The sequence below is a fragment of the Halomonas sp. BC04 genome (assembly GCF_000568385.1).
This window is the reverse complement of sequence record NZ_AZQX01000246.1, coordinates 1-47287: the sequence shown is the minus strand read 5'-3', so window position 1 is coordinate 47287 and position 47287 is coordinate 1. Positions and strand designations below refer to the sequence as shown.

The following is a 47287-nucleotide window of genomic DNA, read 5'->3' as shown; positions in this document are numbered from 1 at the left end:
GTTTCGCTGGGGACAGGTGCTACGGCGAGATGCGTTTTTTGCTCTTGCGTACGTCCGCTGTTAGCGTGGGTAAACAGAAGAATCAGATAGTGGAGCACGCAACATGGACTCAGCCGTCAATACCATAGTGGGTCAGTCGCTCGTCATGCAGCAGGCCCAGGCCGCGCAGCAGGTACAGCTGGAGGTCTATAAGGAAGCCCTGGACATGCAGAAGGATCAGGTTGCTGCCCTGATGGCCTCTGCGTCGGTGGAGCCGCAGCTGGCCAATGATGGGATGGTGGGTACGCAGATCAATACCTACGCCTGACAGAAAGTGCCTGCGCTCGGGCATGCAGTTTTCTGAACACTAACTTTACCCGCCCTCATTTTCCCAGCGCCAATTTGACGGCTTCCTCGGCGTGAATGGCCGTGGTGTCGTAGAGCGGCACCTCGGTCTGGCTTTGCTGCACCAGCAGGGCAATCTCGGTACAGCCCAGTATTACCGCTTCGGCACCCCGTTCGCGTAGCGACTGAATGATTTCCAGGAAGCGCTGCCGCGACGTCTCCTTCACCTCTCCCAGACACAGCTCGTGGTAGATCACCTCGTGCACGAGGCCGCGCTGAGCATCGTCGGGTACCAGTACCTCGATGCCGAAGCCTTCGGCGATACGTCCTTTGTAGAATTCCTGCTCCATCGTGAAACGGGTGCCGAGCAGGCCGACGCGGCGGATGCCGTCGGCGGCCAGGCGTTGCGCCGTGGCATCGGCGATATGCAGCAGGGGAATCGAGACCGCCTCGGCGATCTGCGGCGCGACCTTGTGCATGGTGTTGGTGCCGATCAGCAGGAAATCCGCCCCGCCGGCCTCCACGCTGCGGGCGGCACGGCTCAGTATCTTGGCGGTGGCGTCCCAGTCGCCGGCATGCTGCAGCCGCTCGATTTCGGCGAAGTCGACGCTGTAGAGGCACAGCTTGGCTGAGTGCAGCCCTCCCAGGGCGGCCTTGACGCCTTCGTTGAGGGCACGGTAGTAACTGGCGGTGGATTCCCAGCTCATGCCGCCGAGCAGGCCGATGGTCTTCATGGTCATGGGTTGCCTCTTGTTGTTGTCGTTGACCAGTTCGCTGCGCCGCTGGCTCAGGTCTCGTATTCGTCGTGGCGTCGGTTCCACACGTAGGGCGGCGTCTGCGGCCGGCCCGGCGGTGAATCCTCCCAGTTCTCTTGGCGACCGTAGGGCGTCAGGTCCAGATAGGTCCACAGGCTGCCCAGGTACTCCACGCCGCGCTTGCTGCTGAAATAGGTGCGAAAGACCCGCTCGCCGTCACGCAGGAAGACGCTGATGCCATGGCGCTCGCCGCGGTCGGTATCGGGAGCATGGCAATTGCAGCTCGTCACACCCATGTCCCGGTTGAAGTCGCTGCCGAGCGATGAGACCCACGTCGGGTGCTGCCAGCCCATGCGTGCCTGGTAGCGGACGAGTTTCTCCCGCGGTGCCCGGGAGACCAGCACCAGCGTGGTGTCGCGGGCATGCAGGTGAGCGGGGTGGGTCATGGCGTCCACAACCCAGGAGCAGCCGTCGCAGCCGGCCTCCCAGTCTGGCCCGAACATGAAATGATAGACGATCAGTTGGCGGCGCCCCTCGAACAGGTCGAGCAGGGTGGCTTCACCCTGTGGCCCATCGAAGCCGTAATCGCCACGTACCTCGACCATTGGCAGGCGCCGCCTTGCAGCGTTCAGGCGGTCGCGCTCCCGCGTATGAGCCTTCTCGCGGGCGATCTGCTCTTCCAGGGCAGCGCGCCACTCGTTCTCGGAGACGATAGGGGGCATGGCACTCGAGGTAATCATCATCGCATCTCCACTTCCAACTCTGAGATCAAGCCAGGTTGAGCTGCCCCCAGGTTGAGTTGCCAGGAGACGCCGAAGCGGTCGTTGAGCCAGGCGAAGCGGGTACTGAAGCCGTAGTCGTCGGGTGGCATCAGCAGCTCGCCCTGTTCGGACAGCTTCTCGAGAAGGCGCTCGAACTCATCGCGGCTTTCGCATTCGACGAACAGCGATATCGACGGCGTAAACGTAAAGGCATGATGTATCGGGCTGTCGATACAGGTATAGCGCCGGCCGGCCAGGGTGAATTCGGCCTGCTTGATACTGCCTTCCCTGCCCGGTTCCTCGGGGCCGTAGCGCTCGAGCCGGACGATGTCGGAGTCGTCGAACAGCGAGACATAGAAGCGCATGGCCTGCTCGGCATTGCCCTCGAACATCAATTGCGGGGCGATATGATGCGGCATCGGTACTCCTCCTCAAGCCGTTCGAAGGTGGGCCAGAAAGGGGTAGGGGTGTGGCCCTGCAGCACGACTTCCAGAATGGAGAGGTGGGTGTGCCAACCACTGGCCACATTAACCATGGTGTCGTCATCGGCAAGGCGGCGATGCGTGACCACCAGGCGCACCTGATCGCCGGCCTCACCGAGTTCGAAAGTCACTTCCGAAGGTGCCTCGTTGCCTTCGGCCCAGGTCCAGGCCAGCAGGTGGGGCGGCTCGCAGCGCAGCACCTGGTGATGGGTCGTGAAGCTGCCTTCGTAGCGGCGAAGCCGTTCGGATGGCGATGTTCGGTCGGGGGTAAGCTCGGTATTGTGGAAGTGCAGGGCGAAGGAGGCACCCTGGCGTGGGTCCATCACTCCGGGAGCTAGCCACAGGCCACGCTTGTCGGATTCGGTAAGGAAGGCCCAGACCCGTTCGATGGGCCCTGGCAGCAGGCGTTCGAAGCGGATGCTCTCTTCGGCGATCCTCTCGCCGTAGCCGGTGTCATCCATCTTGCCTCTCCTCCTTCGTCGATTCGCCACCCAGGTCAGCCTTCAGCGCTGCTTCCAGTGCGTTTAGCCGCTGGCTCCAGAAGCCTTCGTAGAAGCTCAACCACTGTTCCGCCGCCGCCAGCGGCTCCGGTTGCAACCGGCAGTAGTGGGCACGCCCTTCGATGCGCCGCTCCACCAGTCCGGCTTGTTCCAGCACGCGCACGTGTTTGGAAACCGCAGCCAGCGAGATGGCGAACGGCTCGGCCAGCTCGCCGACCATGTGCTCGCCGGCCGCCAGCCGCTCGAGCAGCAGGCGCCGGGTGGGGTCGGCCAGGGCGTGGAAGACCTGGTCCAGGTTCGTTGCGTCATATTCAGCCATCTGGATTATGTAGTTCCCGCGCGAAGTATTGTCAACTATGTGGTTGAATATTAGGCGTGATATGGCGCTTCATTGGCGATGACTATGAGTTCGATTGAATATTCCCCGCTTTACCTAAAGCCAAGTTGAGGTATTAGCCTGCGCTTATCGGTTGCCCCTGAGAGACAAGGAGAACGACATGCAGGCTGTATCGATCACTCAACCCCTTCATGAATCGGCTCGGTGGGAGACGCCAGCACTCGACCTCGATGCCTATCTGGCCCGCATCAATTACTTCGGGCCCCTGACGCCCGACTTGGCGACATTGAGTGCCCTGCAGCAGGCGCACCTTGCCGCCATACCGTTCGAGAATCTGGAAATTGTCACCGGCGGCGAGATCAACCTGGATCTGGAAAGCCTTCAGGACAAGCTGGTACGGCGTCGGCGCGGCGGATACTGCCATGAGCAGAACACCTTGTTTGCCACGGTGCTGGATCGGCTTGGCTTCGAGGTCGCCGGGCGCAACGCCAGAATGCTGATGGGTGATGACGAGCGCGTGGTCACGCCGCTCGGTCATACGATGCTGGTGGTGACAGTGGCGGGCTGCGACTGGCTGGTCGATGTGGGGGTCGGCAATGTCGGGCCGCGGGAGCCGATTCTGCTCGAGGAGGGCAACGAGGTGAGCCATGGCCCCTGGGAGTATCGCATCGAGCGCTCGCCATTGGGGTATTGGCTGCTGCGCCATAGGCGTGACGGTGGCTGGTTCAATATCTACCAGTTCAGTGACGAGCCCTGCTACCGCGCCGACTCTGGCGAATACAATTATCTGGCTTCTCATCATCCCGCATCGCCATTCGTGCGGCGAATCGTGGCTCAGCACAACGGTGCCGAGGAACGACTTGCGCTCACCGATCTGGAGTTGAAGGTCTTCCGCCCAGGCGAGGCGCCGGAGCTGTACAAGATTGCTGCCGGTGAACTCACCGGCGTACTGCGTGAGCGGTTCGGATTGGAGCTGACCCCGGAACAGGAGTGCGTGTTGCTGCGGCGAGCCGAGAAGCTCGCCGGGGCCACCTCCGAGGGGGAGCCGTTGGGAACCTGAGCAAGGCTAGAAGCGTGTATCGCCTATGGCGGGCATTACCACTTCCTTGAGATAGGCGCTCGGGGACAGTGTCAGCAAGGTTCGCACCAGGCTCACCACGTCGTGCATCGGGATGAGCTCGCCATCGCCGCGTCGGGCCGCCTGCTCGAGAGGTACCGACAGTTGGTCCTCGGTATTCAGGTAGCCGAGCTGCAGGCAGGTGATCCCCAGGCGGTGCTCGCGAAACCCCTCGCGCAGCGCCTCGGCGATGCCGCGCAGGGCGAACTTTGTGGCACCGAAGGTGACCTCCGGCCTGCCGTGGCCGGGCAAGGCAGAGGTCGAGCCGGTGAGGATGATGCGGGGTGCAGCGGAGCGTAGCAGCGCGGGGAGTAGCGCTTGGATCAGCAGGATGGCGCCGCTGACGTTGACCGTGACGATACACTGGATCTCCGCGGGGCTGTCCGCCAGGAAGCGGTAGTCCGGCTCGAAGGCCCGGCTTTCCCACAGCCCAAGGTTGTAGATCAGCACATCCAGCTTGCCCCCTGCCATCGCCTCGGCCACCTGGGCGGCCGCCTGCTCCGGCGAGGCCAGGTCGGCCGCTATCCAGTCGATGGCGATGCCGGGGCGTTCGCGTAGCTTGGACGGCATGCTACGTGATACACCGATCAGGCCATCGCCGCTGTCGCCCAGTCCTTCGATAAAGGCCCGGCCCAGGCCCTGGCTCGCTCCCACTACCATGATGCGCATGCTGTTTTCTCGCTTTGGTGATGTTGCCGGCACCGTACGACCTCAAGTGCAGCTGAGGTCAAGTTGATTATCGGTGCGGTCGATCCACTGCCTTGCGCATCTCGCGGCGATATGTCAGCGCTACCATGGCGTCTTCTTTCAGCGATAGGCGAGAAGCCCAGAGGATGTCATCGCGGCGGTGGCCCATGTCTTCGAGAATATGATCGTCGTAGGCCAGCAGCGGCAGGAAGCGCTGGCGAAACTGCCGCCGGCGCCGGTAATCCCACCACAGGGTCTCGAGCCAATGGACCAACTCCAGAGATGGCATGGCCGGCATGTAGAAGTCGGGCCGTGGCGGTGGGGTGGGGCGCTGCTCGGTCGTGGAGTCGGGCCGGCGAAGCGGTTCGTACTGGGTCATGTCGCACCTCCTGGCAACAGCCGTCTAGGAGCGGCTGCCGTGTTTTTCATGAATGAAAGGAGGGTCGCGACCTCTGGGAGAGAGCATGGTTCGGCCAGTTGGATCAATCAAACGAAAAGGTCTACATTGTCTTTTAAGATAAATTGAAAGGTTCAACGATGACCCAAGCCGCTCTCTCCCCTGCCAGGTCGCCGCTGCTCGATACCGATGTGCTGCGTACCTTCGTCGCCATCGCCGAATGTGGCAGCTTCACCCGGGCCGCCCGCCAGATCTTCCGTACACCCTCGGCGCTCAGCATGCAGATCAAGCGCCTGGAGGAAACCCTTGGCCATACGCTGTTCGTGCGTGAGGCCCGCCAGGTGCGGCTGACCCCGGAAGGGGAGGTGCTGCTCGGCTATGGACGGCGCTTGCTCAAGCTCAATGAGGAGGCGGTGGCGCAGTTCCTGGCCCCTGCCATGGTGGGCCGCCTGGGCTTCGGTACCACCGACGACGTGGGCTCGCGCATCCTGCCGGGAGTGCTCGCGCAGTTCGCCCGCTCGCATCCGGCGGTTCAGGTCGATGTGGTAGTGGGGAGCAGCCGGGCAATGCTTGCGCGGCTGGATGCCGGTGAACTCGACCTGGTACTGGTCACCGCCGGGAATCCCGGGCAGGAGGAGCGCGGCGTGATCGTGCACAGTGAGCCGCTGGTGTGGACGGGGCGTGAAGGCGGGGTGGCAGTCCAGCGCTCGCCGTTACCGGTGGCCCTGGCCCATCAAGGCTGCGCCTGGCGGGGCATGGCGCTGGAGGCGTTGAGCCAGGCGGGCCTTAGCTATCGCATCGCCTACACCTGCGAACACAGTGCCGGCCAGGAAGCCGCCATGATCGCCGACCTGGCGGTGTCTCCGTTCCCGCAGAGCCTGGTGCGCCCACCGCTACGGCGTATCGATCCCGACTTGCTGCCGCCGCTGGGTGAATATCAGTTGGCGCTGGTCAAGCGCCCCGGTGCCGATCCGGCCTGCGAGACGCTGGTGGAGCATGTGATGAGGGCATTCCAGGATTTCTGAACGTTCTTGAGCGGGTGTATCAGGCTGCGGCCTTGGTCGGGAAGAGTTGCCGCGGCACCCACCAGAGGAAAATCGCCATGCCGATGAGCTCCACCAGCGACTGGAATACGATGGCAACCACCGCCAGCTCGTAGGAAGCTGGAAGGGAAAGCGCCAGCGGCAGCACGACGAAGGAGTTGCGCGTGCCCAGGCTGAAGGCCAGCACGCGTCCCTGGGCAGGTGGCAGTTTCGTCACCTGCGCCAGCAGCCGGGCCAGCAGCGCCGCGACGAGCAGAAAGCAGGCAAAGGCCAGCAGTAGCCTGCCGAGCAGGGGCAGGGAGCCCGTCACAACCCCGACCTGGGTGGCGGCGATGGAGAAGACCACCAGGGCCAGCAGTGGCACCGGCAACCACCCCAGCCGCTCGACATAGTGCTCGCGGCGACGCCTCCCCTGAGCCCACTTCTCGGTGACAAAGGCCAGCAGCAGCGGTAATAGAATCAGCCCCGCAAAGGCCAGCAGCAGCTCGCGTTGAACCACGGCGACCAGCAGGCTCTGATCCAGGAACAGCCACAGATAGAAGGGCAACAATATCAGCTGCAGCAACAGGCTGATCGGCGAGAAGGCGATGGCGTACTGGGCCTTGCCGCCGCCCAGATGGGAAAAGGTGATGAACCAGTCCGTGCAGGGCACCAGCAGTACCAGCAGTATGCCCAGGCGAACCGCCGGCTCGGCGGCAAAGAGGCTTGCCAGTCCCCAGGCGACCAGTGGCAGCAGCACGAAATTGCCGATCACGGCCGCGGTGATGAAGTGCGTATCGCGCCAGGCACCGCGCAGCTTTGTCAGTGGCACCTGAGTGAAGGTGGCGTAGAGCAGCACTCCCAGCAGCGGCCACAGCAGTGCTTCCAGCATGCCAACCTTACCAGGCAGGATTGTGCCCAGTATCAGGCCCATGGTGATCGCCGCCAGATAGACCAATACCTGATACGTCTCCAGTGTCTGGCGTGTCAAAAAGCAGATCTCCATGTGTTTGGCGGGCCAGGACTCCGTAGCGGCTGCCCTATGCCGACACCTACGCCGCCGGTGTAGCCAGGGCAAGTACAGTCGAGGTCAGGCTGGCGGTGTCGAGCATGAGGATGCCCTCTTGCGTGGCATCGAGGGTGTTGACTCGCTTGCCACGGTCGATCCAGGTCGCCGAGCGACCCCCGCCGAATGCGCCGTCGCAAGGCCCCACGCAGTTGGCCATGAGTATCGTCATGGCGTGTTCGCGGGCGAAGGCGGCGTAACAGGCGTAGGCCTCATCCATCCCCGGTGCCAGCTTGGCCACGCTGGCCAGGTAGATATCTGCTCCCAGGCTTGCCGCCGTGGCTGCATGGTCGGGCTGCAGCGACTCAAAGCAGATCGCCAGCGCCAGGCGGTGTTCACGGGTCTCGATGAGCAGTGGCCGTTCGCCGGCCGAGAAGTAGGGTAGCTCGTCGTCGTGCAGTCGCTGCTTGGCATAGGCTAGCCGCCCGGCGTGGGGCTGGAACACCACCATGCCGATATGCGGCTTTCCCGAGGTGACCAGCGGCAGGCCGACAACAATCACCATGCCGTGGGTAACACTCAGGCGCTGGAATACGTCCAGCCGTGGGTCTTCCGGATGGGTGGCCAGGCCCTTGGCCAGCGGGGGCTCGTAGCCGGTCAGCGAGAGTTCGGGGAAGAAGATTAACTCAGCGTCATGGGGCGCGGCCCGTTCCACGAGCTCGGCATGGCGTGCCACGTTGGCTTCGATATCGCCCGTTACCGAGGCGCACTGCACGGCGCACAGCTTCATCGGCTCGCTCCCTCTCGCCTGGCTTTCAGCCCAGCGTACTCCACATTTGACCGAAGGCGAATGCTACTGGGCCAGTTTCAATCGTAAGGCGGGGAGGCAGGATCCCCCTGGCGTTATCGTAGGTGGGCGTGGTTCCCCTGGCTCAACAACCGTTAGAATTTCCGGTAACCGACGAAGAGGATCGCCCATGTTCGCACCTGCGCTTTCCATCGCCCGTACGCCGCTGGTGGCCGTTTACGGTACACTGAAGCGTGGGCAGCGCAACCACGACTGGCTGGAGGGCGCCGACTTCCTGGGCAGCGACCGGCTGACCAGCGCCACCCTCTACGATCTTGGACCATTTCCAGGTGCCAAGCCCGAACCCTCATGCGGAGTCGAGGTGGAGGTATTTCGAGTCGATGCCGCTCTGCTCACCGAGCTGGACAGGCTCGAGGACTTCCGCTCGCGCCAGCCCCATGCCGGGCTCTACCACCGTGCCATTCACGCCACCAGCTTCGGCCCCGCCTGGCTCTATCTCTACAATGCCGATGTGGCAGGCTATGCCGCCATTCGGCAGGGAGGATGGTGGCCGGGGGAGTCGGGTCGCTAACCTTCCCGCAGCATCTTCTCTCGCCGCGCGACTTCCACTTCAGTGGGTGGGTCCATGGCAAAGTCGCCGGTCTGTACCGCGCCTTCGCGTTCATACCGCGCAATCACGATGCCGTTGGGCGAAACGCGATGGGCAGTCAGCTTGAAGGCCGCCGACCTGGCGCCATCGTCGAACAGCTTCTTGCCGCTCCCCAGTATCACGGGAAAGGTGAACGTATGAATCTCATCGACCAGGTCGGTGGCGAGCAGTGCATGGGTCAGTTCGGTGCTGCCCTGGGTAAGCAGCGCCGGGCCATCTTCCTGCTTCAGCCTGGCGATATCGGTCGCTGCATCGCCGAGAGCCACCGAGCCCTTCCAGGTCAGTTCGAGCCCCTTTCGGGTCGCCACGTACTTGGTTATCGAATTGAAGGTTCTGGCGATGTCGCTATCCGGGCCATTCTCGGCATAGGGCCAGTGGGCGGCGAAGATCTCGTATGTCCTGCGCCCGAGCAGCAGGTCGAACGGCTGCTCGAACAGCTTGCCCATCTCTTCACCGAACACCTCGTCCGCCAGCGGCGCGACCCAGCCGCCGTAGCGGAAACCGCCGGTCGGGTCTTCCTGTGGCCCGCCGGGTGCCTGCATGACACCGTCCAGCGACACCATTGCGCCAACGATAACCTTTCGCATGGGCTCCTCCTTCTGGTTTGTTCATGTACCCAGTATTCGAATGGGATGTGGAAGAATCGACAGGGCGGAAATATGATATCCCTACCCTCGATACCCGGAGCCCGCTCATGTCTCGCGCTATCGACATCCCCGTTGCCGCCGGCACCATCGACGCTCATGTCTTCACGCCCGGGAGTGCCGACGGCCCCCTGCCGGCCGTGGTGTTGTTCACCGATATCGGCGGTCTTCGTCCCTGCTATCACGAGAAGGCCCAGCAGGTCGCGGACAACGGCTATGCCGTGTTGATGCCCAACGTCTACTACCGCGATGCGCGCGGCCCCGTCGTGCCGGCAGGCCAATCCTTCCGCGACCCGGACGTGCGACCGACGCTGTTCCAGTATGCCGGCCGCCTCACGCCCGAAGCGCAATCCCGCGACTTCGCCGCGCTACTGGAATGCCTCGACAGCGAGGCCGAGTTCGCGGACGGCAAGATAGGTGTGGTGGGCTACTGCATGACCGGGGCCTTCGCGCTACGCATGGCAGCCGAATACCCTGGCCGCGTTGCCGCTGCAGCCGGCTTTCACTCGGCCAACCTGGCAACAGCCGGCGACCCGAACAGCCTTGTGCATGTGGTCGGTGGCATCGAGGGGCGTGTCTATTTTGGCCACGCCGACAAGGACGCGTTGCTGCCGCCCGACCAGATCGCCCGGATGGACGAGGCGTTGGCCACCGCCGGCGTGCACTTCACCACCGAGCTCTACAAGGGCGCCGCCCACGGCTTCACGGCCAAGGATGCTCCCAGCTACAATGCGACCGCCGATGCCTTGCATCACAAGCGGCTCGCCATGCTCCTGGAAGAGACGCTGTAGCGGGAGCGCCCATCAGCGGCCACTGCATGGGGCCGCGAGGCGGCGAAAACCCGCCTGTGGCCAGGGGTGGTTGGAGCAGGCCAGTACGCGCAACGGAAAAGCCGTCGTCGTGATTGGCCTGGTTATTCGCTGCTACTGATGGCTCGAATGTCTTCGATATCCACGGGTCGTGAGAGTACCGACTTATATCGGACCAAGTCGTCCTTGAGCATAAGCGGAAGCTCCAGGCCCAGTAAATTGACCGATTTGTAGCGAGAGAAATCAATGTTGAGTGGGACCCAGGACTGGTTGCCTACATCAAAGATCCTCGGCCCGTCGGCGTTGCCCACCTCAACCTTGACGCCTTCATGGATGAACTGGACATAGGTCAGATCCCACCCTTCCTCCCGGTAGTGTGTGGCGGCCTTGGATATGTGCTCTTGACCGGCCATAACCACCGACCAGAAATGTGTCCCGGGGACGAAAAGGTCAATATCGTTCAGTTCACGCTCAGAGCCATATCCCTTTGCTGCGAGACCCCCGCAGATCAGGAAGGGAATGTTCCTTTCCCTCAGTAACCCGGTAATCCATTGGGCTGCTACTCGATGCACGCCTGCTCCTTGCTGTCCGCATAACCATGCTGTTTATCCAATCTACCGTCATGCCATCACCTCTACCTTAGTCCAGTCCCCAGCTACCGAGTCGAGCTGTTGCTTCAATGCCGGGCTCTTGTCGATGATGTGCGGGTCGTCCCAGCGTTGGCGCACGCTTTGATGCAGGCAGGGTTCCGGCGTGCGGTGCTGCTCCACACTCTTTCATTCATGCTGCAGGATATTGACGAGCTTTCCGAGCGGGTCGCGAACATAAAATCGTCTCACTCCCCAGGGCTCGCTGACGGGGCCATACTCGATGGGCACGTTGGCGTCATTGAAGCGAGCCAGTGCCGTTTCGATATCGTCGACTTCGATGGATAGGTCCGGCACGGGCGTGCCGGAGCCGCCCTCGGTGCCGAAACTCACCTGAACGGCCATCTTTTCGTCCGAGCCGTACGTTCTAAACCAGCCGTGATCCATGAGCAACTCGAGGCCCAATATGTCGCCGTAGAAGGCTGCCGCCTCGTCGAGATTTGATGTCGCCGTGTTGGACATGATGCGTTTGACTTTCATGGGCCACCCAGTTTTCGGTTTGTTCTGGCTTCAACAAGCCCTTCTGGGCAAAGTCTTTCTCAGTAAGCGCTAGACGCTTCGGTCGGGAGGTTTAAACGTAGACGTTGTTCTAGTTACCTGCCAAATAACCAGGCTAAGTCTCACCTTGGAGCGCTAAGTTTCATTGTTTATTCAAGTGTCGTGATCAATCAGCCATTGTTGCGGTGATAAGTGAAGTCAGGCCTGTTCTTTCCCTCTCTTTTAAACCAAGATGTCCGGCAATCACATGAACCCAAGGAGCTTCCCATGAGCGGCACCCTCTATCGCTTGGCTGCCTTTACCGACGATCCGAACGGCGGTAACCCTGCCGGGGTGTGGTTGGGCGTGGCGCTGCCCGAGCCCGCGGAGATGCAGCGCATTGCCGCTGAAGTGGGCTATTCCGAAACGGCCTTCATTGCCGGGAAGGGGGAGCGGCGCACGGTGCGCTACTACAGCCCCGAGGCTGAGGTGAGCTTCTGCGGCCATGCCACGGTGGCCGGAGGCGTGCAGCTAGGCCAGCTCAGCGGTGCGGGTACTTATCGGCTGGATACGGCGGTGGGCGAGGTAATGGTTACTGTCGACCAGGCGGAAGGAGAGTGGCAGGCGTCGCTGGTATCGGTCCCTCCGGAGTATCGGCCCGCGGAGCCAGCACTGGTGGAGAAAGTGTGCGAGCTGCTCGGCTGGCAGGCGGATGAACTCGACCCCGTAATTCCGCCCGCGCTAGCTTACGCCGGGGCCTGGCACCTGGTGCTGGCATGCCAGGAGAGTCAGCGCCTCGACCGGCTCGAATACGACTTCGAGCGGCTCAAGGCGCTGATGCTGCGGGAGGGGCTGACCACGCTGCAACTGGTGTGGCGCGAGAGCGACACATACTTCCATGCCCGCAATCCGTTCCCGGTGGGTGGGGTGGTGGAGGACCCCGCTACCGGTGCGGCGGCAGCGGCGCTGGGTGGCTACCTGCGCGATGCGAGCCTGCTCAAGGCGCCGGCCCAGTTGATAATTCGCCAAGGTGAGGCGATGGGCCGGCCCAGTCGCCTGCAAGTGGATATTCCGCTTTCGGGTGGCATCGTCGTGACCGGGCAAGCGGTGGAGCTCATGGCCTGAGTACCCAATAGTCGTTCTGGATGTCGTGCGGCAACTGGTGGACCTCGATGTTACCGAAGTCCGCCTTGCCGAAGTACTCCCTCGCCTTCTCCCGGCCCCACATCGTGCCCAGCCCCTCGCCGCCCTGGGCGAGGGAGACGCTCATGCAGTGCATGATCGAGAGGGTATAGAGCAGGGGGCCCATGGGGTGGTCGCGGTCGCCGTGATGATGGCTCGATGCGTGGATATCCTGCGCCAGGTAGACGCCATCCTCGCGGAGGGTACGGCGTATGCCCTTGAGCAGGTTCAGCGGGTGTGCCTGGTCATGAATGGCATCGAAGGTGGTCACCAGGTCGTAACGCTGCGCCGGCGCCGTCTGGTCGAAGTCGCTGAGGTCGCGCTCCTCGAAGCGCAGGTTCGTCAGGCCGCGATGAGCGGCTTGCTCCGTCGCCCAGCCGATGGCCTCCTCGGAGAGGTCGTAGCCGGTAAACCGGCTGTTGGGAAACCGTTCGGCAAGCTTCATCAGCGCCAGACCGCGGCCGCAGCCCAGGTCGAGTGCATCGATCCCCTGCCCCAGCCTGCCCGGCAGTTCCGGCGCCAGGGGGAGGATGGTGTCCAGTAGCACCGGCAGCACGGTCTGGCCGCTGTCCTCGGCCATGACTTCATGGAAGCGAGCGTAGCGCGAGTACGGCACGCCGCCGCCGTGGTGGAAGCAGGCCAGCACGTCGTCCTCCACTTGGCCCAGCAGGGGCAGGTACTGGGCGAAGACGGCAAGGTTGGCCTCCCCACTGTCAGTCAACAGCGTGGCGTGCTCGGGCGGAAGGCGGTAGGTCAGGGTCTGCGGGTCGTGCTCGACCAGCGCCGCGACGGTCGCGCCGCCCAGCCACTCACGCACGTAGCGCTCATTGAGCTTCGCCTTGGCGGCAAGCTCGTGGCTGGTGACCGGCTCGCCGTCGGCCAGGTGAGTGAGCAAACCGCTGCGGTGGGCCAGCGAGGTCAACTGCAGCATGGCGCCTTCGTTGAGCGCGGTTACGAAGCGGGCCTCGAAGTCGGCGGCGCGGGTGGCGTCGAAGGCGTCGTTGGCGTAAGGCTTGGCTTGGGCAGTCATGGCGGTTCTCCTGGGGACTTGTTGTGTACGTGGAGAGACCATTCTGGCGCTCCCGGCTGGGCTACACTGAAGTCCCTACGGACAGAAACCGGCGGTTTCCGCCATGTCGATAAACAAGCCCACCATTGCATTGCTGGCGATTCCGGAAGTGGCGGCGTCCACCCTGTATGGGGTCTACGACGTCTTCGCCGCTGCGGGGCGCGACTGGCCCGCGCTCATCGAGGCAGGGCCGGTGAGCCGCTCTTCGTGCCGCAGGTGGTTGCCTGCACCGGCCCCCGGGAACTGACCATCGCCAATGGCGTGCGCATCGTTCCCGATGCCGGCCTGGATGGGGTGCCCGACGTGGTGTGCATCCCCGAGATCATGCTGCCTCCGGAAACGCTGCTCGAGGGCCGCTATGCCGCCGAGGTCGATTGGCTCAAGCGCTGCCATGCCGAAGGCGCCATCCTGGCGACCGCCTGCTCGGGGGCCCTGCTGCTGGCCGAGTCGGGCCTGCTGCAGGACGAAGATGCCACCACCCATTGGGCCTACTGCGATGTATTGAGGCGTTATCCGGGCGTTCGGGTGCATCCGCATCGCGCGCTGGTGATCGGCGGCACCGGAAACCGCCTGGTCATGGCGGGCGGCGGCACCTCCTGGAGTGACCTGGCGCTGTATCTTGTCGCACGCCTGGCCGGCATTGATGAGGCGATGCATCTTGCCAAGCTGTTCCTGATCGACTGGCATGCGGCCGGGCAGCTCCCCTTCGCCAGGCTCGCGCGAACCCGCCAGGCCGAGGATGCCGTTATCGCCCGCTGCCAGACCTGGATCGCCGAGCATTACGACGAGCCATCGCCCGTGGCCGCGCTGATAAAGATGTCCGGCCTCAGCGAGCGCAGTTTTCACCGTCGTTTCAGGAAGGCCACCGGCCTCTCACCCATGGAGTACGTGCATACCCTGCGCCTGGAAGAGGCCAAGCAGATACTGGAGAGCGAGAGAGTGCCCGTGGATGCCATCGCCGAGGCGGTGGGCTACGAGGATTCCGCCTTCTTCGGGCGGCTGTTCCGGCGCAAGGTCGGCCTGACCCCGGCCCAGTATCGGCGACGCTTCGGGGGCCTGCGCAAGGCGCTGACGGGTTGAGGGCCATGACGATGGCGGCGGTCATGTGGCGAGTCGCCCACTTGTAAATCCGGGGACTCGCCGGGATGCGATCATTCGGGCCGGTAGCTGCCGGCATCGGCGGTGAAGCTGATCGCCAGGCGATTCCAGGCGTTGATGGTGCAGATCGCCAGGGTGAGGTCGGTCATCCCCTTCTCGGAGAAGTGTTCGTGGGTGGCCTCGAACAGGGCGTCGTCGATGCCCCGTCCGGCGATGAGCGTATTGGCCTCGGCCCAGGCCAGGGCGGCGCGCTCACGCTCGGTGTAGAAGGGCGTTTCGCGCCAGGCGCTCAAGGCATACAGCCGCTGCTCGCTCTCGCCGGCCTGGCGCGCGTCCTTGGTGTGCATGTCGATGCAGTAGGCGCAGCCGTTGATCTGGGAAACGCGGGTATAGATCAGCGCCAGCAGGCCGTCGCCCAGTTCGCCACTTTCCGCGGCCTTATGGACATGGCCTTGCAGGTCGAGCATGGCCTTGAGGCCGGCGGGGCTCGCGGAAAAATAGTTCATGCGCATTGGGAGGTCTCCTGAATGGATGAAGTGGCATATCCTGACTTGGCTGGTTGCGGCGGTATTGTAAATTTCCGACCTGGGAATCGAGCTAGCTCAGGGCTGACACTCAGGCGTTTCGCACCCAGCGAGGCGCTGAGGCCTTATGTACAGTGTTTCTGGCAGGCCAAGGGGCGTCCCGTTGGCGCGCCGGTCGGCATCGAATTGCTGCACCCAGATGGCGGTACAGGGCTGCAGTTCAATTTCGGCGGTGTGCTCGAGCTCGATGGCGAGCGGCTGCACGGCGCCTGTTGGATGGACGGCCCCAAGCAACGCACGGCGCGACTGGCGGTGGATGCCGAGCTGGATCTGTTCGGCGTGCGCTTCCTGCCGGGCATGGCCTTTCCGTTCGTCGGCGAGGCGCTCTCCAGCCTGGCCGGCAACACACCGACGCCGGGCGATGCCGTGCGCCGGCTCGAGCTCGAAGCACTGCACGAGCGTATGCATGAGATGCCGGGTCTAGCGAAGCGCATTGCGCTGCTGGAGGGCCATCTGCTCGAGCAACTGCGACGATATGTAGCGCCAGAGATACCGGCCCTGGTGGCTTCCCTCGATTGGCTGCAGCGCCGCCATGGCCGGGGCAGCATCGCCGCGCTGGTGGATGCACTACCGTTCGGCCAGCGCCGCCTGGAGCGGATGTTCCAGCATCATGTGGGTCTCTCGCCCAAGCGCTATGCCAGGCTGCTGCGGGTTGCCCGCAGTCGCGAGCTGATCAAGCGGGGCGGGGCGAACGCCTCTCTGACCGATACCGCCTTCACCGCCGGCTACTTCGACCAGGCCCATTTCATTCATGACTTCAAGGCCGTGACCGGCTTTACGCCGGGAGGTTACCGGCAGTACGTGAGAGGTCGATATGGCTGAGCGTTACCGGGCTGGCAGGCTGGAGGTGCCTGGCGCGATCCTGAACTATCTGCAGGCGGGGAAGGGGCCGGTACTGCTGGTGCTGGGCTCGTCCGTCTACTATCCGCGCACGTTTTCCCCGGTCTTGCACTCGGCGTGCCGGCTGGTCTATCTGGATCTGCGGCATTTCGCTCGAAGGCGTGGCTCAGGGCAGGTAGAAGCCATGACGCTGAGGACCTACCTGGAGGATATCGAGGCTCTGTGTAGCGAACTCGACCTCGAAGGTGTCGTGCTGGTGGGGCACTCCCATCATGGCAATGTCGCCCTCGAATACGCCAAGCAGTATCCACACCGGGTGTCCCGGCTGGTGCTGATCGGGACCCCGCCCTGTGATGTGGCACGAACCCTGGAGGCGGGCCACCGCCATTGGGAGGTCAACGCCTTAGTCGCTCGCAAGGCTGCGCTGGCGCGCCGGCGAGCGTCGCTCGACGAGGGGGCGCTGGCAGGGCTTTCGCCCGGTGAGGCGTTCGTGGTTCGCTATGTTGCCGATGGCCCGCGCTACTGGTACGACCTGCACTATGATGCCGCGCCGCTATGGCAGGGGGTGCCGATCGACACCGGTGCCTTCACGGCCTTCCGCGACTTTTTCGTCGATTACGAGTTTTCCTGGAGCCAGGAGGAGCTCTCGGCCCCCGTGCTGGTGGTGATGGGGCGCCACGACTACGTGGTGCCGCCCACGCTCTGGGAGTCCCGATTGCCCGATCTGCCTCCTGTTACCTATCGGATTCTCGACCATAGTGGCCATACGCCACAGCTAGAGGAGCCCGAAGTATTTGACCGGGTATTGCTGGAGTGGCTTGGCTGTCGCTGACTTGACGCCTCGACCCCCGAGGTATATTTTTCCGCCATGACCAAGGCAAAAACCGAGGCGGCCGCTGGCCGCAAGATCCCCGAGTACAGCGATCCTTCGTACTGGCACGGCACGATCAAGATGTCGCTGTCGAAGTTCTTCGTGCTTAGCGTACTGCACCGCAAGCCGATGCACGGCTACGAGGTAGTGCAGGCAGTGGAGAAGAGCACCAAGGCTGCTGCAGCCCTTCGGAAGGGACGGTCTATCCGATGCTCAACGAATTCGAGGCGGGGGGCTACCTGAGCGCTACCGCCGAGGTGGTGCAGGGGCGCTCGCGCAAGGTCTACGCACTGACGGCCAAGGGGCGGGACGCCTTCCAGGTGGCGGTGGACGCCTGGCTGGATGCCACGGACTGCATCCTTGAGAGCCGCCGTATGGCGGGCGGAGCAGCGGCGAAGTGGGAGGAGCAACAAGAATGAATTCGAGATGTATTTTCAGGCCTATATACCTCGATGCTCGAGGCATTTGATGGACTCGCGCACCGGAGTCGTCGTCGCCCTGGGCGTCTCCCAGACCCTGGCCTGGGGCTCGACCTACTATCTGCCGGCCATCCTCGCCGTGCCCATGGCGCAGGATCTCGGCCTCTCCACCGGCGCGGTATTCGCGGCGTTCTCCTCGGCGCTGGTGGTGTCGGCAATTCTGGGGCCGGCAGTGGGGCGACGCATCGATCATTTCGGTGGGCGCGACGTGCTAACGGCGTCGAGCCTGGTGTTCGCCCTGGGCTTGGTGCTACTGGGGCTGGCCAGCGGACCGCTGATGCTGTGGGTGGGGTGGCTGGTGATCGGCGTCGGCATGGGCATGGGGCTTTACGAATCGGCCTTCTCGACCTTGGCGGGGCTCTATGGCCGCGAGGCGCGCGGTCCGATTACCGGCATCACGCTGCTGGCGGGCTTCGCCAGTACCGTGTGCTGGCCGATTACTGGCTGGTTGAACGCCGAGCTCGGCTGGCAGAACGCCTGCTTCGCCTGGGCAGTCGTGCACCTGCTGCTGGGCCTGCCGCTCAATCGGCTGCTGATACCCTTCGGTATCCAGCCGCCAGCGCCCCAAGCCGAAACGGCGGCGGGTGAGACCAGCTCGTCCTGGCTTCCGATGGCGCTGCTGGCCTACGTCTTCGCCGTGACCTGGTTTATCAGCACCGCCATGGCCGCACATCTGCCGTGGCTGCTGCAGATTGCGGGCCTGTCGCCGGCGGCCGCGATTGCCGCCGCGGCGCTGGTGGGGCCGGCCCAGGTGGCCGCGAGGCTGCTCGAGTTCTCGCTGCTGCGGCGCTTTCATCCCCTGTTCTCGGCAAAGCTGGCGGTAGTCGCCCATCCACTTGGGGCGCTTGGCGTGATGGCGCTGGGGGCGCCGCTAGCCACGCTATTCGTGCTGCTGCACGGCGCCGGCAACGGCATTCTTACCATCGCCAAGGGCACGCTGCCGTTGGCGATCTTCGGCCCACATGGCTACGGGCTGCGCCAGGGGATTCTGATGGTACCGGCCCGCTTCGGCCAGGCGCTGGCGCCACTGGCTTTCGCCCTGCTGATCGAGCGCTTCGGTACCCAGGCGCTGCTGTTCTCCGCCGCTCTGGGTCTCTCGGCCCTGGTGGCGCTGCAGGTTCTTCAACACCACCCCATGAAGGAGGAAACATGAGACTGCGCCCGCTGTCCGATCCTGACTATCTGCCTGCGCTCGACGAGCGCTTTGCCCGCCAGCGGCCCGGTGAGAATTTATCCGATCCGCTTGGCCATCCGCCGCGCATCCTGCTGCTCTACGGCTCACTGCGGGAGCGTTCCTATTCGCGCCTGGCGGTGGAGGAGGCGGCGCGACTGCTGCGTCATTTCGGCGCCGAGACGCGCATCTTCGATCCATCGGATCTGCCGCTGCCGGATCAGGTGGCGGGCGACGATCACCCGGCGGTGCGGGAGCTGCGTGAGCTGGCCATCTGGTCCGAGGGACAGGTGTGGTGCAGCCCCGAGCGTCACGGCCAGATCACCGGCGTGATGAAGGCGCAGATCGATCACCTGCCGCTGAGCATGGGCGCGGTGCGGCCCACCCAGGGGCGTACCCTGGCGGTGATGCAGGTCAGCGGCGGTTCGCAATCGTTCAATGCGGTGAACACCCTGCGCTTGCTCGGTCGCTGGATGCGCATGGTCACCATCCCCAACCAGTCCAGCGTACCCAAGGCCTACCAGGAGTTCGACGAGGCCGGGCGTATGCTCCCATCACCGCTCTACGATCGCATCGTCGACGTAATGGAAGAGTTGGTGCGTTTCACCCTGCTGCTGCGACCCCACGCCGAGACGCTGGTGGACCGCTACTCGGAGCGCCGCGAGGCGGTCGGCGCCAAGGCCGATCCGGTGACGGACAGGGCGGCGATTGCGCAGATATCGGAGTAGAGTGGATGCACAAAGTGCTCTGGTTGACCGACACTCATCTCGTCGAGCCCGATACGGCAGCGTCGCAGAGGCCTATCGAGGCCTGGCAGCGCTTCAGGCGTTGCCTCGACGAAATACGCCGTGAACATGCGGACGCTGAGCTGCTCGTGCTGACTGGTGATCTGGTTCACCTGAATAACCCTGGTGCCTATGCGCTGCTGCGCGAAGAGCTGGAAACGTTGCCCATACCTTACCGGCTACTGGTGGGCAACCATGACGATCGCACTGCGTTGCATGAGGCGTTTCCCGATATCCCCATGAACGGGGGCTTTGTTCAGAGCTGCGACGATATCGGTGAGATACGCCTGATCTATCTCGACACCCAGGCAGCTCAGGGCCACCATGGCGAACTCTGTACCTCCCGGCTCGACTGGCTGGCAGCGCAGTTGGAGGCGTCATCGACACGTGCCGCGTTGATCTTTCTTCACCACCCGCCGATGGAAATCGGGGTGCCCGCCCTCGACAAGCTAAGGCTTCTGGAAAGCGATGGGGTGCGAGCGTTGCTGCAGGCGCGGGGCGCGCCAACGCATCTCTTCTGCGGACATGTGCATCGGAACATATCGGGTCGATGGAGTGGCCATCCCTTCGCCACTTTGAAGAGTACCAACGCGCAGTTCGCTTTCGACATGCAGGCGGAACGCCTGATACGTTGCGATGAAGACCCCGGATATGGAGTTTTGCTGTTCGATGACGACAAGGTGATCGTCAATTACATAGATATTCCCATCGACCGCTAATGTCGATGTGAGCATTACAAGGCCGGGCGACTATCGCCCCGGAGTTTGGCTTCACGTCGGTGGCCACTATCGCAATCGCCCGCTTCGCTGAGCCTATCGTCAGTATATTGGCTACCTTCAAGGGTAGGAGCGGCCAGGATGCCGTGAAACCATTGGAAGGGAGGCTGACATGTACCCACTTGCGATGCCCGAAACCGTTGTTGTCGTGACCGGCGCTTCCAGCGGGATCGGTCGAGCCACGGCGCATGAGTTTGCTCGCCAGGGCGCGGTCCTGTTCCTGGCGGCCCGGGACAAGACGGCGTTGCATGATGTCGCCGAAGAGTGTCATCGGCTCGGTGGGCAGGCCAGGTTGATCGTCGCCGACGTCACCAAGTCTGAGGATATGCAGCGACTAGCCCAAAACGCGATTGAGGCAGCGGGCAGGATCGATGTATGGGTCAACAATGCAGGGGTTGGTGTGCTCGGGGCCTTCGAGGAGATCCCCCTCGAAGACCATGGGCGGGTCATCCAGACCGACCTTATCGGCCAGATCAACGGTGCCTATGCTGTGCTGCCTCACTTCAAGCAACGGGGACGCGGTATTCTGATCAACAATGTTTCCCTGGGCGGCTGGGCGCCCCAACCCTATGCCGCCTCCTATAGTGCAGCAAAGTTCGGTCTGCGTGCCTTCGCCGAAAGCCTGCAGGGTGAGCTCCGCGATTGGCCGGATATCCATGTCTGTAATGTCTATCCCGCCGTGATGGATACTCCGGGGTTTCGTGATGGTGGCAATTTCACCGGCCGTGCCGTCAAGTCCGTACCGCCTGTCTACGATCCCAGGCGTACTGCTCGTACCATCGTCAGCCTGACTCGCTATCCGCAGCCGACTGCTACGTGGGGCTGCCCGCCATGCTGGCTCGCCTTGCCCATGGCTTGCCGGGTTACCAATGGCTCAATGCCAGCCTGGTGAATATCGCCATGAGGCGAGCCCGACCCATGGCGAATTCATCGGGCAACTTGTATGCGTCGCCGAGTGGCGAGCGGCGCATTGACGGTGGTTTCCGTGCTACTGGCGCGCGCCGCAAGGCGGTCGTGGCAGCGGCCCTTGGAGGGGCACTGGTGGGCTTTTGTCTGTCGCGCCGTCGCAGGCCGCGTCAGGACTGAACATTGAGCGTCACTTCATGCTGGCAGCGGAGCGCCGGCCATCTCACGATGCAGTTGTTCGACCAACTGATCGATACGGGCCAGGGCGCTTTCCGTCGAAGCCGCCAATGCCTTGCCGCCTACCTCTTGGTGTTCAATGGCGATACTGTGGAAGCCGCCGATGCCGATGAACTGCAGGGCGGTGCGCGCGCCAGGTTCAAGGTGATTGAAGGCGGCCAAGGGGCCCTGAGGGTCGAAGCCGAAACCGCCGCGGGCGGAGAGCAGCACCGCGTGACGCGGCCGGTCGGCCAGCCGTGGAGCGTAGTGTTCCAGCGGGATATATGGATGGGCACCTTGCTGTAGGTCGAAATCGACGGTGCGTCCGATGCGGACGATATTATCGATCCACGCCTTGAACGCGGCCGGCGGGCCAAAGTTGTACATGGGGACGCCGAGTACCAGGAGATCGGCTTGTATGACCTCGTCGACCAGTGCATTGCTCTCTGCCAGTGCTTGCCACATCGCTTCCGTTCTCTGCTCGGCGGGCGTGAACTCGGCTTCGATCCACTCGACGCTGGTCAGCGGTGGCGGGGTGGCGCCGAGATCACGATAGATGATCTCAGCTTTGGGCTCAAAAGCCTGCCAGCGTGAGATGAAGTAGTGCGTCAGTCGGCGGGTATGCGAGCCGTGGACCTGGCTGCCCGCACGGCCGGGGCGTGGACTGGTGTCGAGGTGAAGTATGCGTGTCATGGGCTTTCTCCGCTAATGGAGGTAGTATCGTTCGAGTGAGCTTGTTTCAGCTGCGGTGAGCAGCTGTTGCCATCAAGCCAGAGCCCATCTGCGGTGACAAACGACGATTCTTTTTCACGAGCGGAAAATAAAACTCAGCCATGATGCCGCGCCGACTACCTTCCCTTTCAGCCCTGCGCGCCTTCGAAGCGGCGGCGCGACACCTTAGCGCCAAGCGTGCTGCGCAGGAGCTGTCGGTGACGCCGACGGCGATCAGCCACCAGATTCGCCAGCTTGAGGAGAGCCTGGGTGTTGCCCTGTTCGTGCGACGGCCGCGCCAGCTGATACTGACGGCAAAGGGCCAGGCGTTGCTGGCGGTACTCAGCGATTCCTTCGATGCCATTGCCGAGACGGTGACCAAGCTGCGCCGGCCGCCAGCGCGCCTGGCGGTAACGCTCTCGACCACGCCGGCCGTCGCCGCACGCTGGCTGCTGCCCTGGGTCTGTCTGCTGCGCGATGCGCATCCGCAGATCGACCTGAGCATTCAGGTCTCCCACGAAACGGTCGATCTGGATGGCATCATCGCCGACATGGCGATTCGCTATGGTGAGGGCCCCTGGCCCGGGCTGGTCGCGGAGAAGCTGTTCGACAATGTCTTCGTACCCGTCTGCAGCCCCGTGCTGAAGCTGCGTGAACCGGCCGAACTGGTGCGCCATACGCTGCTCCACTTCTCTTCGCCCGCGCCGTTGGACTGGGCGGCCTGGCAGCGCCAGGTCCACGTCCCGGGGCTCGATGTCAGCGCCGGGCTGATGTTCTCCGACGAGACCCATGGCATCACTGCCGCCCTGGACGGACAGGGCATTGCCCTGATGAGTCGCTACCTGATCGAGGACGAGTTGCGCCAGGGGCGGCTGGTGCAGCCGTTCGGTCCCGAGGTAAAGGCCGCTCCCTTCCAGCTTGTCTATCCCCCCGAGCGGCTCGAGGAGCCGGCCATCGCTGCCATACGCGATTGGATCATGGGGTTGTTGGACGCTCCGTCCAGAGAGCGCGCCTGTCGTGCTATCACTGAAGGCGTTTCATAGCGTCAGCCGTGCGAGCATTTGGGGGTTGAATAGCGAGCTTGAGCTTAGACTGACTCTCTGCGCTCCGGATTGAGCGGCATCAATCGGCCACGCTCGCGATAGAGCCCGATATCGCGCAGCAAACGGGCGTCGCACTCTTTCAATGCGATATGGCTTCTGTGGCTGCCGCCATGGCGGCAAACACTCTTCAGCCAAGCCATTAACTTGAGCAGTTCCATGTTCCTTCTCTCCGAAAGCGGGGTCTCCCTGCTACTTTCCTGTTCTGGTCGAGAGGCCACACTCCGTTTATTGCCGTCAAAGGCGCTCGCTGGCGAGGAGGTCAGACCGGCTATCGGGAAAAGGGCCGCCCGGCGGTCAAGGTCCGGGCTTTCATCGACCGGTTTGCCGAGCGGCTTAGAGGGGAAGCGGTGCTTTGCTAGGCGGCGGCTTGCTCCTCCTTGTCGTAGTTGATCATCCAGGCTACGCCGAATTTGTCTATCAGCATGCCGAAGCGGTGCGCCCAGAAGGTTTCCTCGAGCGGCATCTGCACGGTGCCGTTGTCGGCCAGGGCACTGAAGAGCCGTTCGGCCTCGGGTATGGAGTCGACTCCGATTGCGATACTCGCGCCCTTGATGCCTTCATAGGGAGCCGGGCATGCGGGGGAGTTGTCCGATGCCATCAGCAACTGGTCGCCGATGCGCAGCCGGGCGTGCATGACCAGGTCGCGGGCTTCCGGGGGAATTTCCATGTCTTCGCTGTCGGGCATTTCGGCATAGGTGGCCATGGCCTCGAGCTTGGCGTCGAAGCAGCGCTGATAGAACTCGAAGGCGTTGCGGCAGGTGCCGTCGAAGATCAGGTAGGTGGAAAGCTGCATGATGGGTCTCCAGGAGGGTTGTTGTAGGTCCTGCTTCCCTTCATCGACACAAACTAGTCGATTTCGACACTTGCGCTATCATATTTTCGCTGCCAGCCGCTGCAGGCGGTCGGCCTGCTCCGAGAGGGCGTCGCACAGCCCGGGTGGATCGAGGATCTCGAAGTCGTAGGGCTGGTGGGCCAATTGACGGGCAAACCAGGCCAGGCTGTCGGTGCGGGCATGCAACATTACTGCGTTTCCCTCAGGCGTGAACACGCCGATGTTGTGTCCCAGTTCCGCAATGGCCTCGGCCAGTTCGGTGTGCAAGCGCACGCGGACGGCAGTAGCACGGGGCAGGCTGGCGATGCTGTGAGTCAGGTGCTCGGCGGGGTCGAAGTCTGTCGGCCGCTCGAAGCCGGCCTCGAGCGGCGTGGCCTCGGTGATGCGGTCCAGGCGAAAGCTGCGCAGGTCACGGCGCAGGTGGCACCAGCCGCTGACATACCAGCGCCCACCGCGATAGACCAGGCCGTAGGGATTGAGCACGCGCCGGGTGTGCTGCTCCCGGTCGTCGCGGTATTCGAGCCGAACCCGCTGGCACGTCTGGGTGGCGGTAGCGAACAAGACCAGCAGGCGTTCGTCGCCCTGTGCTCGTGCCGGAGGCAGTTCCAGCCGTGCGTTTTCGCTCAGGGCTTGTGCCTGATGTTTCAGTCTGGTGGGCATCACCCGTTCCAGCTTGCTCCGCGCGGTATCAAGCGCCGGGGTCGTTTCGGCAATGCCCAGCCCCTGCGCGGCGAGGAGCCCGAGCGAGACGGCCATCGCCTCTTCACTACTGAACATCAGCGGCGGCAGCTTGAAGCCTGGCATCAGGCGATAGCCGCCGTGCCGTCCGCGTTCGGTAGTCACGGGAATGCCGAGCTCCTCCAGAGCCTGGATGTAGCGCCGCAGCGTACGGCGATCAATGCTCAGCCGCTCGGCAAGCTCCCGGCCGCTCAGGTGGCGGTGGGTCTGCAGCAGTTCCAGCAGCATCAGGACGCGGACGGTGGGGTTGGCCACGCTAGAATTTCTCTCTTTCTAATAGGACGTGTTTTGTCCTATTTAGCCATTACCTTGCTGACATGGACAGGCGCAGATGGCCCTGTCTTTCACCATCAAACACAGCAAGGAACAAGGCAATGGAACCCGTCCTTTTCTATGGCGTACCACAAGGCTGCTCGTTCGGCTCAATCGTGGCGCTCGAGTGGTTGGGCCAGCCCTACCGTCTGTGCCGCATCGAGATGATGGAGCAACCCTGGAACCCGCTCTTCGCCAAAGTGAACCCGCTGTTCCAGACACCGGCACTGTTACCGGAAGACGGTGAGCCTCTCAGCGAGAGCCTGGCGATCCTGCAGCATCTGGCCGCACGAGATCTCGAAATACGGCTGGGCTTCGAGCAAGGCAGCCGCGAGTTTGATCGACTGAATCAGGTGCTGGCCTATCTCAACACCGATTTTTTCTCGGCATTCAACCCGTTGTGGTGGCTGTACGAAACCCAAGGGTTGAGCGGCGTGGAGCAGGAAGTGCTGCGCAGGCTGGGCCGCGAGAAGGTCGCCGAGGGCTGTGCTTATCTCGACGGCCTGCTGGCCGATCGGGAGTGGCTGCTGGGTGACTACCGCACCATGCGGATGCCTATTTTATCGGTATCGCTCGCTGGGTGGAGTATCACCGATTGTTCGACCTGAAGCAGGAGTATCCGAACCTGGCCCGGCATCTGGCAAAACTCAGGAGTGACCCGGCTGTACAGTTCGCCGAGGCCATCGAACGCGGCGAGCAGTCGGCGGGGCAGGGGCAGTTCAAGGGCCATGTCACGCTGAAGGAGCTCGAGCCGCGCCTGGCGGGCTAGGGTTGGGGCGAGCTGAGGGAGTCGAGCGCCGCCGGGCACGCTAAGATTGGTCAATGTCCTGGCGGCGACTCGACATCAAGGAGAACCAGCATGTATCTATCAGCGCAGGATATCGAAGCCCTGGAAGGTGTGAGGAAGGTGCACTTCCTCAATGCCGATGCCGTGCGCATCAACAAGTCGCTGGGCGATGCCGTGGGCATGACCCGGCTCGGGATACACCAGATCAGCGTGCCACCCGGCCACTTTTCCACTGAGTTCCACTGCCATCGCTACGAGGAGGAAGCCATCTACGTGCTTTCGGGAGCCGGCGTGGCCACCCTGGGCGACCGCAAGCAGCCGATCGGCCCCGGCGACTTCATCGGCTGCCCCATCAATGGCGTCGCCCACGAGATGTATAACGACAGCAACGAGCCGCTGGTATGCCTGGTGGTGGGGCAGCGGCTGGCCCAGGATGTCTCCGACTATCCGCGACAGGGCAAACGGCTGTATCGCAACAGTGGTGAATGGAGCCTGGTCGATCATGACGATATCGAGCAGATACCCCGATAGACAAGCACCGAGAGGCTTCTATGGTCGGTATTTTGCGGTAAGTAAGGGCTTACCGGGGCGCTACTCTTTTGTGGTTTCAGGATGGCCGTGTCGCTCGCGGCTGTCGGCAGGCGCCTGTTCGCGTTCGTGCATGCCGTAGTCGCGCATGACTGTGGCGACGCGCAGGCGATAGTCGTCGAAGACCACTTCGCGGCCCTGGGCCTGGGCGGTGCGGTGACGCTCGAGCCGGCGCCACTGGGCCACGGCCTCCTCATCTCGCCAGAAGGAGAGCGAGAGGACCTTGCCCGGCTGGGTCAGGCTCTCGAAGCGTTCGATGGAGATGAAGCCATCGATCTCGTCGAGCAGCGGACGTAGGCTGGCGGCAATGTCAAAGTATTGGTCGCGATGACCGGACTTGGGAATGACTTCGAAGATGACGGCGATCATGGATGTTCCGTGTTGTTTGAATTAGGCGTGGAAAACACTGCCGGTAAGTTAAGTGCTTACCGGGGCGCTGTTTCGTGTTTGCAGAGTAGCAGGGCGTTTGGGAGTCTGCTGTCGTTGCCGGTGGGTCTGCATGGCGTCAGATCGTCGGCTTCACACTTGTTGCTCCTCGAAAAAGGAGAGCGCCAGTCGACCCCACTGGTCGGGATGGGTCAGGTGTGGGGCGTGCCCGGCGCCTGGAATAGTGACGAGTCGAACATCGGGGATGAGTCGTTCAAGATGCACCGTGGTCGGCGCATACCAGGGCAGCCCCTGTGTGCCGGTGCTCAGGCAAACCGGCACCTGCAGGTGGGTAAACGTCTCCGGCACGATATCGAGCCGCGTCGGGTCGCAGGCCTGGTCCAGCCAGGTCGGGGCATGGGCGACGAAGCTGGCGCGCATTTCAGCAGTCAGTACTTCTTCCCAGAAGCCCGGGCCGAAGCCGATATGATCGGCGAAGTAGCGTGCCCCCTCTTCACAGAGTCCGCTCTCCAACAGTGTAATGGCCTGATCCATGTGTTGCTGGATGACGGGTAACAACGCCTTGGCTTCAGGATCCTGCTTGAGCAGGCCGAACAGCGGCGGTTCGTGGACCAACACCGAGCGAACGCGTTCCGAACACTGCCCGGCGGCCAGCAGGGCGATGGTGGCGCCATAGGAGTGGCCGATCAGGTGCACGCCAGAGTCAGCGGCCACGGCCCCGACCAGTTGACAGAGGTCGTCCACGTCCTCGCTGTAGCGTCCCTGACCTGGCGGACACTCACTCTCACCATGGCCGCGGCGATCGTAGCGAATCACTCGTAGCTTGCGAGAGAGTCCTGGCGTCACCCGGTCCCAGGCGGCATGGGTATCCCAGGAGCCGTGAACCAGTATGACCGGCTGTCCTTGGCCTGACTCCATATAGGCGATGCGTAGCTGGTTGATATATATCCGGTTCATGGTCGTCTCCTCGTCGGATGGCTGGCTTGGAGTCACCATTCTAAAAAATAATAAGAATTACTGTTATCTTGATTCCGGCGCCAGTTCGAGGCCCTTGTATGATAAGTGGTGGGCGTATTACCCCAGAGTCGTGTCTGGCAAGCGATGCTGACCATGGCGAAACCTGAGGGAGGGCGCCGATGGGCTCACTCCGCTTCTTGCCGCTGAATTGGAGAAAACCTGGCAAATGCTATGCTGCGAATGCTGCGAAGGGGCTGGCTCGTTTTGAAAGCAAGGGGCGGAGTGTGGCAGGCGGGCCCAGCGGTCATCCTGAATTCACGGTGAACACTGGACCCACAGCGGAGGCCTGCCATGATCGAGACAACGACCGAGTCACTTGCCATCTTCGAATCCGATGAAGCCAAATGGGCGGCGGTACAGGCCCGCGATACTGCGGCGGACGGCGCTTTCGTCTATGCGGTGCGCACCACCGGGATCTATTGCCGCCCGACCTGCGCATCGCGCAGGCCGCGGCGGGAGAACGCCGAATTCCATGCCGATGGAGCGGCTGCCGAGCGCGCCGGCTATCGCCCCTGTCAGCGCTGCCGGCCTCAGGAAGCCCCGCTGGCTCAGCGCCATGCCGAGAGCGTTGCCCGCGCATGCCGGCTTATCGAAGCATCCGAAGACCTGCCCACTCTCGACGAGCTGGCACAGGTGGCTGGCTTGAGTCGTTTCCATTTTCATCGTGTGTTCAAGTCGATCACTGGCCTGACGCCCAAGGCCTACGGCGTGGCGCGGCGGGCCGAGCGGGTGCGAGCCGAACTGTTGAACGGCGAGACGGTGACAGAGGCGATCTATGAAGCGGGTTACCACTCCAGCGGACGCTTCTACGCCGCTTCGACCCAGATGCTTGGCATGACGCCGAAGCGCTACCGTTCGGGAGGAGAGGGCATGAATATTCGTTTTGCCCTGGGAGAGTGTTCACTGGGCACGCTACTGGTAGCGGCCAGTGAAAAGGGGATTTGCGCCATTTCCCTGGGAAATGATCCCGAGGAGCTGTTACGGGAGTTCCAGGATCGCTTCGCCAACGCAAGCCTGTCGCCGGGTGGAAAGGATTTCGACGCCTGGGTGGCCCGTGTGGTGGGTTTCGTTGAGGCGCCTGATATCGGGCTGTCGCTGCCGCTGGACATTCGTGGTACCGCCTTCCAGCAGCGGGTCTGGCAGGCGCTGACCGAGATTCCCGTAGGTGCCACCATCAGCTATACGGAGCTGGCGGAGCGGATCGGCTCTCCGCGGGCGGTGCGCGCGGTGGCCAGTGCCTGTGCCTCCAATACCATTGCGCTTGCCATTCCCTGCCACCGGGTAGTGCGCAGCGATGGGGCCCTGTCCGGTTACCGCTGGGGGGTGGAGAGAAAGCGCGCCTTGCTCGAGCGGGAGCAGAGTCACGAATTCGTGGGCGGCCCGTGAGCGCTTTCTCGCGCGCTTCGGTGATGCCTGCCTGAGGCGTTGCACTCCAGGTAGGTTGATAGCACCAGTTAGCTACGCAAGTCCTACTAGGCTGGACATCAGGCGGCGGCCCGGGAAGCAGGGCGTGTGCGAGTAGCATGATGATGCGTGATTGTCCGGTACCGAATCAATCGGCGCCGAAATAAACCACCATCCTGAGATGGCGGTGCTCATCCACCAGCAGCGTGGTGTGCTCGTACTCCCTGAGATTCGCATCGGCGTCGAGCATGGTGCCGATGCCGTAGCGGTAGGCTTCATGGTTGGGCTGCTCCCACCAGTGGCGGAAATCCGGCGACAACTTGGCAAGCGCCTCTATCAGTTCCTGCATGGCCGGGTCCTCGGGGGCGGCCGCCAGGTCGCAGCGGAACTGGGCCAGCAGGCGGGAGGCGTCCTGTCGCCACTCGGGAAGACGCCTGCGCAGCGCGGGGTCGGCGAACATCAGGCGCATCATGTTGCGCTCGCCGGGCTGCCTGGCGCTGAAGTCGAACAGGGCATCGGCCGTGGCATTCCAGGCGATGACGTCCCAGCGCAGGTTCATCACGTAGGCTGGCTTGGCCATGTCATCCATCAGGGTCTGGACCAGTGTCGGAATCGCCTGCCACTGGTACGCCTCCACCGGCGGTGGGCGGCGATGGGCGAGCAGGAACAGGTGGCAGCATTCGGCGTCGTCGAGCTTGAGCGCCTTGGAGACGCTGAGCAGGAAGCTCTCCGAGACGTTGATGTCACGCCCCTGTTCGAACCAGGTGTACCAGGTCAGCCCCACGCCRGCCAGCGTCGCCACCTCCTCSCGCCGCAGCCCCGGTGTGCGGCGGCGGCCGGTAGACGGCAGGCCGACATCGGCCGGCGTCAGCTTGTTGCGGTGATGAATCAGGAAATCGGTGAGTTCACTGCGGGTCCTGTCGAGGCTGCGGCTGGCCATGGCATTGCTCCTGGGCAGTATTGCTCCCGTTTGGTATTGCTTATGGTAATAGGATAATTGGCTATATTGTAACCCTATAAAGTTAGGCCAAGACTACCATGCCAACCCATGTAGAACTGGAGGCGCGGCATGGTTGCCCTTACCGAGCAAGAGACACGTTCACGTTCGCCCCGGCAGCGGGCGGGTATCAAGGAGTGGGCCGGCCTGGCGGTATTGGCGCTACCCACCGCGCTGCTGGGCCTCGATGTCACCATTCTCTATCTGGCACTGCCCGCCCTGGCGGCGGATCTACAGCCGAGCAGTACCCAGGCGCTGTGGATCATGGATGCCTACGGCTTCATGATCGCGGGGTTCCTGATCACCATGGGCACGCTGGGTGACCGCATCGGCCGCCGTCGGTTACTGATGATCGGCGCCGTGGCCTTTGGCATCACCTCGGTGATTGCTGCCTACTCCACAAGTGCCGCCATGCTGATTGCCGCCCGCGCGGTGCTCGGCGTGGCCGGCGCGACGCTGATGCCGTCGACCCTGGCGCTGATCAGCAATATGTTTGGCGATGTGCGTCAGCGGGCGCTGGCCATCGGTGTCTGGGCCACCATGTTCGCGCTGGGGATGGCGGCGGGTCCGGTGGTGGGAGGCCTGTTGCTGGAGCGCTTCTGGTGGGGGTCGGCCTTCCTGGTGGCGATACCCGTGGTGATCGTGCTGCTGATCGCGGCTCCGCTGCTGTTGCCGGAATACCGGGCCTGGCGTAGCGGCCCCCTGGATTTCACCAGCGTGCTGCTCTCGCTGGCGGCGGTGCTGCCGGCGGTCTACGGCGTGAAGGAGATGGCCAAGGCTGGGGTCGAGCCCGTTTCAGTGCTGGCCCTGGTGCTGGGCGCGCTGCTGACACTCGCCTTCGTACGTCGCCAGCAGCGTCTGGCCGACCCGCTGCTCGACATGCGGCTGTTCGGAAGCCGTACCTTCAGCGCCGCCCTGGTCGTACTGCTGGTAGGCCTTGTGGGTGTTTCCGGCGTGATGCTGCTGGTAACCCAGTACCTGCAGCTGGTGGCGGGGCTCACGCCGCTGGCGGCAGGGCTATGGATGGGGCCGCCGGCGCTGATGATGGTTTTTGCAGGCATCGTGGCGCCGCTGCTCGCCCGTCGTATCCGGCCAGGCTATGTAGTGGGCGGCGCGCTGATGCTCTCGACACTGGGCTACTGGCTGCTGGCAACCGTCGAAGTGGATGCCAATGGGGTGGGGCTGGCGATAGCCGGATTCTCGCTGGTCTATCTCGGCCTGGGTACCATCGCCGCGCTGGGCACGGACCTGGTGGTGGGCGCCGCCCCGGCGGAGAAGGCTGGTTCGGCCTCGGCCATGTCGGAGATGGTGCAGGAGCTGGGCGTTGCGCTGGGGGTGGCGCTGCTGGGCAGCTTGGCCACCTTCGTCTACCGCGCGCAGATCAGTGAGGTCATGGCCGGTGGCGTGGCTGCCGACGTATCCGGCGTCGTGGAAGAGAGCCTCTGGGCTACCGTCTCGGCTGGCGAACGCTTACCTGCTGGGCTGCTGATGGAAGCCCAGCAGGCCTTCACCGCCGGGCTGAACGTGACCGCCACGGTGGGCGGAGTCGTCATCCTGGCCCTGGCGCTGGTCTCCATCGTCAGCCTGCGCCATGTTGGGGCGATAGGCGGAGAAACCGAATCATCGGCCACTGAAAAAGTGCCCCCGGAGAACGAGCGGCCCTGCACGCTTTGTTAGGCTTGGCGAGAACTCAGCGGGTCAGGGCATCCCAGCCCGTCATGGCGCAATCGGCAATGGCCAGAAGCGTTTCGCGCGAAGCGCCATCGCGGGCCTGGATCGACATGCCGTGCTGCAGGGTGACGATGTAGTTGGCCAGTGCGCGGCAGTCCGTCGAGGTGGGTAGCTCGCCTTCCTCGACGGCTCGCTTCAGGCGGCGTTCCAGCAGGCTGCCATTCGCCTGTCGGTGTGCTTTCAAGGCGTCGCATACCTGGGCATTGACACCCTGCATCTGCGGCGCGGCAAGCACGATCATACAGCCCCTAGGGACAGGGCCACGGGTGAAGGCCTCTGCCGTGGTGCGCAGTACATGCTCGATGGCGGCGTACGCCGTCGGTGCCGTTTCCACCTGTTCCCAGATACCGCTGCCTTCGGTGCGTACGTAAAGTGCTACCGCCTCCTGGAACAGCGCTTCCTTGCTGCCGAAGGTGGCGTAGAGACTGGGCGCGTTGATGCCCATGGCGGGGCATCAGCCTGTACGCCATGAGCAAGGCGGGCCTGGTGGGGCTGACCAAGGGATTGGCGCGGAACCTCGGCCCGCGGGGGATTAACGTCAATATCGTGCATCCCGGCTCTACCGACACCGATATGAATCCCGCCGATGGCGAACTCTCCACCCCCCAGCGCAGCTTGATGGCCATTCCCCGCTACAACGAGGCCGGCGACGTGGCCGGCCTGGTGGCCTGGCTGGCAGGACCGGAAGGGCGCTCGGTGACCGGAGCGGAGTTCACCATCGACGGCGGCGCCAATATCTAGACCTGACAGACGATCCTGGTTTGTGTGCCGGCCTGCGGGCCGGCACATGGGGTTCATCATGCAGGATCAGAAATTCGTCTGGCCGAATCGAGCTTTTCCGCTAGCTCTGCCACCAGGGCTTCGATATCCCGCTCGGCCTGGGCCAGCGAATTCTGCAGGCGTTCATCGCCGAACTCGTCGTACTCCACGGCGATACCGTGCACGTCCTCGATACCCAGGTACCCGAATACGGTGCGGATATGCGGTTCGACGTGGTTGGCATGGGCCATGCGCTCGCCCGGTTCGTAGCCGTAGTCGCCCCGGGAGCCCAGTACCACCAGCCGCTTGTGCATGTCGGTCAGCATCGGCCAGTAGGGGAGGCCCTGGCGCGAGCGGTCGAAACCGAAAGTCCGCCCGACCCTTACGATATTGTCGATATAGGCCTTGAAGCCGGCCGGTACGCCGAAGTTGTACATCGGCACACCCGCAACGATCAGGTCGGCTTCCAGCAGCTCATCGACCAGGGTGTCGCTCTCAGTCAGGGCGTCGTACATCCAGGGCTCACGGGTCGCCGGCTTGGTGAACGCAGCGTGAATCCACTCACCGCTGACGGGCCGCGGTGGGTGCTGGCCCACGTCGCGATAGAGGATGCGGTCATCGGGACGTGTCTGCCGCCATTGCTCGACGAAGTGGGCACTGAGGCGCCGGGAGTGGGAGCCGTGTGAATCGATATCGGAACGACCGGGGCGGGCGCTGGCATCCAGATGCAGTAGGGTAGCCATGGGGCAATCTCCTGTTAGTTGAATTCATCTATGTGCTGCGTGGATGACAGGATCTTCCTCATGACAGTGGTCTGACAAACGATCTATTCTTGAGGCTTGGACAAGGTGAATTTGTCTATAAAAGTTTCTACGGAAAGAGCCCATATGAATCGACGCTTGCTGCCGCTCTCCCAACTGCGCGCCTTCGAGGCGGCGGCGCGCCACCGCAGCTTCAAGCAGGCCGCCGAGGAGCTGGCCGTGACACCGGCGGCTATCAGTCATCAGGTGCGCGAGTTGGAAGCGCTGCTGGGTGTGGCCCTGTTCGAGCGGCGCATCCGCCAGGTGGTGCCGACCCCAGCGGCGGAGCATCTGTTTCCGGTGCTGCAGCGTGGCTTCGATGCCTTCGGCGACGCGCTGGAGGCGCTGCGTGAGCAGGGCAACGGCAGCAGTGTCACGCTCTCCTGCACGCCCGCTTTCGCCAGCCAGTGGCTGCTACCGAGACTGGCCGACTTTCATTTGCACTGCCCCGATATCGACCTGCGTATTCACGCCAGCGAGGCGCCACTGGAGCTGTCACGCGGTGCTTCGCTGGCGATTCGCTACGGCATGGGGCCTTACCCGGAGCATGAGGCGGAAGTACTGGCCGAGGACAGCTTTGCCCTGGTGGCCAGTCCGCAGTTGGGCCTTGCCAGCTACGAAGACCTCAGGACGGTTCGTCATATCGTCTTCGACTGGTACAGCCCGGCGCTGGGACTGCGTCGTGGCAGCACTGGTGCCAGGCGGCGGGGGGCAATATTGCGACCTGGGTGCGAGCCTGACCTTTTCCGACGAGAGCCATGCCATCCAGGCTGCCATCGCCGGCCAGGGAGTGGCGCTGCTGAGCGAGACCTTGGTGAAGGCGGAGCTCGAACGCGGCGTACTGAAGGTACCTTTCGGGCCAAGGCTGCCGGGGCTGCGCTATCAACTGGTTCGGCATGGCCGCTGCGCTGGCCACGCTGCCCTAGGACAGGTAGCCGAATGGCTGCGGGGGGCCTTTGCCGATCAGGGTGCAATGAGCTGAATGTCCTCCACGGAGCCCGATTTCATGCTCGTACTTGCCGGGTAGGGCAGGACCGGGCATCTTGTGAAACGTGCCGGCATGACAGCTCGCGTGACGTCGATCCGGCCCCGCTAATGGAGAGGCAACGCTGATGAACATCGAGCTCTGGCTGGCCTTCGTGGCCGCTTCCGCTGTGATGCTGGCAATCCCGGGACCCACGATTCTCACCGTGATGAGCTACTCACTGGCCTCAGGGCGGCGTGCCAATGTGCCGTTGGTGGCCGCTGTCGCCCTGGGCGACTCCACGGCCCTGGCGATGTCACTTCTTGGCCTGGGGGCACTGCTGGCCACCTCGGCGTTCTGGTTTACCGCAGTCAAGTGGATCGGCGGGCTTTACCTGCTTTACCTGGGCATCAAGCTGCTGCGTGCCGGGGCGAGTACGAGCGTGGTGTTGACCCCGGCGGAGTCAGTGTCACGCTGGAAGCTTTTCGGTAATACCTATCTGGTCACGGCGCTCAATCCGAAGGGCATCGTGTTCTTCGTGGCCTTCCTGCCACAGTTCCTCAACCCGCAGATGCCGGTAACGCCGCAATTGTGGGTGCTGGCCGCTACCTTTGTCACACTGGCCACGCTGAATGCCACCCTATACGCGCTCTTTGCGACTTCCGCGCGTCGCCTGTTGTCCACGCCGCGTGCCCAGCGAGGCTTCAATTTGCTGGGTGGTTCTCTGCTTTCGGGCGCCGGGTTGTGGGCGCTGCTGGCCAGGCGGCCGGCCTGAGAATAGTCGGAGTCGAATGCTTAGCCTACCCCGGGACCATTCGCCTCCGAGGAGGACTGCCAGGACGATCAGCACAGTGCGGCCGGGCCCACATGAAGCAGCCCCGACATCAGAAATGCCGGGGCTGCGATGATGATGGGCCAGCGCTTACCTGTGTTGCCTTCGATTTCGGTAAGGGGCGCGCTCATCCTCCTCGATACGCACTTCCTTGCGGATGGGGTGCCTCTGCTTCTTGCTCATGGCATTGGCCAGAGCCAATAGCGCCACCGCGGTCACGCTCACGGTCAGAATTGCGATGATACCCATGTGCATGTCCTCCTGCGGGTAGATGGGGCGACCCTCGGGACGTCGCTGTCCCTACGAGAGGTGTGCCTACCGAATTGAGAGTGGCAGCTTTCTCGCTGGCCGACAAATCCTTCGACTCTCTGGCAGCGATTAAGTTTTAACGCTCCGCTACCAAGGCTCCTGGTCGCTGACTCGGACAACGACCTTTCCGAGTGGTCCGCCTTTGCAGAAAGACCAATCGTCCCTCGTCGATATTGCTTTTATCGAACATTTAATGGAATATATTTTCACCCTTGCTGTGGCCGTCTCCTGTTTAGGTAGTTCTACGGATACCGTCTCCGTATCAATCACTAGGGGATAGCTGCAGAACAATTCGCGTAATGCCACGGATTCATATTCTCCTCCACCGGCTTATCCTCCCCAGGTCAGGTTTCTGACCCGCTCACGTTACAACATTAAAATAAACGAGGGCGCGCTTGATAATAGTAAGCGCATGATCAAGCGCGCCGGGAAAAGGTGCTTTGAATGAGTGTCAACAGGCGTAATTTCCTCAAGTATGGTGGTGCTGCCGCGGTGGGTACCGTGATGGCGCCGAGTATCGTCAAGGCCCAGGAGACCTTCAACTGGCGCATGACCACCAGTTGGCCATCCGGCTTTCCGTTCTTCCAGTCGGGGCCCGGTTCGGCCACCGACTTCGCCAAGCGTGTCGAAGAGATGTCGGGTGGGCGCATCAAGATCCGGGTTTATGGGGCAGGCGAGTTGATCCCGGCCTTCGACGGCTTCGATGCCGTCTCGCGGGGCCAGCAGGTCCAGCTCAATCATGCCTGCTCCTACTACTGGGCCGGGGAGTCGTTTGCCGCCCAATACTTCACCACGGTGCCGTTTGGCATGACCTTCCAGGGGTTCAACGCCTGGCTGGCCCACGGGGGTGGCTACGAACTGTGGAAGGAAACCTACGAGCCTTACAACCTGATCCCCCTGGCCGTGGGGTGTACTGGCGCACAGCCAGTGGGCTGGTTCCGTGAGCCCGTCACCAGCGTCGAAGACTTCCGCGGCCTGAATATCCGCATGCCCGGGCTGGCCGGTGACGTCTACAACGCCATCGGTGCCAATGCCCGCCTGCTGCCTGGAGGGGAGATTTTTTCCGCCCTGGAGCGCGGCGCCATCGATGCGGCGGAGTGGGTGGGGCCCTATCTTGATCGGGCACTGGGCCTGCACAACGCGGCCAAGCATTACTACTCCTCGGGCTGGCACGAGCCGTCTACCACCACCGAGGTCATCGTCAACAAGGACGCCTATAACTCCTTGCCCAGCGACCTTCAGGCGGTGCTTCACAATGCGGCCGCGGCCTGCAACATCACCTCCCATACCTGGATCGAAGCCCAGAATGGCGACGCCCTGGATGACCTGGTCAACAACCACGGCGTGGCATTCGAGACTCTCCCCGACGATGTCATCCGGGCTCTGTTCGAAGCAACCCGCGACATCCTGACGACGGAGGCCAACAAGGACCCGCTGGTCAAGAGAATCAATGACAGCTTCTGGGCGTTCAAGAAGAAGCACGATGGCTGGCATGCCAACAGCGAGGCCGTCTTCGCCAACACCATCAGTCGTTACGGCCAGGGCATGATCTAAACCCCGCCGGGCTCTCGGCTTCGGTGCCTGCATCGAAGCCGAGAGCTTTTCTGCATGGCCTTCGAGATGTATGGCCTTCGAAAGTGACACCCGCCTCACTTGAGACGTCCGCTGGGCACCTGCCCAGAGGGGGAGATTAAATGTTGCGTTTCTGTATTTCGCTCGAGCGGCTGCTTGAGCGTATCACTGGGATTGCCGGGTTCATCGGCTGTATCTCCATGATCATCATGGTCGCACTGATATTCGGCAATATGCTGAGTCGTTATGCCTTTGGCATTGGTGCGGTATGGGCCCAGGAGCTGGAGTGGTACCTGCTTTCTGTCATGGCAATGATGGGCATCGCCTATGCCATGAAGTTCGACGATCACGTGCGCGTGGACATCCTGTCGAGTCGGTTCAGCCCCGTGGGCATGATGTGGCTGAACCTCATCGCCGCGATGCTGGTGGCGCTACCCTGTGCGCTGCTCATCATTTATTACAGCTTTCCATTCGCCGAGACCTCGATGATTCGCGGCGAGCGTTCCCCGAACTCTTCGGGCCTGCCCTGGCGTTGGATACCCAAGTCCATGGTGGTGGTTGGATTCATCTTCGTGGCGATCGAATCCGTTCGACAGGCGCTGGAAAACGGTAGACGCCTCGTTCAACACTACACTGGGAGTGCTTGATCATGCCCTTGGAATATTATGCGTTGGCGATGATCGCTGCCTTCTTTGTCCTGGTGATGACCGGCATTCCGGTAGGATTCGTAGTGGCTTTCGTCGGCTTCGTGTTCGGCTTCATCGGCTTCGATGGCTGGCTGTTCGAGCTGCTGCCCTCACGAATCTACGGTGTCGTTTCCAACTACACCCTGCTGGCCATACCGCTGTTCGTATTCATGGGTGTGATGCTGGAGCGCTCCAAGATCGCCGAGCGCATGCTCGACGTGATCGGCCACCTGTGTGGGGGGTTGCCAGGGGGCATGGCCCTGGCGGTGATCATCGTGGGCGTTCTGCTCGGTGCGGCGACGGGGATTGTCGGCGCGGCCATCGTTACACTCACTCTGATGGCCCTGCCCACCCTGGTGCGTCGCGGTTACAAGAAGACGATCGCTTGCGGCACCATCTGTGCCGCCGGCACCCTGGGACAGATCATTCCGCCAAGCCTGGTACTGCTGGTGCTGGCGGATATCATGAACCTCTCCGTCGGCAGCCTGTTCGCCGCGGCATTGATGCCCGGCCTGCTGCTGTCGGGCATGTATCTGGCCTATCTGTTGGTGCTTGCCTTCTTCTTTTCCGCCGATGTGCCCGCCATTGACGAAGAGGAGCGAGCATCTGTCAGCAAGCTGGCGCTGTGCAAGGATTTCGGCAAGGTGGTGGTGCCGCCGCTGCTGCTGATCTTCGCGGTGCTGGGTTCGATCATCGGTGGCGTGGCGGCCCCCACGGAAGCCGCCTCGGTAGGAGCCGTGGGTGCCCTGCTGTTGACGCTCGTTTCCGGCCGGTTGTCGTTCGCGATACTCTCCGATACCGTGAAAACCTCCCTGCGCATCAGCTGCATGATCTTCTTCGTGCTGATCGCCTCGCAGGTATTCGCCCTGGCGTTCCGGGGGTTGGACGGCGAGTTCCTGATCGAGGCGATGTTCGAATGGGTGCCTGGCGGCATGTATGGCACGCTCATTTTCATGCTGTTGCTGATCTTCTTCCTGGGCTTCTTCCTCGAATGGATCCAGATCTCCTATATCGCCGTACCGCTGTTCCTGCCCTTCCTGGCCAGCCAGGGCGACATGTCCATGGTCTGGGTCGCAATCCTGATCGCCATGAACCTGCAGACCTCCTTCCTGACGCCGCCCTTCGGCTGGTCGCTGCTGTTCATGAGGGGCGTTGCCCCGCCGGGAATTACCACGGCTGATATCTACAAGGGCGCCGTTCCCTTCGTCCTGATTCAGATTCTGGCCCTGGCACTGATCATCGTATTTCCCGATGTAGTGCTGTGGTTGCCTGAGGTGATAGGATGGTAGATCGGCATAATGATTAGAATTGATTGTCCTGAATTCAAGCAATAAGTGCAGGTCCTGCTGGCTCATTTCCCACGCTGGGGCTGGCAGGGCCTGTAATAACAAGAATAAATGAATAATTAATAACAGGTATACGCCAGTGTTCACGTTCAGAACCAAGCTGACATTGCTCACCTTGCTCCCACTGTTGGTGCTCATAGCCGGCGTGACGTTCTTTGCTATCCATCAAAGTGCACGGTTGAGCGGGGTTCAGTCGGATATCCTCAAGGACGGGTTGCTGGAAGCCAAGCAGGCTGAGCTGAAGAACTACATGGAGCTCGCCTATACGGCGATCCGCGAGATATATGAAGATACCTCACTGCCCAGAGAGGTGGCGCAGGGGCTGGTGGCTGATGCATTTCATCGCATGGAGTATGGCTCCGACGGTTACTTCTTCGTCTATGACTATGATGGGCTGAATATCGTCCACCCGCGCTTGGAGAACCTGGTCGGACAGGACCTTTGGAGTTTTCGTGATGAAGACGGCAAGCTTCTGATTCAGCGCCTTGTCGAGCGAGCCCGAGAGGGCGGCGGCTTTACCGAATATCGCTGGGACAAGCCATCCGGCGGTGAGTCGGTGCCGAAGCTGGGGTACTCCATCGGTCTCGATGACTGGGGCTGGATGGTTGGCACGGGACTCTACCTGGATGACATCGAACTGGTCGTCAGCCAGATGGAGTACCACATGGTGGAGAATGCTCGCAGAACCATCCTGCTGATGGCCTTCGTTACCGTGTCCTGCCTGCTTGTCATCGCCGTGATCGGGTTGGCGGTCAACCTCAGCGAAGCACGAGTGGCGAATCGCAGGCTGGTCAAGATGGCGCAGAAGACCTTCAGCTTCCTGGAGAAGGAGCGGCGTCGGATCTCTCGCGAGTTACACGACGGCATCAACCAGCTCCTGGTGTCGGCACGCTTCAAGCTGGAGCGCATCGATGATGCCTGGGGCGGGGGGACCATGTCGATGCCTCATCCGCGCTGGCGGCGACCGACCGCATTCTGGAAACAGGTATCCACGATCTCAGACGCCTGGCCTACGATCTGCGCCCTAGCGTGCTCGACGACCTGGGGCTGGTCGCGGCCCTGGAAAGCCTCTGTTCGGACCTGGTGGAGCGCAAGCCCGTGTGGGTTCATTTCGAGTCGAGCATCGACAGCGGGGAGTGTCAGCCTGTGCTGGCCACGGCCCTGTATCGCATTACCCAGGAGAGCCTGCACAACATTGAGAAGCATGCCGGCAAGGCCCGTCAGGTCAGGGTGAAACTGTTGCGGCGGCGGAGCTGGGTTTATCTTGAAATCGCCGATGATGGCGAGGGCTTCGTCTGGTGCGCCGATGGCAGCCATGTGCGCGGCAGCGGCCTGGGGTTGCGCAACATTCAGGACCGGGTGGATCTGCTGGGGGGGAGCCTGACGCTCGAGGCGGCACCCGGCAAGGGCGTGCGTATTCGCATCAAGATGCCATTTCAGCGTGCCGTCGCCGGAGCGAGTCGGGGGAGAGTCGATGGAAAAGTCTATAAGCGTACTTTTGGCGGACGACCATCCGCTGGTTCTGGAGGGCCTGCGCTATCGGCTGGAGGCCCAGCAGGGCATTGACCTGGTGGGGCTGGCGAGTTCGGGGCAAGAGCTGCTGTCGCTGGCCCAGGGACTGATGCCGGACGTGGTGGTAACGGATATCACCATGCCCGGTATGTCCGGCCTTGAGGCGTGCAAGGTCTTGCACGAAACTTGTCCTGATATCCGGGTGCTGGTGCTGACCATGCACGATAATGAGGAGTACATCCGACGTGCGGTGGCCTGTGGGGCGGCTGGCTATGTGCTCAAGGACGCCTCGTCCGAGCAGATGGTGTTTGCCCTGCGTGAGGTGGCAAGCGGGCGCAGCCATTTCGGCTCCGGCGTTTCCCGGGTGTTGCTCGCAGAGAAGGAGGAGCGCCTTACGCCTCGTGAGACCGCCATCCTCAAGCTGATGTTCGAGGGCATGAGCAGCCGGGATATCGGCGAGGTGTTGGCCATCAGTGCACGCACGGTCGAGTCCCATCGCAGCAATATCTATCGCAAGCTCAATACCAACTCACTGGCAGGTCTCTTTCGCTACGCCATGCGCCATGGACTGGTCGAATTGGAATAGCCGAATTCTAACGAGGACATCGAATCTTTCCTCTTTGACCTCAACTATGCTTGAGGTCGTATCGTTCATCGCATCTCTCATCAGACAGGAGAAAAGCGATGAACGATACGATCAAGGTGGCCGTCATCTATGGCAGCGTCAGGGAAGGACGTTTCTGCGATACCGTCGGGCAGTGGGTCGTGGACCAGATACAGCCTCGGAAAGCGTTCGCAACGGTGGTGATCGATCCCGTCGCCGAACCCGTCTCGGCATTCGGTAAGCGCCTCGACGAGGCGGATGCCTTCGTTGTGGTCACGCCTGAGTACAACCACTCATACCCCGCTGCGCTCAAGGCGCTGATCGACGGCTACAAGGCGCAGTGGCAGGCCAAGCCGGTGGCCTTCGTCTCCTACGGTGGCGCCTCGGGCGGACTGCGGGCGGTCGAGCACTTGCGCCATGTCTTTGCCGAGCTGCATGCCGTGGGTATTCGTGACGGCGTGATGTTCCCCAACAGCTGGGAGCAGTTCGACGAGCATGGTCAGCCGCTGCAGGCCCAGCGTTTCGAGCGCGGCATGCAGACCATGCTGGCGCGGCTCGCCTGGTGGGCCGAAACGCTGCGTCAGGGGCGGGCCGAACGCGATTACACTCAGGCGGTCATGCTGGATTGAGCAGTGAGCGAAGAGCTGGCGAGCCGCTCTGGAAGGCACCATGCAGCCGAACGGGAGCCCGCCTAGCCGGTCATCACTTGTTTACGGCCTGGGCGCGCAGCCAGGCAATCTCCTCGGCCCAGATCTCGGGTTCGATGGTCTCCAGCACCAGCGGAATCTCGTCGATGCGCGGGTCGCGCATGATGGTGGTGAAGGCGTCGAGCCCGATGTTGCCCCGGCCAAGGCTGTGGTGGCGGTCGACGCGGCTGGCGAACTCGCTCTTGGCGTCGTTGAGGTGCATGCCCCGCAGGTAGTCGAAACCCACCACCTTGCCGAATTCGTCGAGGGTAGCGGTACACGCCTCGGGGGTGCGCAGGTCGTAGCCGGCGGCAAAGGCGTGGCAGGTGTCGATGCACACCCCGACCCGCGACTTGTCATCGACCTGCTCGATGATCTCGGCCAGGTGCTCGAAGCGCCAGCCAGGTTGGTGCCCTGGCCCGCGGTATTCTCGATCACCGCGACCACGCCGCGGGTATCGGCCAGGGCGTGATTGATCGAGTCGGCGATGCGGGTCAGGCATTCGCTCTCGCTGATCTTCCTGAGATGGCTGCCGGGATGGAAGTTGAGCAGGGAGAGGCCGAGCTGCTCGCAGCGCTGCATCTCGTCGAGGAAGGCGGCGCGGGACTTCTCGAGCCCGGCGGCATCCGGGTGGCCGAGGTTGATCAGGTAGCTGTCGTGGGGAAGGATCTGCTCGGGGCCGAAGCCATGTTCCCTGCAGGCGCTGCGAAAGGCCTCGATGGTAGCCTCTTCGAGGGGCTTGGCTCGCCACTGGCGCTGGTTCTTGGTGAACAGGGCGAAGGCGTCGGCGCCGATCTCGACGGCACGAAGCACGGCCTGGTCGGGACCGCCGGCGGCGCTGACGTGGGCACCCAGGTATTTCATCTTGCCTCTCCGTGATTGACAACGCCATTACGATAGCATGCACGTAGACTCGCCACCCGCCGTGGCCCTGCTAGTCTCAGAAGAGAGAGTGCCAAGGGAGAGTCAGCATGCTGCCCCTGCTACTGGTTGCCATGAGTAGTGCCGCGGGACAGGACCCCATCGCTGCAGCACTGGCGCGCATCGGTGCGCTGGCCAGCTATGGACTGACGTTGCGCAGCCAGGGCAGCGGCGGCGAAGAAGTCATTCGCTACAGCTATCGACAGCCCGGCTACGTGCGCATGGACATGGAGACCCCCTACCGCGGGGCAGTGCTGATCTATCGTCCCGATACCGGCAAGGTGAAGCTGTGGCCCTTCGGTTCACCGGGCAGGCGGGCGGCAATTTCCCTGCGCCCCACCAATCGCATGGTGCGCAGCTCGCAAGGCCATCGTGTTGACCAATCGGATGTGGGCACCCTGCTGCGCAATGTCCAGCGCCTGCAGCAGCACGGCAGTACGCGTCGGCTCGGGCCGACTACCCATGATGGGCGTGTGGTGCAGCATGTGGTGGTGGAAGCCGAGCCGGGGCGGGCGGTGGATGATGTGTCGCGCTATGACCTGTGGCTCGATGACGAGACGCTGTTTCCACTGCGGGTAGCGAGTTACGACAGGCGGGGAGAACGACGGGAGAGCGTCCTGCTGGAGAGCGTTCGCCTCGACCCCGACTTTTCCCCCGATCACTTCGCACCCTAGGCCCATGCCAAGCTTTTGCTTCGACACCACCTGGCATATTGAAGCCCCGATCGCCGTAGTCTTTGATGTCTTGACCGACTCACTGCACTGGCCGGAATGGTGGCCCGGGCTGGTCGAGGTGCAGCCGCTCGAGGCAGGCAACGAGTCCGGCATTGGGCGAACCCAGCGCTTCGTCTGGAAGAGCCGGCTGGGCTATTACCTGCGCTTCGATATCCGCATCACTCGCGTATGCGAGCCCTGCTTGATCGAGGGCAGGGCAAGTGGCGACGTGGCCGGAGTCGGCAGCTGGCGACTCGACGGCAACGAGCGGATCACCCGGGTTCGCTACCGCTGGCACGTGCGAACGGTGCGGCCCTGGATGGGGGTTCTGGCTAGGGTGGCGAGGCCGCTGGTGACCTGGAATCATCACGCCATGATGCGCGAAGGGCGCGTGGGTCTGGTGCGGCACCTGGGTCTCTCCACTGGGCATTCTGGATGTGGCGCCGGGCGGGAACCGTCAAGAGAGCGTTGAGCGTCATGGAAAGTAAAGGAGTATGCTGCAGCCCACTTTTATCGAAATCGTCCCAGAGATGCCATGAAGCGCTCGAAGAGTCGCATCGGCCATGAGCCACTGTCCGGGGAAGCGCATGGCCGCGTCTCCTCCGGTGACGACTGTGAGCGTGTCCGGCAAGAACTCGAGGCAGCGCAGGAAGAGATCGCACACCTCAACCGTACCCTGTATCGAGTCCAGCAGATCGCCCGGCTGGGCTATTGGCGAGCCAGCCTCAAGGCTAATGAGCTGTTCTGGTCCGAGGTGATTTACGACATCTTCGGCGTCGACCCCGCCACCTTCACACCCAGTATTCGTGCCTTCAAGGCCATGGTGCATCCCGAGGATCTGGAGAGTGTCGAGGCCAGCATGCTTCGGGCCCAGGAGCATGGGCACCATGATGTCGTACATCGGATCATCCGTCCCGACGGCGAAATCCGCTGGGTGCACGAGCTGGGCGACTATGAGCCCGAGGGCGATGACCAGATTCTGATAGGTACGGTGCGTGATATCACCGAGCAGAAGCGGCTGGAGCTACGCCTGCGTCAGCTGTCGCGCACCGATGAACTCACCGCACTGTTCAACCGCCGCTATTTCATGCAGCGGCTGCTACAGGAGCTGGCCCGCTATCGGCGTTACGGCAGGCCGACGTCGGTGGTGCTGTTCGATTTCGACCACTTCAAGCGCATCAATGATACCCATGGCCACCCCGCCGGCGACCAGGTATTGGTGAGTGTCGGCAAGTTGCTGCGCGACAGGCTGAGGGCCAATGATATTCCGGCACGGCTTGGCGGCGAGGAGTTCGCCCTCCTGCTGCCGGAAACCGAGCTCGAAGAGGCGCTTGGCGTGGCAGAGAAGGTACGCCAGCTGGTGCTGGAACAGACGTTCACCTCGGAGGAGGGGCACTGCTTCGGCGTTTCCATTACCTGCGGTGTCTCGACCTTTCAGGGTGTCGAAGAGACGTTGGAAGCCATCCTGCACCGCGCCGACCAGAATCTCTACCAGGGCAAGCGGGCGGGCCGCAACCGGGTCGTGGCGGATGAGCGGGGTCGTTAAGGGCGTCCGGGCCTGGTGCTTGCTGCGAGGTGGGCAGGTAGCCACTCTCCGTTTCACCGTACGAAGGCTTTCCTGATCAGCTTCTGCAGCGTCTTTCCGTAGGGCGGGTAAATCATAGCCGCAGCGTTGAAGCGCTGCTTCACGAAGACGCCCTTGGCGTGGCTGAAGGTCAGGAAGCCCTCGTGGCCGTGATATCGGCCCATGCCGGAGGCCCCCACGCCGCCGAAGGGCAGGTCCTCCTGCGCGGCATGCAGGAGCGTATCGTTGATGCACACTCCGCCGGCATGGGTCTCGTGTAGTACCCGCTGCTGCTCGTGCCTGTCGTAGCCGAAGTAATAGAGCGCCAGCGGTCGCGGCCGGTCGTTGACGTAGTCGAACGCCTCTTCGAGGCGGTCGTAGGGCACCACCGGCAGCAGGGGGCCGAAGATCTCCTCCTGCATGACGGTCATCTCGTCGCTGACATCGAGCAGTATCGCTAGCGGCATCCGCCGTCGCTGGCCGGCCTCATGCAGGCGGACCGCGCGGGCCCCTTTGCTTTCGGCATCCTCGAGGTAGCCTTGGAGGCGTTCGAAGTGCCGCTCGTTGATGATCGCGGTGTAGTCGGGGTTGTCCTCGAGTGTGGGGTAGAAGCTCAGCACCGCCTCGCGGAAGGCCGTCACGAAATCGTCGACCCGTTCTCTGGGAACCAAAACATAGTCCGGCGCAATGCAGGTCTGTCCGGCGTTCAACGACTTGCCGAAGGCGATACGCTGTGCAGCGTCCTTCAGCGGCACGTCACGGGAAACGATGGCCGGCGACTTGCCGCCCAGCTCCAGTGTCACCGGCGTCAGGTTATCGGCCGCGGCGCGCATGACATGCCTGCCGATCGAGGTGGCGCCGGTGAACAGCAGGTGGTCGAACGGCAGCCTGGAGAAGGCAGCGCCCACCTCCGCCTCACCCAGCACCACCGTCACCAGATCCTCCGGAAATACGCGGGCCAGAAGGTCCTTCAGCAGTTGTGAGGTGCGCGGCGTCGATTCGCTCATCTTGATCATGACGCGGTTACCGGCCGCCAGGGCGCCGGTCAGCGGGCTGATGGCGAGGAAGAGCGGATAGTTCCAGGGCACGATGATTCCTACCACGCCGAGCGGCTGGTAAACGACCTTGGCCCTGGCCGGCTGGAAGACCAGACTGACCGAGCGGCGGGAGGGCTTCATCCACCGCTTCAGTCGTTTGCTCGCGTAGTCGATGCCATGCAGGGTTGGCATGATCTCGGCGAGCAGGGTCTCGTCGGCGGAGCGGTTGCCGAAATCGTCGGAGATCGCACGGGCGATCGTGTTCTGCTCGCTCTTGATCAGCTCGCGAAGTTGTCCGAGCCACTCTCGGCGCTCCTGGGACGACGGCATGGGATTGGCCCGGCAGGCTGCCCGCTGCCGTTTCAACTGGTGCTCCAGCTCATCCAGTGACATGGGGTTCCTGTCCAGTTCCTGCGGCATTTCAGCACCCTCGTTGATCACGGCTAACGACTCCAGCGTATCGGCATGACGGGTTTCTGCTTTGACGCATCTGGCCACCCTTGGAGGAACTTACCAGCAGCTCGCGCTGAAGTCTTGGAAAGCCCTCGTGGCGTTGACGACCAAGTCCGAAAACCGCCGGACGCCGGCTGCGCTCGCGCTAGAATGAAGCAATGAACTATTCCACCGATACCTGCTACCAGGCGCTGCTGGCCCGCGACCCCCGCTATGACGGGCGCTTCTTCACCTGCGTGACCAGCACTGGCATCTACTGCCGCCCGATCTGTCCGGCGCCGACGCCGAAACTCGTGCACTGCCGTTTCGTCGCCTCCGCCGCGGCTGCGCAGGAGGCGGGCTTCCGGCCATGCCTGCGCTGTCGACCGGAGAGCGCGCCGGACTCCCCGGCCTGGGCCGGCACCTCCACGACCGTGACGCGGGCGCTGCGGTTGATCGATGATGGCGCGCTGGACGTTGGCGGTGTGGAGGCGCTGGCCGACCGGCTGGGTGTGGGGGCGCGTCAGCTGCGGCGACTGTTCCA

Annotated in this window: 61 protein-coding genes and 2 pseudogenes; 37 read left to right on the top strand and 26 right to left on the bottom strand. The window is 62.9% G+C overall.

Annotated elements, in window-relative coordinates; genetic code table 11:
* Positions 1-103 precede the first annotated feature (103 nt).
* Positions 104-307, top strand: coding sequence for a putative motility protein (locus Q427_RS17195; protein ID WP_043516170.1), 204 nt, complete (start codon positions 104-106; stop codon positions 305-307).
* 55 nt (positions 308-362) lie between these two features.
* Here Q427_RS17195 and Q427_RS17190 read toward each other — a convergent pair whose 3' ends face one another.
* From Q427_RS17190 to Q427_RS17170, 5 genes are read right to left on the bottom strand one after another with little or no spacing between them, the layout of a single operon-like run.
* A complete protein-coding gene (locus Q427_RS17190) occupies positions 363-1058 on the bottom strand; it encodes an aspartate/glutamate racemase family protein (protein ID WP_043516200.1) in 696 nt (231 codons plus the stop codon).
* A gap of 53 nt (positions 1059-1111) precedes the next feature.
* Positions 1112-1822, bottom strand: coding sequence for a DUF899 domain-containing protein (locus tag Q427_RS17185; RefSeq protein WP_043516168.1), 711 nt, complete (start codon positions 1820-1822; stop codon positions 1112-1114).
* Positions 1819-2259, bottom strand: a complete 441-nt coding sequence (locus Q427_RS17180; protein WP_051496481.1) for a VOC family protein — start codon at positions 2257-2259, stop codon at positions 1819-1821. The genes Q427_RS17185 and Q427_RS17180 overlap by 4 nt, the downstream gene beginning before the upstream one ends.
* Positions 2232-2783, bottom strand: coding sequence for an SRPBCC family protein (locus tag Q427_RS17175; RefSeq protein WP_043516166.1), 552 nt, complete (start codon positions 2781-2783; stop codon positions 2232-2234). Before Q427_RS17175 ends, Q427_RS17180 begins: the two co-directional genes overlap by 28 nt.
* A complete protein-coding gene (locus Q427_RS17170) occupies positions 2776-3141 on the bottom strand; it encodes an ArsR/SmtB family transcription factor (protein WP_043516160.1) in 366 nt (121 codons plus the stop codon). The genes Q427_RS17175 and Q427_RS17170 overlap by 8 nt, the downstream gene beginning before the upstream one ends.
* 178 nt (positions 3142-3319) lie before the next feature.
* Between Q427_RS17170 and Q427_RS17165 the strand changes: the two genes are divergently transcribed.
* The gene (locus Q427_RS17165) at positions 3320-4219 is read left to right on the top strand and encodes an arylamine N-acetyltransferase family protein (protein WP_043516158.1); all 900 of its coding nucleotides are present in this window, start codon (positions 3320-3322) and stop codon (positions 4217-4219) included.
* Between the two features lie 6 nt (positions 4220-4225).
* Here Q427_RS17165 and Q427_RS17160 read toward each other — a convergent pair whose 3' ends face one another.
* Positions 4226-4945, bottom strand: a complete 720-nt coding sequence (locus tag Q427_RS17160; RefSeq protein WP_043516155.1) for an SDR family NAD(P)-dependent oxidoreductase — start codon at positions 4943-4945, stop codon at positions 4226-4228.
* A gap of 67 nt (positions 4946-5012) precedes the next feature.
* Complete coding sequence (locus Q427_RS17155; protein ID WP_043516153.1) at positions 5013-5342, bottom strand: hypothetical protein; 330 nt, start codon at positions 5340-5342, stop codon at positions 5013-5015.
* Between the two features lie 158 nt (positions 5343-5500).
* Between Q427_RS17155 and Q427_RS17150 the strand changes: the two genes are divergently transcribed.
* A complete protein-coding gene (locus Q427_RS17150; RefSeq protein WP_043516151.1) occupies positions 5501-6385 on the top strand; it encodes a LysR family transcriptional regulator in 885 nt (294 codons plus the stop codon).
* 19 nt (positions 6386-6404) lie between these two features.
* Here the strand turns inward: Q427_RS17150 and Q427_RS17145 are convergent, their stop codons facing one another.
* Positions 6405-7373: an arsenic resistance protein gene (locus Q427_RS17145; protein WP_197030700.1), complete on the bottom strand. Its 969-nt coding sequence runs from the start codon at positions 7371-7373 to the stop codon at positions 6405-6407.
* Positions 7374-7434: 61 nt separating this feature from the next.
* A complete protein-coding gene (locus Q427_RS17140; protein WP_043516145.1) occupies positions 7435-8178 on the bottom strand; it encodes a carbon-nitrogen hydrolase family protein in 744 nt (247 codons plus the stop codon).
* A gap of 187 nt (positions 8179-8365) precedes the next feature.
* On the opposite strand from Q427_RS17140, the gene Q427_RS17135 reads away from it, so the two are divergent.
* Positions 8366-8767, top strand: coding sequence for a gamma-glutamylcyclotransferase family protein (locus Q427_RS17135; RefSeq protein WP_051496480.1), 402 nt, complete (start codon positions 8366-8368; stop codon positions 8765-8767).
* Here Q427_RS17135 and Q427_RS17130 read toward each other — a convergent pair.
* Complete coding sequence (locus Q427_RS17130) at positions 8764-9432, bottom strand: dihydrofolate reductase family protein (RefSeq protein WP_043516143.1); 669 nt, start codon at positions 9430-9432, stop codon at positions 8764-8766. The two genes, Q427_RS17135 and Q427_RS17130, sit on opposite strands and share 4 nt — an antisense overlap.
* 107 nt (positions 9433-9539) lie before the next feature.
* On the opposite strand from Q427_RS17130, the gene Q427_RS17125 reads away from it, so the two are divergent.
* Complete coding sequence (locus Q427_RS17125; protein ID WP_043516141.1) at positions 9540-10280, top strand: dienelactone hydrolase family protein; 741 nt, start codon at positions 9540-9542, stop codon at positions 10278-10280.
* Between the two features lie 122 nt (positions 10281-10402).
* On the opposite strand, the gene Q427_RS17120 is transcribed toward Q427_RS17125, so the two are convergent.
* Positions 10403-10870 carry a hypothetical protein gene (locus Q427_RS17120; protein ID WP_043516139.1) on the bottom strand — a complete coding sequence of 156 codons (468 nt, stop codon included), beginning with the start codon at positions 10868-10870 and terminating at the stop codon, positions 10403-10405.
* 204 nt (positions 10871-11074) lie between these two features.
* Positions 11075-11425, bottom strand: a complete 351-nt coding sequence (locus tag Q427_RS17115; RefSeq protein ID WP_043516135.1) for a VOC family protein — start codon at positions 11423-11425, stop codon at positions 11075-11077.
* 285 nt (positions 11426-11710) lie between these two features.
* Here Q427_RS17115 and Q427_RS17110 point away from each other — a divergent pair, with 285 nt between their 5' ends.
* The gene (locus Q427_RS17110; RefSeq protein ID WP_043516133.1) at positions 11711-12547 is read left to right on the top strand and encodes a PhzF family phenazine biosynthesis protein; all 837 of its coding nucleotides are present in this window, start codon (positions 11711-11713) and stop codon (positions 12545-12547) included.
* Here Q427_RS17110 and Q427_RS17105 read toward each other — a convergent pair.
* Positions 12537-13634, bottom strand: a complete 1098-nt coding sequence (locus Q427_RS17105) for a class I SAM-dependent methyltransferase (protein ID WP_043516131.1) — start codon at positions 13632-13634, stop codon at positions 12537-12539. The two genes, Q427_RS17110 and Q427_RS17105, sit on opposite strands and share 11 nt — an antisense overlap.
* A gap of 103 nt (positions 13635-13737) precedes the next feature.
* Here Q427_RS17105 and Q427_RS34300 point away from each other — a divergent pair, with 103 nt between their 5' ends.
* On the top strand, positions 13738-13920 hold the full coding sequence (locus tag Q427_RS34300) for a hypothetical protein (protein ID WP_231613756.1): 183 nt from the start codon (positions 13738-13740) through the stop codon (positions 13918-13920).
* The gene (locus Q427_RS17100; protein WP_231613755.1) at positions 13881-14753 is read left to right on the top strand and encodes a GlxA family transcriptional regulator; all 873 of its coding nucleotides are present in this window, start codon (positions 13881-13883) and stop codon (positions 14751-14753) included. Before Q427_RS34300 ends, Q427_RS17100 begins: the two co-directional genes overlap by 40 nt.
* Positions 14754-14824: 71 nt before the next feature.
* Here the strand turns inward: Q427_RS17100 and Q427_RS17095 are convergent, their stop codons facing one another.
* Positions 14825-15283: a carboxymuconolactone decarboxylase family protein gene (locus tag Q427_RS17095; protein ID WP_043516130.1), complete on the bottom strand. Its 459-nt coding sequence runs from the start codon at positions 15281-15283 to the stop codon at positions 14825-14827.
* Positions 15284-15298: 15 nt separating this feature from the next.
* Here Q427_RS17095 and Q427_RS17090 point away from each other — a divergent pair, with 15 nt between their 5' ends.
* The 8 genes from Q427_RS17090 (at position 15299) to Q427_RS17060 (ending at position 21169) form a co-directional block, all read left to right on the top strand.
* Complete coding sequence (locus tag Q427_RS17090; protein WP_081786057.1) at positions 15299-16177, top strand: helix-turn-helix domain-containing protein; 879 nt, start codon at positions 15299-15301, stop codon at positions 16175-16177.
* Entirely contained in the window at positions 16170-17027 is an 858-nt protein-coding gene (locus Q427_RS17085) for an alpha/beta fold hydrolase (protein ID WP_043516127.1), read from the top strand. The genes Q427_RS17090 and Q427_RS17085 overlap by 8 nt, the downstream gene beginning before the upstream one ends.
* A 36-nt stretch (positions 17028-17063) precedes the next feature.
* The gene (locus tag Q427_RS34295) at positions 17064-17309 is read left to right on the top strand and encodes a helix-turn-helix transcriptional regulator (protein ID WP_231613754.1); all 246 of its coding nucleotides are present in this window, start codon (positions 17064-17066) and stop codon (positions 17307-17309) included.
* Positions 17276-17485 carry a helix-turn-helix transcriptional regulator gene (locus Q427_RS34290; RefSeq protein ID WP_231613753.1) on the top strand — a complete coding sequence of 70 codons (210 nt, stop codon included), beginning with the start codon at positions 17276-17278 and terminating at the stop codon, positions 17483-17485. Before Q427_RS34295 ends, Q427_RS34290 begins: the two co-directional genes overlap by 34 nt.
* 49 nt (positions 17486-17534) lie before the next feature.
* Complete coding sequence (locus Q427_RS17075) at positions 17535-18698, top strand: MFS transporter (RefSeq protein WP_043516124.1); 1164 nt, start codon at positions 17535-17537, stop codon at positions 18696-18698.
* Positions 18695-19444 carry an arsenical resistance protein ArsH gene (arsH, locus tag Q427_RS17070; protein WP_043516122.1) on the top strand — a complete coding sequence of 250 codons (750 nt, stop codon included), beginning with the start codon at positions 18695-18697 and terminating at the stop codon, positions 19442-19444. Before Q427_RS17075 ends, arsH begins: the two co-directional genes overlap by 4 nt.
* Positions 19445-19449: 5 nt before the next feature.
* Entirely contained in the window at positions 19450-20220 is a 771-nt protein-coding gene (locus Q427_RS17065) for a phosphodiesterase (RefSeq protein ID WP_051496478.1), read from the top strand.
* A 169-nt stretch (positions 20221-20389) separates the two neighbouring features.
* Positions 20390-21169 (top strand): SDR family oxidoreductase, encoded by a 780-nt coding sequence (locus tag Q427_RS17060; protein ID WP_231613752.1) that lies wholly within the window; start codon positions 20390-20392, stop codon positions 21167-21169.
* 209 nt (positions 21170-21378) lie between these two features.
* Here the strand turns inward: Q427_RS17060 and Q427_RS17055 are convergent, their stop codons facing one another.
* Positions 21379-22092 carry an FMN-dependent NADH-azoreductase gene (locus Q427_RS17055; RefSeq protein WP_043516120.1) on the bottom strand — a complete coding sequence of 238 codons (714 nt, stop codon included), beginning with the start codon at positions 22090-22092 and terminating at the stop codon, positions 21379-21381.
* A gap of 140 nt (positions 22093-22232) precedes the next feature.
* Here Q427_RS17055 and gcvA point away from each other — a divergent pair, with 140 nt between their 5' ends.
* Positions 22233-23153, top strand: coding sequence for a transcriptional regulator GcvA (gene gcvA, locus Q427_RS17050; RefSeq protein ID WP_043516118.1), 921 nt, complete (start codon positions 22233-22235; stop codon positions 23151-23153).
* 44 nt (positions 23154-23197) lie between these two features.
* Here gcvA and Q427_RS31460 read toward each other — a convergent pair whose 3' ends face one another.
* The 3 genes from Q427_RS31460 to Q427_RS17040 all read right to left on the bottom strand — a co-directional run bounded on the left by Q427_RS31460 (position 23198) and on the right by Q427_RS17040 (position 25038).
* Positions 23198-23371 (bottom strand): hypothetical protein, encoded by a 174-nt coding sequence (locus tag Q427_RS31460; protein ID WP_155833601.1) that lies wholly within the window; start codon positions 23369-23371, stop codon positions 23198-23200.
* 197 nt (positions 23372-23568) lie between these two features.
* Positions 23569-24006 carry a VOC family protein gene (locus tag Q427_RS17045; RefSeq protein ID WP_043516115.1) on the bottom strand — a complete coding sequence of 146 codons (438 nt, stop codon included), beginning with the start codon at positions 24004-24006 and terminating at the stop codon, positions 23569-23571.
* Between the two features lie 78 nt (positions 24007-24084).
* A complete protein-coding gene (locus Q427_RS17040; RefSeq protein WP_043516112.1) occupies positions 24085-25038 on the bottom strand; it encodes a helix-turn-helix transcriptional regulator in 954 nt (317 codons plus the stop codon).
* Positions 25039-25157: 119 nt separating this feature from the next.
* Between Q427_RS17040 and Q427_RS17035 the strand changes: the two genes are divergently transcribed.
* The 3 genes from Q427_RS17035 to Q427_RS17030 all read left to right on the top strand — a co-directional run bounded on the left by Q427_RS17035 (position 25158) and on the right by Q427_RS17030 (position 26413).
* On the top strand, positions 25158-25703 hold the full coding sequence (locus Q427_RS17035) for a glutathione S-transferase family protein (protein ID WP_197030699.1): 546 nt from the start codon (positions 25158-25160) through the stop codon (positions 25701-25703).
* Positions 25691-25864: a hypothetical protein gene (locus tag Q427_RS32460; RefSeq protein ID WP_197030698.1), complete on the top strand. Its 174-nt coding sequence runs from the start codon at positions 25691-25693 to the stop codon at positions 25862-25864. The genes Q427_RS17035 and Q427_RS32460 overlap by 13 nt, the downstream gene beginning before the upstream one ends.
* 90 nt (positions 25865-25954) lie before the next feature.
* The gene (locus tag Q427_RS17030) at positions 25955-26413 is read left to right on the top strand and encodes a cupin domain-containing protein (RefSeq protein WP_043516110.1); all 459 of its coding nucleotides are present in this window, start codon (positions 25955-25957) and stop codon (positions 26411-26413) included.
* A gap of 60 nt (positions 26414-26473) precedes the next feature.
* On the opposite strand, the gene Q427_RS17025 is transcribed toward Q427_RS17030, so the two are convergent.
* Together Q427_RS17025 and Q427_RS17020 are read right to left on the bottom strand one after the other, a co-directional pair.
* Positions 26474-26839 carry an antibiotic biosynthesis monooxygenase family protein gene (locus tag Q427_RS17025; RefSeq protein ID WP_043516108.1) on the bottom strand — a complete coding sequence of 122 codons (366 nt, stop codon included), beginning with the start codon at positions 26837-26839 and terminating at the stop codon, positions 26474-26476.
* Between the two features lie 150 nt (positions 26840-26989).
* Positions 26990-27814 (bottom strand): alpha/beta fold hydrolase, encoded by an 825-nt coding sequence (locus Q427_RS17020; RefSeq protein WP_051496477.1) that lies wholly within the window; start codon positions 27812-27814, stop codon positions 26990-26992.
* Positions 27815-28165: 351 nt separating this feature from the next.
* On the opposite strand from Q427_RS17020, the gene ada reads away from it, so the two are divergent.
* Positions 28166-29260 carry a bifunctional DNA-binding transcriptional regulator/O6-methylguanine-DNA methyltransferase Ada gene (gene ada, locus Q427_RS17015; protein WP_043516106.1) on the top strand — a complete coding sequence of 365 codons (1095 nt, stop codon included), beginning with the start codon at positions 28166-28168 and terminating at the stop codon, positions 29258-29260.
* A gap of 166 nt (positions 29261-29426) precedes the next feature.
* Here the strand turns inward: ada and Q427_RS17010 are convergent, their stop codons facing one another.
* Positions 29427-30218: a helix-turn-helix transcriptional regulator gene (locus Q427_RS17010; protein WP_043516104.1), complete on the bottom strand. Its 792-nt coding sequence runs from the start codon at positions 30216-30218 to the stop codon at positions 29427-29429.
* Positions 30219-30347: 129 nt separating this feature from the next.
* Here Q427_RS17010 and Q427_RS17005 point away from each other — a divergent pair, with 129 nt between their 5' ends.
* Complete coding sequence (locus Q427_RS17005) at positions 30348-31952, top strand: MFS transporter (RefSeq protein ID WP_051496476.1); 1605 nt, start codon at positions 30348-30350, stop codon at positions 31950-31952.
* A gap of 13 nt (positions 31953-31965) precedes the next feature.
* On the opposite strand, the gene Q427_RS17000 is transcribed toward Q427_RS17005, so the two are convergent.
* Complete coding sequence (locus Q427_RS17000; protein WP_197030697.1) at positions 31966-32451, bottom strand: TetR/AcrR family transcriptional regulator; 486 nt, start codon at positions 32449-32451, stop codon at positions 31966-31968.
* 8 nt (positions 32452-32459) lie between these two features.
* On the opposite strand from Q427_RS17000, the gene Q427_RS16995 reads away from it, so the two are divergent.
* Positions 32460-32747, top strand: coding sequence for an SDR family oxidoreductase (locus tag Q427_RS16995; RefSeq protein WP_331280650.1), 288 nt, complete (start codon positions 32460-32462; stop codon positions 32745-32747).
* Between the two features lie 56 nt (positions 32748-32803).
* Here the strand turns inward: Q427_RS16995 and Q427_RS16990 are convergent, their stop codons facing one another.
* Positions 32804-33508 (bottom strand): FMN-dependent NADH-azoreductase, encoded by a 705-nt coding sequence (locus Q427_RS16990; protein WP_043516102.1) that lies wholly within the window; start codon positions 33506-33508, stop codon positions 32804-32806.
* A 144-nt stretch (positions 33509-33652) separates the two neighbouring features.
* Here Q427_RS16990 and Q427_RS37010 point away from each other — a divergent pair.
* The 3 genes and pseudogenes from Q427_RS37010 to Q427_RS16980 all read left to right on the top strand — a co-directional run.
* Positions 33653-34216 (top strand): annotated as a pseudogene (locus tag Q427_RS37010) (LysR family transcriptional regulator); the annotation flags it as partial.
* Positions 34113-34547, top strand: a complete 435-nt coding sequence (locus Q427_RS37005) for a LysR substrate-binding domain-containing protein (protein ID WP_442905517.1) — start codon at positions 34113-34115, stop codon at positions 34545-34547. The pseudogene Q427_RS37010 and the gene Q427_RS37005, both read left to right, overlap by 104 nt.
* A 130-nt stretch (positions 34548-34677) precedes the next feature.
* A complete protein-coding gene (locus Q427_RS16980) occupies positions 34678-35304 on the top strand; it encodes a LysE family translocator (RefSeq protein ID WP_043516100.1) in 627 nt (208 codons plus the stop codon).
* A gap of 147 nt (positions 35305-35451) precedes the next feature.
* Here Q427_RS16980 and Q427_RS31455 read toward each other — a convergent pair whose 3' ends face one another.
* Complete coding sequence (locus Q427_RS31455; RefSeq protein WP_155833600.1) at positions 35452-35610, bottom strand: hypothetical protein; 159 nt, start codon at positions 35608-35610, stop codon at positions 35452-35454.
* A gap of 504 nt (positions 35611-36114) precedes the next feature.
* Between Q427_RS31455 and Q427_RS16975 the strand changes: the two genes are divergently transcribed.
* From Q427_RS16975 to Q427_RS16950, 7 genes are all read left to right on the top strand, one after another.
* Positions 36115-37224 carry a TRAP transporter substrate-binding protein gene (locus Q427_RS16975; RefSeq protein WP_043516098.1) on the top strand — a complete coding sequence of 370 codons (1110 nt, stop codon included), beginning with the start codon at positions 36115-36117 and terminating at the stop codon, positions 37222-37224.
* A 140-nt stretch (positions 37225-37364) separates the two neighbouring features.
* The gene (locus Q427_RS16970; protein WP_043516094.1) at positions 37365-37889 is read left to right on the top strand and encodes a TRAP transporter small permease subunit; all 525 of its coding nucleotides are present in this window, start codon (positions 37365-37367) and stop codon (positions 37887-37889) included.
* Between the two features lie 2 nt (positions 37890-37891).
* A complete protein-coding gene (locus Q427_RS16965) occupies positions 37892-39217 on the top strand; it encodes a TRAP transporter large permease (protein ID WP_043516092.1) in 1326 nt (441 codons plus the stop codon).
* A 136-nt stretch (positions 39218-39353) separates the two neighbouring features.
* The gene (locus tag Q427_RS16960; RefSeq protein WP_051496473.1) at positions 39354-40508 is read left to right on the top strand and encodes a cache domain-containing protein; all 1155 of its coding nucleotides are present in this window, start codon (positions 39354-39356) and stop codon (positions 40506-40508) included.
* Positions 40421-40840, top strand: a complete 420-nt coding sequence (locus Q427_RS37000; RefSeq protein WP_197030696.1) for an ATP-binding protein — start codon at positions 40421-40423, stop codon at positions 40838-40840. The genes Q427_RS16960 and Q427_RS37000 overlap by 88 nt, the downstream gene beginning before the upstream one ends.
* Complete coding sequence (locus Q427_RS16955; RefSeq protein WP_043516090.1) at positions 40749-41372, top strand: response regulator; 624 nt, start codon at positions 40749-40751, stop codon at positions 41370-41372. Before Q427_RS37000 ends, Q427_RS16955 begins: the two co-directional genes overlap by 92 nt.
* Before the next feature lie 98 nt (positions 41373-41470).
* Complete coding sequence (locus tag Q427_RS16950; protein ID WP_043516088.1) at positions 41471-42019, top strand: NADPH-dependent FMN reductase; 549 nt, start codon at positions 41471-41473, stop codon at positions 42017-42019.
* Positions 42020-42170: 151 nt separating this feature from the next.
* Here the strand turns inward: Q427_RS16950 and nfo are convergent.
* Positions 42171-42940: pseudogene (gene nfo / locus Q427_RS16945) on the bottom strand (deoxyribonuclease IV); the annotation flags it as partial.
* Positions 42941-43047: 107 nt separating this feature from the next.
* Here nfo and Q427_RS16940 point away from each other — a divergent pair.
* The 3 genes from Q427_RS16940 (at position 43048) to Q427_RS16930 (ending at position 45256) form a co-directional block, all read left to right on the top strand.
* Complete coding sequence (locus tag Q427_RS16940; RefSeq protein ID WP_043516086.1) at positions 43048-43671, top strand: LolA family protein; 624 nt, start codon at positions 43048-43050, stop codon at positions 43669-43671.
* 4 nt (positions 43672-43675) lie between these two features.
* Complete coding sequence (locus Q427_RS16935) at positions 43676-44182, top strand: SRPBCC family protein (protein WP_051496469.1); 507 nt, start codon at positions 43676-43678, stop codon at positions 44180-44182.
* A 63-nt stretch (positions 44183-44245) separates the two neighbouring features.
* Positions 44246-45256: a GGDEF domain-containing protein gene (locus Q427_RS16930; protein WP_043516084.1), complete on the top strand. Its 1011-nt coding sequence runs from the start codon at positions 44246-44248 to the stop codon at positions 45254-45256.
* 53 nt (positions 45257-45309) lie between these two features.
* Here the strand turns inward: Q427_RS16930 and Q427_RS16925 are convergent, their stop codons facing one another.
* Positions 45310-46752, bottom strand: coding sequence for a coniferyl aldehyde dehydrogenase (locus tag Q427_RS16925; RefSeq protein WP_231613749.1), 1443 nt, complete (start codon positions 46750-46752; stop codon positions 45310-45312).
* Positions 46753-46922: 170 nt separating this feature from the next.
* Here Q427_RS16925 and Q427_RS16920 point away from each other — a divergent pair.
* On the top strand, positions 46923-47287 hold a 365-nt coding region (locus Q427_RS16920), incomplete at its 3' end, for an Ada metal-binding domain-containing protein (RefSeq protein ID WP_043516082.1).

Bases quoted from the DNA above. Each gene is read 5' to 3' on its own strand.
- Q427_RS17125 (WP_043516141.1), top strand. From the start codon at position 9,540: ATGTCTCGCGCTATCGACATCCCCGTTGCCGCCGGCACCATCGACGCT.
- Q427_RS16970 (WP_043516094.1), top strand. From the start codon at position 37,365: ATGTTGCGTTTCTGTATTTCGCTCGAGCGGCTGCTTGAGCGTATCACT.
- Q427_RS34290 (WP_231613753.1), top strand. From the start codon at position 17,276: ATGCTCAACGAATTCGAGGCGGGGGGCTACCTGAGCGCTACCGCCGAG.
- Q427_RS16990 (WP_043516102.1), bottom strand. From the start codon at position 33,508: ATGGCTACCCTACTGCATCTGGATGCCAGCGCCCGCCCCGGTCGTTCC.
- Q427_RS17175 (WP_043516166.1), bottom strand. From the start codon at position 2,783: ATGGATGACACCGGCTACGGCGAGAGGATCGCCGAAGAGAGCATCCGC.
- Q427_RS17190 (WP_043516200.1), bottom strand. From the start codon at position 1,058: ATGAAGACCATCGGCCTGCTCGGCGGCATGAGCTGGGAATCCACCGCC.
- Q427_RS16930 (WP_043516084.1), top strand. From the start codon at position 44,246: ATGAAGCGCTCGAAGAGTCGCATCGGCCATGAGCCACTGTCCGGGGAA.
- Q427_RS17065 (WP_051496478.1), top strand. From the start codon at position 19,450: ATGCACAAAGTGCTCTGGTTGACCGACACTCATCTCGTCGAGCCCGAT.
- ada (WP_043516106.1), top strand. From the start codon at position 28,166: ATGATCGAGACAACGACCGAGTCACTTGCCATCTTCGAATCCGATGAA.
- Q427_RS34300 (WP_231613756.1), top strand. From the start codon at position 13,738: ATGTCGATAAACAAGCCCACCATTGCATTGCTGGCGATTCCGGAAGTG.
- Q427_RS17055 (WP_043516120.1), bottom strand. From the start codon at position 22,092: ATGACACGCATACTTCACCTCGACACCAGTCCACGCCCCGGCCGTGCG.
- arsH (WP_043516122.1), top strand. From the start codon at position 18,695: ATGAGACTGCGCCCGCTGTCCGATCCTGACTATCTGCCTGCGCTCGAC.
- Q427_RS16980 (WP_043516100.1), top strand. From the start codon at position 34,678: ATGAACATCGAGCTCTGGCTGGCCTTCGTGGCCGCTTCCGCTGTGATG.
- Q427_RS34295 (WP_231613754.1), top strand. From the start codon at position 17,064: ATGACCAAGGCAAAAACCGAGGCGGCCGCTGGCCGCAAGATCCCCGAG.
- Q427_RS17020 (WP_051496477.1), bottom strand. From the start codon at position 27,814: ATGAACCGGATATATATCAACCAGCTACGCATCGCCTATATGGAGTCA.
- Q427_RS37005 (WP_442905517.1), top strand. From the start codon at position 34,113: ATGAGGCGGAAGTACTGGCCGAGGACAGCTTTGCCCTGGTGGCCAGTC.
- Q427_RS17155 (WP_043516153.1), bottom strand. From the start codon at position 5,342: ATGACCCAGTACGAACCGCTTCGCCGGCCCGACTCCACGACCGAGCAG.
- Q427_RS16975 (WP_043516098.1), top strand. From the start codon at position 36,115: ATGAGTGTCAACAGGCGTAATTTCCTCAAGTATGGTGGTGCTGCCGCG.
- Q427_RS17140 (WP_043516145.1), bottom strand. From the start codon at position 8,178: ATGAAGCTGTGCGCCGTGCAGTGCGCCTCGGTAACGGGCGATATCGAA.
- Q427_RS17180 (WP_051496481.1), bottom strand. From the start codon at position 2,259: ATGCCGCATCATATCGCCCCGCAATTGATGTTCGAGGGCAATGCCGAG.
- Q427_RS17085 (WP_043516127.1), top strand. From the start codon at position 16,170: ATGGCTGAGCGTTACCGGGCTGGCAGGCTGGAGGTGCCTGGCGCGATC.
- Q427_RS17035 (WP_197030699.1), top strand. From the start codon at position 25,158: ATGGAACCCGTCCTTTTCTATGGCGTACCACAAGGCTGCTCGTTCGGC.
- Q427_RS31460 (WP_155833601.1), bottom strand. From the start codon at position 23,371: ATGGAACTGCTCAAGTTAATGGCTTGGCTGAAGAGTGTTTGCCGCCAT.
- Q427_RS16940 (WP_043516086.1), top strand. From the start codon at position 43,048: ATGCTGCCCCTGCTACTGGTTGCCATGAGTAGTGCCGCGGGACAGGAC.
- Q427_RS17115 (WP_043516135.1), bottom strand. From the start codon at position 11,425: ATGAAAGTCAAACGCATCATGTCCAACACGGCGACATCAAATCTCGAC.
- Q427_RS16950 (WP_043516088.1), top strand. From the start codon at position 41,471: ATGAACGATACGATCAAGGTGGCCGTCATCTATGGCAGCGTCAGGGAA.
- Q427_RS17060 (WP_231613752.1), top strand. From the start codon at position 20,390: ATGTACCCACTTGCGATGCCCGAAACCGTTGTTGTCGTGACCGGCGCT.
- Q427_RS17160 (WP_043516155.1), bottom strand. From the start codon at position 4,945: ATGCGCATCATGGTAGTGGGAGCGAGCCAGGGCCTGGGCCGGGCCTTT.
- Q427_RS17110 (WP_043516133.1), top strand. From the start codon at position 11,711: ATGAGCGGCACCCTCTATCGCTTGGCTGCCTTTACCGACGATCCGAAC.
- Q427_RS17030 (WP_043516110.1), top strand. From the start codon at position 25,955: ATGTATCTATCAGCGCAGGATATCGAAGCCCTGGAAGGTGTGAGGAAG.
- Q427_RS17025 (WP_043516108.1), bottom strand. From the start codon at position 26,839: ATGATCGCCGTCATCTTCGAAGTCATTCCCAAGTCCGGTCATCGCGAC.
- Q427_RS17045 (WP_043516115.1), bottom strand. From the start codon at position 24,006: ATGCAGCTTTCCACCTACCTGATCTTCGACGGCACCTGCCGCAACGCC.
- gcvA (WP_043516118.1), top strand. From the start codon at position 22,233: ATGATGCCGCGCCGACTACCTTCCCTTTCAGCCCTGCGCGCCTTCGAA.
- Q427_RS16955 (WP_043516090.1), top strand. From the start codon at position 40,749: ATGGAAAAGTCTATAAGCGTACTTTTGGCGGACGACCATCCGCTGGTT.
- Q427_RS17105 (WP_043516131.1), bottom strand. From the start codon at position 13,634: ATGACTGCCCAAGCCAAGCCTTACGCCAACGACGCCTTCGACGCCACC.
- Q427_RS16935 (WP_051496469.1), top strand. From the start codon at position 43,676: ATGCCAAGCTTTTGCTTCGACACCACCTGGCATATTGAAGCCCCGATC.
- Q427_RS31455 (WP_155833600.1), bottom strand. From the start codon at position 35,610: ATGGGTATCATCGCAATTCTGACCGTGAGCGTGACCGCGGTGGCGCTA.
- Q427_RS17130 (WP_043516143.1), bottom strand. From the start codon at position 9,432: ATGCGAAAGGTTATCGTTGGCGCAATGGTGTCGCTGGACGGTGTCATG.
- Q427_RS17195 (WP_043516170.1), top strand. From the start codon at position 104: ATGGACTCAGCCGTCAATACCATAGTGGGTCAGTCGCTCGTCATGCAG.
- Q427_RS17095 (WP_043516130.1), bottom strand. From the start codon at position 15,283: ATGCGCATGAACTATTTTTCCGCGAGCCCCGCCGGCCTCAAGGCCATG.
- Q427_RS17075 (WP_043516124.1), top strand. From the start codon at position 17,535: ATGGACTCGCGCACCGGAGTCGTCGTCGCCCTGGGCGTCTCCCAGACC.
- Q427_RS17185 (WP_043516168.1), bottom strand. From the start codon at position 1,822: ATGATGATTACCTCGAGTGCCATGCCCCCTATCGTCTCCGAGAACGAG.
- Q427_RS17090 (WP_081786057.1), top strand. From the start codon at position 15,299: ATGGATGAAGTGGCATATCCTGACTTGGCTGGTTGCGGCGGTATTGTA.
- Q427_RS17170 (WP_043516160.1), bottom strand. From the start codon at position 3,141: ATGGCTGAATATGACGCAACGAACCTGGACCAGGTCTTCCACGCCCTG.
- Q427_RS17165 (WP_043516158.1), top strand. From the start codon at position 3,320: ATGCAGGCTGTATCGATCACTCAACCCCTTCATGAATCGGCTCGGTGG.
- Q427_RS17005 (WP_051496476.1), top strand. From the start codon at position 30,348: ATGGTTGCCCTTACCGAGCAAGAGACACGTTCACGTTCGCCCCGGCAG.
- Q427_RS17000 (WP_197030697.1), bottom strand. From the start codon at position 32,451: ATGGGCATCAACGCGCCCAGTCTCTACGCCACCTTCGGCAGCAAGGAA.
- Q427_RS17150 (WP_043516151.1), top strand. From the start codon at position 5,501: ATGACCCAAGCCGCTCTCTCCCCTGCCAGGTCGCCGCTGCTCGATACC.
- Q427_RS17135 (WP_051496480.1), top strand. From the start codon at position 8,366: ATGTTCGCACCTGCGCTTTCCATCGCCCGTACGCCGCTGGTGGCCGTT.
- Q427_RS16965 (WP_043516092.1), top strand. From the start codon at position 37,892: ATGCCCTTGGAATATTATGCGTTGGCGATGATCGCTGCCTTCTTTGTC.